Below are 57,671 nucleotides of genomic sequence, written 5' to 3'. Positions count from 1 at the left end.
TTGCAGGCGATCGCGGGTGGCGATGTCGGTTACCACGTAAATGGCGCTACATACATTTTTTGGTCCCCTCCCGTGCCGCAGGACGCAAACGTGTTGACCGCTCCCGCCTCCAGCCCTCCCGGGATCTGGCGGATAGCCTGCATTTTGCTGAGGCAGTCGCGGCTGGGCGCAGGCATGTGCTCGCTGCGCCAGACCGAAAATATCGGGATGTTGTTGAACGTTTCTACGCGCAGTTGCTGTTGTTTATTCAGGCTGAAGCTGCAAGGCCATTCCATGTCCAGCTTCATGCGACTCTGGTCGGGTTTGACCAGCGTGCATTGACCCTGGTCGTTAATCAGGCTGAGTTGCTGCCCAACAAAGACGGCCTGGGTTGTTGGCATCTGGGCATGTTCGGCGCATGCGCTCAGGCTGGTCAGGCTTATCGCCAGGCACATGGCGAGCCGGTGATTTTTCATTATGCGAGCTCCCAGAACCAGACAGCTCTGGACCTGTAAAAGAGGTCGCCGGTTTGGGTCAGGCCCCGATTCCATAGATCAATATGATCGCCAGTACGATTGTCCGCCGACTCCCCTGACTGCTGGAAACAGTCCTTGAAGAAGATAAGCCCGGTCTTGCCCATCAACGTGCGACGCTCCTCGGCGCTGTTACCCAGAATGGTTGGCCGCCCCAGATGATGCTTCCACAACCAGTTCGCCAGCGACTCGGCACCCCGGGCGTGCTCATGTGCACACTTGGGTTCGGTATAGGTGGATTTGTTGACCTTGATGGTCAGCTCTGCATTGAGTGTCGCGCTCATGCGGATAGCACACTGGTTTTCCCAAGGGCCCTCACAGGGCTTGGCGTCAGGATACGTAACCAGAAGGTCGGAATAGGCTTTCCACAAATTGACAAACGAAGGCTTGGCCATGACTCAGACACCGGATGGGAAAGGATTGGATTCGAGCAAGCACCAAAATGCCCCCGGCGCATAACGACGGGGGCACGTTCGATTACACCTTGACGTTCTGGCGGATGTTCCAGCCGAACTTGATCGGCCCGCCTTCCTTGGTGCCGTCGGCTTTTTGCGGCTGGTAGTCCACCAGCACCTTGGCGAAGTTCAGGGTGACGTTTTCAGTCAGACGATCATCGCTGCCCGAGCCGCCGGTGCTCAGGGAACTGATCAGCACTTCTTCCAGGTTGATGATCATGTACTCGACCTGGCTTTCGCCGCCGGCCTTGCGCACGGTCAGCTTGACCTTGTCGATGTGCTTGCCGCTGGCGCAGTGCATCATCAGGTTGGGTGTAGCCTTGTCGACGTACTTGGTCAGCGACAGGTCCTGGACGTTCACCTTGCCGGCTCCGCCGCCGCCGCCCACGTGCATATTGCCGGACTGAGACATGCCCCAGCTCCAGTTCAAGACGTCGATTTCGTCCTTGTGGGCCTTGTCCATGGACTCGCCCTTGATGTCGCCGATCTTGATGAAAATATCAACAGCCATGTTCTCTCCCTGTGTGGTGTCTACCACGTTGTGTTTTTCTGATCGTTCCCACGCTGAGCGTGGGGACGATCACATCAAGGGCGGTGTTACGCGCCTTTGGCCGAAGGCAGCTTGGATACCAGGCGCAGTGACACAGTCAGACCTTCGAGCTGATAGTGCGGGCGCAGGTAGAACCGGGAGTTGTAATACCCCGGGTTGCCTTCCACCTCTTCGACAATCACTTCGGCCGCCGCCAATGGGTGCTGGGCCTTGGTGGTTTCGGTGGAGTGCGCTGGGTCACCGTCGACGTAGTTGAGGATCCAGTCCTGCAACCAGCGCTGCATTTCGTCCTTCTCTTTGAAGGAGCCGATCTTGTCGCGCACGATGCACTTCAAGTAATGGGCGAAACGGCAGGTGGCGAACAGGTAGGGCAGGCGCGCGGCCAGGTTGGCGTTGGCGGTAGCATCCGGGTCGTCGTACTCGGCCGGCTTTTGCAGCGACTGGGCGCCGATGAACGCGGCGAAGTCGGTGTTTTTCTTGTGCAGCAGCGGCATGAAACCGTTCTTCGCCAGTTCCGCTTCACGGCGGTCCGAAATGGCGATTTCGGTCGGGCACTTCATGTCCACGCCACCGTCGTCGGTCGGGAAGGTGTGCGCCGGCAGGTTCTCCACTTCACCACCAGACTCCACGCCACGAATGCGCGAGCACCAGCCAAAGTGTTTGAACGAGCGGTTGATGTTCACCGCCATCGCGTAAGCGGCGTTGGCCCAGGTGTACTTGGAGCTGTCGGCGCCGTCGGTGTTTTCTTCGAAGGCGAAGGCTTCCACCGGGTCGGTCTTGGCACCGTACGGCAGGCGTGCCAGGAAGCGCGGCATGGTCAGGCCGATGTAACGCGAGTCTTCCGATTCACGCAGCGAGCGCCAGCCGGCATATTCCGGGGTGGTGAAGATTTTGGTCAGATCGCGCGGGTTCGACAGTTCCTGCCACGAGCCCATGCCCATCACGGTCGGCGATGCGGCGGCAATGAATGGCGCGTGCATGGCGGCGCAGACTTTCGACAGTTCGCCCAGCAATTCGACATCCGGCGGCGACTGGTCGAAGTAGTAATCGCCCACCAGGCAGCCGTAAGGTTCGCCGCCGAACTGGCCGTATTCTTCTTCGTACATCTTTTTGAAGATCGGGCTCTGGTCCCATGCGGTGCCCTTGAATTTCTTCAGGGTCTTGTGCAGGTCGGTCTTGGAGATGTTGAGCACGCGGATCTTGAGCTGCTCGTCGCTCTCGGTATTGTTGACCAGGTAGTGCAAGCCACGCCAGGCGCTTTCCAGTTGCTGGAACTCCGGGTGATGGATGACCTGGTTGACCTGGGCGGTGAGCTTGGCGTCGATGGCGGCGATGATCGACTCGATCGACTTGATGGCGTCGTTGGACACCAGGTCGGTCTGCGCCAGGGCCTGCTCGGCCAGGGTGCGCACGGCGGTCTCGACGGCTTCACGGGCGCGTTCGGTCTTGGGTTTGAATTCTTGCAGCAGCAGGGAGGCGAACTCGCTGGCTTCTTCGGTGGTGCCCAGTGTCTGGGCGCTTGCGCGTACTGGATCGGTCATGATCATTCGTCCTGATTAAGCCTGAGGCTCGGCGGGCTTGGGCGCACTGGCAAGTGCCTGGAGCAGCGCCGGATCCTTGATGGCCTTCATGATGATTTCTTCGGCACCGGTCTTGCCGTCCATGTAGGTCAGCAGGTTGGCCAATTGAGTGCGCGCTTCGAGCAGTTTGTTCAGCGAGTCGACCTTGCGCGCCACGGCGGCCGGGCTGAAGTCGTCCATGCTTTCAAAGGTGATGTCCAGGCTCAGGTTGCCTTCGCCGGTCAGCTCGTTGGGCACGTGGAACGCAACGCGTGGCTGCATGGCCTTGAGGCGGGAGTCGAAGTTGTCCACATCCACTTCAAGGAACTTGCGATCGGCCACAGGTGCCAGAGGCTCGGCCGGCTTGCCGGCGAGGTCAGCCATAACGCCCATTACGAAGGGCAACTGGACCTTTTTCTCGGCGCCGTAAAGCTCGACGTCGTACTCGATCTGCACTCGAGGCGCACGGTTGCGCGCGATGAATTTCTGAGAACTTTGCTTCGCCACGTTGCTGCTCCTGGTCGCTCAAGCGACGGTGTTGGCGTCATCGGCGGTGCCGGTGACGTGACTGCGTGATCCGTACGCTTTTATTCGCTGTCTGGTCCGCGCAGGTTTTCAAATTGGCTGATGCCGTCGGGAATCAGGTTGCGCACGATCGCCGCGAAGTCGGCGTGCACCAGATTCTTTGCCCGATTCAACAGCACCGGCAGGGGGCTGGAGGGCTCGTGACGGGTGTAATACGCAAGAATCCGGTCCAGGCTGCGCAGCACGTCGTCACGGTTGTTGATTTCGCCGCTGCTGGCGTTAGCGTTGCGCGGCGCGCTTGGCGCGGTGGGGTATTCAACCGGCGCGGCACTGTCGTCGCTGATGGCATCGGGCTGGGGGCTGTCGCCGCTCTGCGGGGCGAACTGGCCGAGAATCTGCAAGGCCATTTTGAGCGGTTGCTTCAATGGGCCAAGGTCAACGCCCTGGGCGGAGCCGACTTGTTCGCTGACGTGTTGCTCGATGGTCTCGGCGGCGCTACGGGCCTCGTGCAAGGCTTTGCGGATGATGTCCAACTGTTCGGGATCGCTGTCGAGGAACGCTCCGGCGAGTTGTTCGGCGCCGAGGTTTTCGTCAGGGAAGCTTTGCAGACCGCTGGCGTTGGCGGCGGCGCGCAGGCTGACAGCGCCAAAGGTTCGCGAACGGGCCAGGATACTTTCGCGCAACAGGCGAATGGTGGCATCGGACGCCAGGCCGGCGAGGGCATTGATGCGCACGGTGGGATCGTTGTCGTCTTCGGCATCCAGGCGTGGATGCAGGTCGGCCCAGTATTGCTTGAGCAATTCGCTGATCAGCGTCAGGACGCGGGCCAGGCCGGGGACACCTTCCAGGGCAAGGGAGCTTTGCAAAAGGAAATGGGTGATACGCAGGTCTTTGCTGCGTTGCAACAAATCCAGGCTTTGCTGCTGGATGCTGCGCCATTCAGGCGGTTCGGCAGGCAATATCGAATCGCCCATGCTGCGCTCGGGCTGGCCTTGGGAATCGCGTTCCAGGCGCAAAAAGTCAGCGTCGTATTCCAGATCTTCGCCACAAGGCGAAGTCGCGGAAACGGCGGCGAGCAGCAAAGGCACTTCCACTGAAATTGATCTCCCTATCGCCCGCGACAGAAACGGGCAGTTCACACGTTAGTTCCAAGTGGAACTTCGCATGTTTCCTTGTGTGTAATGGCCCTTTGGATCCTCTGTGATCTTAAAGTGCCATCACTGTATTCAAGAAAGTTGTTCATTTTTGGTGTAGTACTTATGGCTTGTCAAGGTAAGCTATTTCTCCTGTGTGACAGATGTGAGGTGCTTAACAACCCTCGCGACCGGTAGGTCCAAGAAGGTACTGACGCAGATTTTTTGTCACGTAAACCGGTTAAGATCAGCAAATGTGCTGGTAAAAAGCTGTTTTTTAGGTTGTTTGCAAGGTTTGTCGGCGAGCTTCGCGGGGATTGATCCCTTCATTCGCCGGCGCGCAAAGTGTGCAGCAAGGAGGCAAGATGCCGCTGTGTTTGACTATCACTAGTTATCACAAGATTACCCCTGGTCAATGCTCTGAAAAATCCATGGATCAGGGAGTAATGGCAATTGGCCGTAATTCTGATAATGACTGGATATTGCCCGATCCAGAGCGCTTGGTTTCCGGAAAGCATTGCGTTATTCAATATAAAGATGGCCGGTATTATTTAACCGATAACAGCACTAATGGTGTGGAATTGGTTAAGGCCGGCATTCGTCTGCGCAAAGGAAACAGCGAGCCATTGCAAGATGGGGAAGTTATCCGCATAGGTGATTATGAAATCCAGGCGCGCATCGATTTCAATCTGCCGGTGACTGACAACAACCCTTTTGCCGATTCGTCCAACAGCTTCGAGGCTCTGATGGGGCGTCAGGGCGCCGGCGTGGCTACGCCGACATCGTCGCCCATGACACCACCTGCACATTTCCAGGGTGTGTCGGCCATGGACACGCTGCCGGACTTGTTCGACTTTCTGGCACCGACCACCGTCCCGCCGGCCACCCAGTCCGACCATGTCCCGGCTGAGCAGCACGACTTCCGCCCACCGACCCCGATCCCCAACCCGACGCTCATGGCCGAGCCTGTGCCGCTGGCGTCGGCCCCAGCCCCAGCGCCGGTGATTCCGGAAGATTGGGACCTGTTCAGCGACAAGCCCGCGCCAGTGGCGGTTGCCCCCCTGCCTGTCGCCCCCTTGCCTGTTGCAGAAGTTGCGCCACCACCCGTACCTCAAATCAGCGTGCCGATCGAGCCGGCACCCCTGCGCGAACCGCCCGTGGCTATCGTTGAGCCCCCGGTCAATCCGGTCAGCCCGGTCGACCATTCGCAACCCGACCTGTTGCGAGCCTTTCTGCGCGGCGCCGGGCTGGATCAAGTGCGCCTGGAAAAGGCCCAGGCCGAAGCGCAGATGGAAAACATCGGCCGCAGTTATCGATTGATGGTCGAAGGCCTGATCGATGTCTTGCGCGCCCGCAGCAGCCTCAAGGGCGAGTTTCGCATTCAGCAGACGATGATTCAGCCGGTGGAAAACAACCCGCTGAAATTCGCTCCCAACGTCGATGAGGCCTTGCTGCTGCTGTTGCGCCACACCAATCAAGCGTTCATGGCGCCGGACCTGGCGGTGCGCGACAGCTTCGATGACTTGCGTGCCCACCAGTTGGCGGTGATGGCCGGTGTGGAAGCGGCGATCAAGCATCTGCTGGCGCGTTTCGAGCCGGCACAACTGGAAGAGCGCATGGGCAAGCCCGGTGGCCTGTCGAGCATTTTCAATGGTTCACGACAGGCCCAGTACTGGCAGCAGTTCACCGAGCTCTACAGCAATATTTCCCGTGAGGCCCAGGAGGATTTCCAGGACCTGTTCGGTCGGGAATTCAGCCGTGCCTACGAAGAACACAGTACCAGGCAACGCCGCCGCTGAGCGTGGCCGTTGCATAACGGCATTCAGAGCAAAGAACGGAACAACGGATAGCTGAAACGTCATTGAGGACGCAGGATGATTCACAGGTTTTTACTCGCAGTCGCCACCGCGCTTCTGCTGACCGCGTGTGCCAAGGAGGCCACCAAACCCCAGCCCGAAGAGGCTGAGGCCGACACGGCCGCCGTCGAGTTGCACTTTCACGCCATCGCCGGGCTCAACCCCGGAGCCACTGGCCAGCCGGCCCCGGTCCGGGTGCGCATTTTCGAATTGAAAAATGCCGCCACCTTCGGTCGTTCCGATTATTTCGCACTGGCCGAACGAGCCCAGGCGACGCTCGGTGCGGATCTGATCGACCAGGACGAAGTGCTGATCCAGCCTGGCCAGCAGTTGAGTCTGCAGCGTGACCTCGATCCGGCCACCCGCCATATCGGCGTGCTGGTGGGGTATCGCGAGCTGGATCAGTCGCTGTGGCGCACGGTGATGAACGTCCCGCCGCGCCAATACACCGAATACCAGATCAGCCTCGACGTGCGAGCCGTGCGCAGCGCCGTCGCGGTTCCCCCATCCAGCCCTGCCCAATAAACAATCGGAGCCCCCCATGTCCTGGAACAATCGCGTGGTCTGGTCGGAAGGCATGTTCATTGGAACGCAGCACTTCCAGCAGCATGACCGTTACCTGGAGAATCTCATCGACGCCCGGAGTCGCCCATTGTCGGCCGGTGCCTGGGGGTTTTCTGAGTTGCTGATCGACCAGGGCCTGCTGGCCCAGGGCAAACTGGCGATCATCTCGGCGCGGGGCCTGTTGCCAGACGGCACGCCATTCAACATTCCCCAGGATGATCTGGCGCCGAGCCCGCTGAATATCGATGACAACCTGCGCGATGGTTTGGTGTACCTGGCCTTGCCGCTCAAGCGCGCCGGCGCGCGTGACACCGTTGACGAAGGCGAGGCCCTGGGCGCTGCGCGCTATGTGAGTCAGGTGCGCGAAGTGCGGGACGACAACGCGCCGTTCGAAAACCAGGCCCCGGTGGCCGTGGGGTCGAGGGCACTGCGATTATTGGTCGCCCGGGATGGCATCAGCGACTACGCGGCCATCGGCCTGGTGCGAATCAAGGAGAAACGCGCCGACCGCGCCTTGGTGCTCGATGACACTTACATCCCGCCGCTGCTGGATGTGGTCGCCTCCACGCCCTTGGCTGCGTTTCGCAACGAGCTACTGGGCCTGCTTCATCAACGCGGAGAAGCGCTCGCTGGGCGGGTGGTGGCGTCCGGTGCCGGCGGTGCTTCGGAGATTGCCGATTTCATGCTGCTGCAACTGGTCAACCGTGCTCAGCCGTTGATCCAGCACTTGAGCCACTTGAGCCCTTTGCATCCCGAGCGCTTCTACAGCGAGTTGGTGAGCCTGGCCGGGGAATTCTCGACTTTTACCGCTTCCGGGCGGCGACCGCAGGAATTCCCGCAGTACCAGCATGATGACCTCGCGCTGAGCTTTGCGCCGGTGATGCAAGCCCTGCGTGAAGCGCTGTCGATGCTGATCGACAGCAAGGCCACGCCGATTCCGATCGTCGAAAAAGCCTATGGCATTCATGTGGCCATGCTGGCTGACAAGACCCTGCTCGACAACGCCAGTTTTATTCTGGTGGTGCGCGCCGATGTACCTGCCGAGACCCTGCGCAGCCGCTTCGGCCTGCAGAGCAAAATCGGCTCGGTGGAACACATTCGCGACATGGTCAACCTGCAATTGCCGGGCATCGGCCTGCTGCCGCTGCCGGTGGCGCCACGGCAGATTCCCTATCACGCCGGCTCCACCTATTACGAACTCGACCGGGGCAGCGAGCATTGGCAACAACTGGCCAACTCCGGCGGTTTTGCGTTCCACATCGCGGGTCAGTTCCCGGGGTTGAACCTGGCTTTCTGGGCGATCCGAGGATAAACCGCGATGAATAACGACGATCGTACCCAGTTCATGCCGACCCCCGGTGGCCGTGGCGCCGAGCCGGCCCGCCCGGACCCTGGCCGCGCCCAGCCCGCGCCACTGTCGATGCCGGCCGCGCCGCTGTTGACCGGCAAAGCCGAAGGTCTCAACCCCCTGGAGAGCGCCGCGGGCCCGCTGCTGGCTTTGCTGACCCGCTTGCGCAACACCATTGCCCACCCGGCACCGGCGAGTCTGCGGGCGCAACTACTGGCCTACCTGCGCCAGTTCGAGGAGCGCGCCGAGGCCGCCGGCGTGGTGCGCAACGATGTGTTGCTGGCCCGTTACGCCTTGTGCACCGCCCTGGATGAAGCGGTGTTGAGTACGCCGTGGGGTGGCACCGGCGACTGGGGCAAGCAGAGCCTGCTGATCACCGTGCACAACGAGGCCTGGGGCGGCGAGAAGGTGTTCCAGCTATTGGAACATTGCCTGCAAAGCCCCCGCGAACGTTTGTATCTGTTGGAGCTGTTGTACCTGTGCATGTGCCTGGGTTTCGAAGGGCGTTATCGGGTCATGAATGATGGTCGCAGCCAACTGGAGGCGTTGCGTGAGCGCACCAGTGCGGTTATCCGCAGCGCCCGTGGCGAATATGAACGTGAACTGTCGCCCCATTGGCGCGGCGTGACCGTGGCGCGCGATCGACTGGCGCAATTCATGCCGCCATGGATCGCGGTGGCCATCGGTGTGGCGTTGCTGTTGGCCCTGGTGTTCGGCCTGCGCTTGAAACTGGCCGCCGATGCCGAGCCGGTGTTTAAAAACATTCATGCGCTGGGCGAGATCCCGGTGCAGGCCATCGACCGTCCGGTGGTGCAGCCGAAACTGGTCGAGCGGCCACGCTTGGCCGGTTTTCTCGCTGATGAAATCAAGGCCGGCCGGGTGGCCGTGGAAGATGCCGTTGACCGTTCAGTGGTGACTATCCGTGGCGATGAGCTGTTCGCCTCGGGCAGCGCCAGTATCGTCGACAATTTCCAGCCGCTGATGCTGCGCATCGCCGATGCCATTCGCAAGGTCAAGGGGCAGGTCCGGGTGACCGGTCACAGTGACAATCGCCCGATTGCCACCTTGAGGTTTCCATCGAACTGGGCGTTGTCCGAGGCACGGGCCACTTCGGTGCTGCAAATCCTTTCGGCCAAGACCGGCCAGCCCGAGCGCTTCAGCGCCGAAGGCCGCAGCGACACCGAACCGTTGGCCTCGAACGCTACGACCGAGGGCCGCGCACGCAATCGTCGGGTCGAAATCACAGTGTTGGCGGAGGGGGTCGAGTGAAGGCGTTTTTCAGTTTTATGACCCGCTGGGTCATTCCGTTGCTGGGGCTGATCGCCCTGAGCCTGATCATCTGGTTTGTCGGGCCGCTGCTTGAGCTCCTGGTGCCCGAAGGCCGGCGCTGGGCGCTGATCATTCTGCTGTTCGCGGTGTGGATCGCCTATCGGGTGTTTCGCATCATCCAGGCCCGCCGTCAGGCCGCCGAAGTCATGCGCAGTCTGGCGGCGCAAACCCCGCCGGACCCGACCAGCATCGCTACGGCCGAAGAGCTCGAAACCCTGCGCCAGCGCATGGACGAAGCCCTGACGCTGTTGAAGAAAGCCAAGCTGGGCGGCGACGAACGACGCAATCTCTACGAATTGCCGTGGTACGTGATCATCGGCCCGCCGGGTTCGGGCAAGACCACGGCGCTGGTCAACTCCGGTCTGCATTTTCCGTTGGCCGCGCAGTTGGGCGCCGGTGCGGTGCGCGGCGTCGGCGGTACGCGCAATTGTGATTGGTGGTTTACCGACCAGGCTGTGCTGCTCGACACCGCAGGCCGCTACACCACTCAGGACAGCGACGCGACGGTCGACAAGGCCGCATGGCTGGGCTTTCTGGGTCTGTTGAAAAAACAGCGGGCCCGTCGCCCGATCGACGGTGCATTTATCGCTATCAGCCTCTCCGACCTGTTGCTGGGCAGCGACGCCGAGCGCGCCGCCCATGCCGCTGCGATACGCCTGCGCATTCAGGAGCTGTACACCCAACTGGGCGTGCGCTTCCCGATCTACCTGATGCTGACCAAGCTCGATCTGGTGCCCGGGTTCATGGAGTATTTCGACACCCTGAGCAAGGAAGAGCGAGCTCAGGTCTGGGGCATGACCTTCGCTCTGGATGACGGCAAAAGCAATGACAGCCCGCTGGCCCATCTGCAAAGCGAATTCGCCGGTCTGGAGCAACGCCTGAACGATCGGCTGGTGGAGCGCTTGCAGCAGGAACGCGACCCGGCGCGGCGCGATCTGATCTACGGTTTTCCACAGCAGTTCGGCGCGTTGAAGGATTGCCTGCAAAGCTTCCTTGAGGGCGTGTTCAAACCCAACGCCTTTGAAGAGCGGGCGCTGTTGCGCGGGGTGTATTTCACCAGCGGCACCCAGGAAGGCAGCCCGATTGACCGGCTGATCGGCTCCATGGCCCAGAGCATGAACCTGGACCGCCAGCACCTGGTGCGCCAGAACGGCACCGGGCGCAGTTACTTCATCGAAAAGCTCTTCAGCGCCGTGGCCTTTGCCGAGCGTGGGCTGGTGGGTGTCAATCCGAAAGTCGAACGTCGACGCAAGTGGATCGCCCAGGGCGTGCTGGCCTCGACTGTAGCCTTGGTGCTGGTGGTCGGGACCTTGTGGTGGGTCAGCTATCGCGCCAATCAGGCGTATATCGCGCAAGTCGATCAGAAAGTCGTGCCCCTGGGCCAGACCGTGCAGAACCTCAGCCCGGCGCAGCGGGACGTGCTCGCCGTGTTGCCCTTGCTCAACGCAGTGAAGCACTTGGCCGATGATGCGCCGAACTGGGCCGAAGGCTTGGGTCTGTATCAGGGCGACATGCTTGAAGCCGAGTCCGGCAGCGTTTATCGCAAGCTGTTGATCGCGGTCTTCGCGCCGCGCTTGCTCACGCGTATCGAGGAGCAACTGCACGGCGGCGGCAATTCGGACTTCCTTTACGAAGGCTTGAAGGCCTACCTGATGCTCGCCGACAGCGAGCATTACGATGCTGATTTCATCAAGGCATGGATCGCCCTGGACTGGGACCGCAGCCTGCCGCGCGACTTACCGGCCGAGCAGCGCGTAGCCCTCGGTGAGCACTTGCAGGCGCTGTTCGAACGCCATCCGCCCACTGCGCGTCTCGACCCACGCCTGATCGACGATTTACGCCGGCAGTTGCAACAGCTGCCGGTGGCCCAGCGTGTCTACGACCGGATCAAACGGCAGAAGCTGCCGGACGGCATTGCGGACTTTCGTCTTAACGAAGCGGCCGGGCGCGATGCTGCGCTGGTGTTCAGCCGCAAGAGCGGCAAGCCGCTGGGCGACCCCTTGAGTGGCTTCTTCACGGCCAAGGGTTACCGCCAAGGGTTTTTGCTCACCAGCCTGAACCAGACCGGCACCCTGGCCGAGGAGCAGTGGGTGCTCGGTCGCGATCAGGCAGAACAACAGAACGTCGCCAGCCTGGCTGCCGATGTACGCCGTTTGTATTTCCAGGATTACCAGCGCCAGTGGGACGCCTTGTTGGCTGATATCGACTTCGTGCCGATCACCAGCGTGGCCCAGGCCGCCGATGTGCTGCGGGTGATTTCCGGGCCGACTTCGCCGTTGAAAAAACTGCTGGTGGCGGTGGCGAAGGAAACCGACCTGCAACAGGAAGAACGCCTGCTGGCCGCCAAGGGGGCGCCGGTGGAAGGCGGAGTCGACAAACTCAAGGAGCGCCTGGGCACTTTGCTCGGCCAGGAGCAGATGCAAAACACACCCGAGGCGAGTGAAGACCCCGTCACCGCGCACTTTGCTGAACTCAACAGCATTGTCAGCAAGAACGAAGGCGAGCCGGCAGCCATCGACGGCCTGTTGGCCGACATGAACGCCTTGTATGTGCAGGTCAGCGCCATGGTCGGTGCCAGCGGCGACGCCTTGCTTGGCGAAGCCAAGAACCAGGCCGCAGCGGCGGCGACGCGGGTCAGCCTCAACGCCGAGCGTCAACCGGCGTTGGTGCAGGGCCTGGTCAAGTCGGTGGTCAACTCCACCACCAACAGCATGATGGGTGGAGTACGCAATCAACTGAACGCGGCCTGGACCAGCGAAGTGGTGAACATCTATCGCCAGTCCCTGGCCGGGCGTTATCCGATGTCGCCAGGCAGTGCACGGGACGCGACCCTCGACGACTTCGGTCAGTTCTTCGGCGTGGGCGGGGTGATGGACAACTACTTCCGCAAATACCTGCAGCCCTACGTGGATACCTCGACCCAGGCCTGGCGCTGGCAACCGGGCGCCGCGCAGAAGCTCGGCATCGCCCCGGGCGTGCTGCAAACCTTCCAGCGGGCAGCGACCATCCGGGATGCGTTTTTCCGCTCCGGCGGTACCCAACCGATGGTGCGCTTCGAACTCAAGCCCGTGGCCATGGATTCCACCATCACCCAGTTTTTGCTCGACCTCGACGGCCAGCAATTGAGCTACGACCACGGACCTAGCCGTCCGACCGCGATGCAATGGCCCAACCCCGGCAGCATCGGCGTGGTGCGGATCTCGATCATGCCGCCCACGGCCAGCGGTCGGTCCGGCATCACCCTGGACGGGCCCTGGGCCTGGTTCCGCCTGCTCGAGCAATCGGACCTGACCGCCGGCAACTCGCCGGACCGCTTCAACCTACGGTTGCGGGTCGATGGCGCCAGCGCCTCTTATGAGCTACGGGCCAACAGCGCCTTCAACCCGTTCAAGAGCCGTGTGCTCAGCGGTTTCAGCCTGCCGGAGCGCTTATGAGCACGCCGGGCTTCTATGGAAAGTTGGCCAGTCGCGGGGACTTTGTCAGCCGTGGTTTGCCGCAGAGTTTTATCGGCCCTTGGGATTCGTGGCTGGCAGCGGGGTTGCTCGCCAGCCAGAGCCTTGGCGACCGTTGGCTGAATGCCTATCTGGTCAGTCCGCTGTGGCGCTTTATGGTTGCGCCCGGTGTGTGTGGGCCGCAGGCCGCCGTGGGGGTGGTGATGCCGAGCATTGATCGGGTTGGCCGGTATTTTCCGCTGACCGTCGCGGTGCTGCTGGATCACGACGCTGATCCTGCGTCGGTGATAGGCGGCTCGGATATCTGGTTTGAACAGGTCGAGCAATTGCTGTTGAGCACCTTGAACGTGGAGGCAAGCTTCGAGGCCTTCGGTGCAGGACTGGAGGCGCTGGGCAGCCCGGCTTATCTGCGACGCACCCCGAGCGGCCGTTTTGCCGGGTTGCACCGCTTTGATGTCACTGATCCGCAGGCGCGAATGATCGCCCTCGCCGAACAGGCCTGCGAAGGGGCCAGTGTGTGGTGGGGCCAGGGTTCGGAGCGCATCGCCCCCGGTTTATTGCGGTGCCAGGGCCTGCCGGCCGCCGCTGATTTTGCGCAATTTTTGCTCGGCCAAGAAGGTGTTGTGTAGATGTGTTCAAACGTGGGAAGGACCCTCAAGTCTGCAAGCAAAAGCCATGTCGGCATGGTCCGCCAGGTTAACGAAGACGCTTGCCTGGACCTGCCGCAAAAAGGCCTGTGGGTGGTCGCCGATGGCATGGGCGGGCACGCGGCGGGCGACTACGTCAGCAGTCTGATTGTCGACAGTCTGCGTAGCATTGCTGTGGGCCGTTCGCTGGATGAATACGTCGCGGCGTTGAAAACCGACCTGCTGCGGGTCAACGCCGCCGTGCGTGAAGAAACCGCCAACCGCGGCGTGACCATGATGGGCAGCACGGTGGTGGTGCTGGCGGCGCGTGACTTGCGTGGGGTGTGTCTGTGGGCGGGCGACAGCCGCTTGTATCGCCTGCGTGACGGCCGACTCAAACGCATCTCGCGGGACCACAGTTACGTCCAGGATCTGCAGGACAGCGGCCTGCTCAGCGAAGCCGAAGCCCGGGTGCACCCACGGTCCAATATTGTCACCCGCGCTATCGGGGTCCAGGCACAGCTGGAGCTGGCGATGGTCGAGTTGCTGTTGAAGCCCGGCGACAGTTACCTGTTGTGCAGCGACGGGCTGAACAAAACCGTTGAAGATCATGAGATCCGCGAGGTGCTGGGCCACGACGAGCCAGGGGAAATCGCCAGCAGCCTGGTGTCCCTGGGCCTGATGCGCGGCGCTCCGGACAACATCACCGTCATCGTCGTGAAGGTGCCTTTATGAACCTCACCGCGAACATTCTGATCCCGGGCTACGACATCGACGGTGAGATCGGTGAGGGCGCCATGGCCAGCGTTTACCTGGCGACCCAACGCTCGCTGGAGCGCAAGGTGGCGTTGAAGGTCATGGCCGCCGCGCTGGCAGCCGATCCGAGTTTCTGCGAGCGCTTCCTGCGCGAAGGCAAAACCCTGGCGCGCCTGTCTCACCCGCATACGGTCACCATCCATGACATCGGCAATGTCGGTGAGCTGTATTACATGGCTATGGAATACCTGCCCAATGGCACGCTCAAGGAGCGCATTGCCGCCGGCCTGACGCCGGAGCAGGGCCTGATCTACATCCGCCAGATCGCCTCGGCGCTGGGCTATGCCCACGGGCTGGGGCTGGTTCATCGCGACGTCAAACCGGCGAACATTCTGTTCCGCGCCGATGGCACAGCGGTGCTCTCGGACTTCGGCATCGCCAAGTCGCTGGACGACCGCACCCAGTTCACCCAAGCGGGTTTCGCCGTCGGCACGCCCAGCTACATGAGCCCGGAACAGGCGCGCGGCCAGGACATTGACGGCCGGGCCGATCTTTATGCCCTGGGCGTGGTGCTCTACGAAATCCTCGTCGGCAAACTGCCGTACACCGGCAACGACGCGCTCTCTACGGCCCTGGCGCATTTGACCGAACCGCTGCCGGAGCTGCCGGTGCACCACGGCCGTTATCAAGAGGTGCTGCGCAAGCTGTTGGCCAAGGATCCGGCCGAGCGTTTCCCGGATGCAAAGGCGTTGTTGCAGGCGCTGGATAATCTGCCCGGGGAATCGGTTGAAGCGACCACGATCCGGCCGTTGCCCCTTCCAATGAACAATGACCTGGCGGGACTGACGCCGGTGTCCATCGACATTCCGACGAGCCCCGCACAGCCACAACCCCAAGCCAAGCCTGTTGCGCCGACGGCGAAGTCGACGCCGCAATCCCCGGCCTCGGAGCAGCGCAAGGGACCGGTGTTCGCGCTTGCCGCTGTTGCGGTAGCCGTGGTGCTGGCCTTGGGCGGCGCGGGTTATTGGTGGCTGTCCGGTGACGTCGAGGCGGACGCCAAGGTGCCAGTGGCTTCAGTGCCTCCAGTCAAAACACCACCACCAGCCGTGGCGCCACCGGTGAACCCCCCTGTGGCGACAGACGTCGATAATGGTCAGCGCCCGCTGCTGATGGCCGGCAAAAAAACCTTGTTCCAGCGGGTGCTCAGCAAGCCGGGAGCGAAACTCGCCAGTGAACCGGGGGCAGCACCTGACAAGGCCTTGCCGGCGTTTTCCGTGCTTTACGTCTATCAGCGCCAAGAGGTGGCCGGCAGCCCGTGGCTACGCGTCGGCGCCGCCACCGACGGGCGCAGTGACGGCTGGTTGCCAGCCGAGCAAGTCAGCGACTGGAAGCAAAGCCTGGTGCTCAAGTTCACCGAACGCTCCGGTCGTGCGCCGGTGATGTTCCTGCGTCAGCCCGGCGAAGTGGAGCGGCTGCTGGCCGATCCGTCGGCTGCAAAAAACCTGTTGCTCAAGGCCCAGCAGAACCGTGAAGACAATCAGCAGGTGCTGGCCCTGGAACCGGCCGCCAGCGCGGTGCCGCAGAACCAGTTTTATCTGTTGCCGATCTTTGATTCGCGCGAGAGCTTCGATGAAAACGGCCAGCCGGTGCAGTTGCTGAACGTGGCGTCCATCGACCCCGGCAATGCACCGAAGGCCACTGTCGGCAACACTCCGATCAGCGCCGCCAATGCCGATGCATTTCGCACCGCTGTGGTGTTGGTCGTCGACACCACGGTGTCCATGCAGCCCTACATCGATCAGGTCCGCGACGTGGTGCACCAACTGCAAACCCGCATCGCCGAGCGGGGCGAGCTGGACAGTGTCAGCTTTGGCCTGGTGGGGTTTCGAAACAGCATCCAGAAAACCCCGGGCCTGGAATACGTCGCCAAAACCTTGATCACCCTGGACCAGGGCCGCGACCCACAGCGCTTCATGGACCTGGCGCGGCAGGTCAAGGCGTCCACGGTCTCGAGCCATTCGTTCAATGAAGATGCGTTTGCCGGCGTGATGGAAGCGGTCGAGGGCATGGACTGGTCCGGTTATGGCGGACGCTTGATTCTGTTGGTCACCGATGCCGGTGCGTTGCGCAAGAACGACCCGTATGCCGCCACGCAAATGAACGAGGCCGAAGTGCGTCAGGCCGCATTGGGCAAACAGATCAAAATCTACGCCTTGCACCTGCTCAGCGATGCCGGCAAGAAAACCCATGGCGGTGCGCAAAGCCAGTATCGCACCCTGACCGCCGACGCCAACCCGCAGATCGGCGATCTGTACATCCCGGTGCCGGGCGCCGATGTGCGCAAGTTTGGTGAACGGGTGGACGAGATCGGTTCGGTGTTTGCCGACCTGGTGCATCAGGTGCGCAGCAACAAGTCGCAAACCGTGCCGCTGCTGAGCGCTGCGCCGAGCCTGGCCGACAAATCGGCGGCCATCGGCTACGCGATGCACATGGACTTCCTGGGGCGAAAAGCCGCCAGCCAGGCGCCGCAACTGGTCAGCGCCTGGACCGCCGACCGCGACCTGACCAACCCGGCACTGCCGGCGTTCCAGGTGTGCGTGATGCTGACCAAACTGCAGCTCAACGACTTGCAGCAATCGCTGAAACTGATCGTCGACGCCGCCCGCAAGACCCAGACCTCACCGAAGAATTTCTTCCAGGAAATCGCCAGTGCCAGTGCCTACATGAGCCGCGATCCCTCGGCCTTGCGCAAAGGCGGCAATCTGGCCGATGGCGGGGTTTTGGGGGAGTACCTGGAAGGACTGCCTTATCGCAGCAAGTCGCTGAACATGACCCAGGATTTGTGGCTTTCCCTGAGCGTGGCCGAGCAGGAGGACTTTATCGACGAGCTGGACTCGAAAATCCGCCTCTATGAAACCTTCCACAACGACCTGGCCAACTGGGTGCGTTTCGGCGATGCGGAACCGGGTGATGCCTTGTACCGCGTTCCATTGTCGACGCTGCCGTGATGCTGAACATGAGCGCAGTGCACAAAAGCCGGGGCGCCGGCAGCCAGCGCTACAGCCTGGTGATTCCACGGCTGCAACTGCGTGCCGGTGAGCAACTGGCGGTGGTCGGTCCCAGTGGCTGCGGCAAAAGCACGTTGCTCGATTTGCTGGCGCTGGTGCTGGCGCCGGATCAGGCCGGGCAGTTTGATTTTGCGTCCGGCCAAACCACGACGGACATTGCCGGGCTGTGGCGCGCAGATGCGCAAAGTGCCTTGGCGAACCTGCGCAGCCGGCACTTGGGCTACGTGCTGCAAACCGGTGGCCTGCTGGATTTTCTGGACGTGCGCGGCAACATCGACCTGTCGCGCCAACTGCTCGGCTTGAACGACGACGGCAGCGTCGATCGCCTGGCCGGGGCGTTGGATATCATCGATCAACTGGGCAAAAGACCGTGCGACTTGTCCGTCGGCCAACGGCAACGGGTGAGTTGTGCCCGCGCCCTGGCTCATGGGCCGCGCCTGCTGTTGGCCGATGAACCGACCGCTGCCCTCGATCCGCTGAACGCGGAACGCGTGATGCAGTTACTGGTGACCCAGGCTCGTGAACACAGGGTGTGCTGCGTCGTTGCCACCCACGACGAGTCACTGGCCCGCGCCAGCGGTTTGCAGGTGCGACGCATCAGTTGTCATCGCGACGTCGATGGCGGTGTCACCGCCACCCTTGGGGAGGCCTGCTGATGCGCGGCGCGCTGGTGGCTTCCCTGGCCTGGCAGGATTACCGCAACGATGCCTGGCTGTCGGCCTGCTCGGTATTGGCGCTGGTGGCGGTGATCGCACCGCTGCTGGTGCTGTTCGGTTTGAAATTCGGCCTGGTCAGCAGTTTGACCGAGCGCCTGGAAAACGACCCGGCCACCCGGGAGATCATCCCCCTCGGTGGCGGCCGGTTCAGTGCCGCGTTTATCGAGCAGTTGAGCCAGCGCAGCGACGTGTCGTTCGCCTTGCCGCGCACCCGGCAGATTGCCGCGACAGCGGATCTGACCGCAGGCGCTTCGACGGTGACTGTGGAAATGATCCCCACCACCGCCAACGATCCGTTGCTCGGCAGTCTGCCGGTACCCCAAGGGCTGGATCAGGTGCTGCTCAGCCAGACCGCCGCCGAAAAGCTTGGGGCCAAGGCCGGTGATTGGTTACAGGCCGGTTTTGGCCGGCAGGTGGCCGGTCGTGGCGAGGCGCAGCGCACTCGCGTTCAGGTGCTGCAGGTTCTGCCGCTGGAAGCCTTCGCCCGGGACGGATTGTTCGCGCCGTTGACGTTACTGGAAGCGGCTGAAGATTACCGGGACGGCCGCGCCGTGCCTGCGTTCGATTGGCCAGGTGATGCGGTGGGCGCGACGGAGCAGCGGGTATATCCGGCGTTTCGCCTGTACGCCCGCAGCCTCCAGGATGTCGAACCGCTGCGCCAATACTTCGCTGCACAGAACCTGCTGGTCTCGACCCAGGCCCAGGCCATCGCCCAAGTGCAATCGCTGAGCCGCAACCTGTCGATCGTGTTCTGGATCATCGCCGGATTAGCCGTGGCGGGAGCGTTCGCGGCGATTTTTGCCGGGGCGCTGGCGGCGGTCGAGCGCAAGCGTCGAGCGTTATCGGTGCTGCGCTTGCTGGGGTTTTCCACGGCGGCGTTGCTGTTGTTTGTGGTGGTGCAGGCGCTGTACAGCGCCGGCCTTGCCGCCCTGTTGAGTGCCGGGCTGTATGGCCTGGCGCAATCGGGCCTGAACCATTTATTTGCGCAGATGCCGGGCGAGTACGCCAGCCATCTGCTGGCACGTCACTACGCGTTGGCCCTGGCGGCCGTGCTCGGCGTCAGCGCCGTGGCGGCGCTCTGTGGTGGCTGGCGAGTGGCGCGTATCCAGGCGTGTGAAGGAATCCGAGATGTATAAGTTACTGGGCGCCGCCGTGGCGCTGAGCCTGGCCGGCATGGTCTGGGCTGATGAAGGCACCGACAAGCTGGACAACCCCAAGCCGTTGCCCGATGACGTCAGCCTGCCGCTGCCGTGCGAAGGGCAGATGGTGTTCCGTTACGTCTACATCCTGGCCCAGGGCAGTCTGGACGACCGCGAGATCAGCCTCGGTTACCCGTTCAGCGAAGGCGAGGCCGGCTATCAGCAGTCGTTCATTTCCGGTTATCGCCGGGACTTCATCAATGGCCAGTTCACCCTCAAGGATCTGCCCAAGGACTGGAGTAAAAGCATCACCCCGTTGATGCCCAAGACCGACGCCAACACCCCGCTCAAACCGATGCTCTATTTCATCGGCAAATACGAAGTCACCGCCCGCCAATACGCGCAGGTCATGGCCCAGGCGCAATCGTTGGCCAGCGGTGAACCAGCGCCAGCCTGCGAGGCATTGCAGGCTGAAATTCCGCAAGGCATGGCCGGGCGTTTGCCCAAGGTGAAGCTGTCGCGATTCGAGGCGGAACGCTTCTCGGCGGTGTATAGCGCCTGGCTGATGAAATACCACAAGGACCTGCTGCCGGTGAGCGGTCGCGGCACCTCGGCAGAGGAGGGCGGGCTGGGTTTTGTGCGCTTGCCGACCGAAGTCGAATGGGAATTTGCTGCCCGTGGCGGGCAGGCCGTCAGCCGTCAGGACCTGGAAGGGCGCCTGTTTCCCCGGCGCCTGGACGGCAGCGAAAGCGACGGACCGCTGGCCGATTGGGCGGTCTTCAATCAGGTCGCCGGCGGCACCGGTCAGGCCGCGCGGTTGATGCCGATCGGTACCAAACTGCCAAACCCCATTGGCTTGTTCGACGTGATCGGCAACGCCGCCGAAATGGTCCAGGAGTCCTTCCAGCTGGTGCACGCCGGACGCCGCCAGGGAACCTACGGCGGCTTCGTGGTCAAGGGCGGCAATTACCTGGAAGGCGAGGGCACCTTGTTTACCGGGATGCGCCGCGAGTACCCGCTGTTCGCCGCCGACGGCACCGAGCAAAACAACGAAACCACCGGGTTCCGGGTCGCGGTTGGCGCGTTGTCGGCGCCCCGTTCGCGCTACAAGGAACTGTTTGCCCAATGGCAGAAAGAAGGTCGGCTGGCTTCGCTGACCGATGCCATCGATGACGCCCAGGACCCGACCAAACGCCTGGACAGCATCATTGCCGCCAGCGTCGATCCGCGTTTGCAAGCCGAGTTGGGGCTGGTCAACGAAGAGCTCAAGCGCAACGTCTCGCTCATCGCCCAACAGCGCGAGGAAGCGGCCGGCAACCTGATCCAGTCGGCGGCCCTGGTGGCCGAGACCGTCAACAACTACAACATTCGCCTGACCAATTTGCAGAAGAGTCGCCAGCAGGCCGTGGACGCCAAGGACGAGGCCAGCGCCAAGCTGTTCGCCATGGCCATCGACAACGGCCGCAGCGCGCTGGACGGCGCGGTGGCGATCTACATCGACAACCTGGCGACTGGCACGCGCTACACCGATGCCGTGATCCAGGCGCAGTTTCAACGCATCAAGGAAGAGTTGGAGCGCAAGCCGGTACTGGGCAAGAGCCTGGTGACGCGCGCGACGTTATTCGTTCGCCATGTCGGTGATTATCGTCAGCAACGACGAGCCGACCCGGCGGCGATATTGAAGGAATTGCTCGCATCGAACGCTCAGCGGTCTTGATCGTTCGTTGTACAGCGAGCTTGGAAGGGACTCAGGCGGCGATGGGCCGTGCTGAGCTGGTCAAACTTAAACGAGAACACAACTATGCTTTCCTCCCGTAAAGCTTTTGCTTCGGTTTCCAAGCGTCACTTGCTGCTGATCGCTGTTGGCTTCAGCACCGTACTGACCGGTTGCGCTACGTCGCCGACGTCCAAGGTCGCCTCGAGCACCAAGGTCGAGTACTACCCGAACTGCTACGAGCCGGTGCAGCACCTGCGCGCCACCGATTCGAACATGACCAAGTCGGTGGTTACCGGTGCGGCTGTCGGCGCTGTCGGCGGTGCACTGTTGGGCGCCCTGACCGATTCCGAGAACCGTGGCCGCAACGCCGCCATCGGTGCAGCAGGCGGTGCCCTGGCGGGCGGCGCGGTCGGTTACTACAACGAGCGTCAGAAGCAGATCGCCGATGACAACCAGCGCATCGCGTCCTACGCCTCCGACGTCAACAAAAGCGCCGCTGACATCGACCGCAGCACCGCGTACGCCAAGGCTTCGCAACAGTGCTACCAGAGCGCGTTCACCAAACTGGTCGCCGACCGCAAGGCCAAGACCGTCAGCGACACCGAGGGCCGCAAGCGCCTGGCAGAAATCGTCGCCGGCCTCAAAGAGTCCAACGACCTGATCGTCGCGGTGAACGGTAAAGCCAGCGAAGACCTGAACAACTACACCCAGGCCTACGAAAAAGACCTGCAGCAAGTAGGCGTGCAGCGCACTGACGTGGTCACCGTGGCGACCGCCGACACCACACCGGTCGTGACCCCGACCAAGAGCAAAAAAGCGGTGAAACCGGCGAAAAAACCGGTGCTGCCAACCGTGCCGAAAGAAGCGGTCACCACCGAGAAAACCCTGCAAACCGCACAAGCCAAACAGGCGGAAAGCAAGCAAGTCGCCAGCGCAGGCACCTCTCAGGTCAACAGCATGTGCAAGAACCCGGACCTGGGCGACTGGGCACCGGTACCTTGCCCGAATGTTTGATTGAGCTTTCTGTAGGGCTTTGATCATTCCCGCGCACTGCGTGGGAATGATCTGTACTGGCTACGCCTGGGCGCCATGCGCCGCCATCTCCTGCGCTGGCAAATGATCCAGCGCTCGCTTCACCAGCAACTGCGGATTGTCCGCCATTCTGCTCAACGCCAATTTACATCCCTGCCAGCCTCCATAGGGGATGCCGAGTTGGAGCAAGCGCAAACTACCCGACACGCTTACAAGCGAACAAAAGAATGATGTCGGACGCCTCCAGAAAGTACGTCAGAGTTTTCCGCGTTTCAGAATGTTGCGTCAGCAACGCGCGAAGGGCTTCCGATACTTTTGTAAGAAATTTGAGGCGAACAGAATATGTATTTGGAGAGAAGTGGATCAAATACAAGGCGCCATCATTTTGACGGAATCTTGTATTGCTTATTGTCTGTCACTGCTATGTCCATAGATGACTGTAACTTTTCGGAAACCTCCTACATTTTTCATTTTTTATTTTTGTCATGCTGGGTTCCGCTTCAGGGCGTGAATGTTCAGTGATTATCCACTGGTTTGATAAACCGCTCTGGCCCAATGGTTTCGGGGGCAATTCGTCGAGATGGGAGGGTTAAAGCCAGCGTCAGGGAATCCCCTGTCACATATAGGGCTTTCTCCTACATGCAATAGAGAAACCGCCGTTTTATTGTTTATTTGGGTGCTTGCTAATGGCCATCATTGTGATTAGGATGCGCGCACTTGAAAGAGCACGAACTCAATTGGATGAGACTCATCGCAGCTCTTTGATACTGTCCGGCGCCATTGCAACTGCAATGGCCGCATGACCGTTTTCCTAATTAAAGGCCATGGATGTCCTACTCAAGCAAACTTTCTGCCCATTACCTTGAACTCGCAAAAGCCTCTGTTTCCCAAGAGAGTTTCGCGGGCGAGGATGTTCGCTTTTCGAGCGAATACGAGGCATTGGAAAGCGAACTGGCCAAAGCCCAGTCCATGCACGAAAGTGGTCAGATCGACTGGCTGAAAATCCGTGAAAACAGCGAAAACCTGCTGCGCACTCAATCCAAGGATTTGCGTGTCGGCGCGTGGCTGACCTGGGCGCTATACCAGCGTGAATCCTTCCAGGGGCTGCTGGCCGGCCTCGGTTTGTTGCACCATCTTTGCGAAAACCACTGGGCTGAAGTTCACCCGAACAAGGCCCGCACCCGCTCCGCCGCCATCAGCTGGTTGGTGCCGCGTCTTGAGCAGGTGCTGAACGAAAACGTTGCGATCAAAGAGCAGCTGCCGCTGTTCCGCCGGCTGGTCGAGCATCTGGAAGGCCTCGACGCCGCGTGCACCGAGCACTTGGGCGATGATGCGCCGTTGCTGCTGCCGATCTCCCGCCGCTTGAAAAACATGGTTCAGCGCGCTGCCGACAACCAGCCGGAGCCCGGTGTGGTGGGCGCCGCAGTGGCCCAGGTCAAGCAGGCTGCGACTCAGCTGTTCACCCCCGGCGCACCGATCGACAACGAGAAAGAAGCCCATAAGGCCCTGCGCGCTCAGCAGGAAAGCGCCCGTCCGTTGTGCGCCTGGTGGCTCAAGCAGAAAGCCACCGACCTGCGCGCCCTGCGCCTCAATCGTACGCTGCTGTGGCTGCCCATCGACGCGGTGCCCGAGCGCAATGCCGAGCAGATCACCGTCCTGCGTGGCGTGCCGGCAGACAAACTCAAGGCCTATCAGGACCGCTTCGACCAAGGGAAATATGCTGATCTGCTGGTAGAGCTGGAGGCGAGCCTGGCGAAGGCGCCGTTCTGGTTCGATGGCCAGCGAATGGTCTGGGAATGCCTTCAGGGGCTGAACGCCGAGATGGCCATGCGCGAAGTGGAAATCCACTTCGCGCTTTTGGTTCAGCGCCTGCCCGGCATTATCGAATTGCGTTTCCACGACGGCGCGCCGTTCGCCGACCCGGCCACCCGCGCCTGGATCAGCGCCCACGTCATGCCGCACCTGCAAAGCGCCAGTGCGCCGCGCAAGGTCGAAGTCGCCGATACCCAGCCGGCCTGGGAACTGGCCCTGGAAGAAGTCATGCCGATTCTGCGCAAGGACGGCCTCAAGGCCGCCGTGCAGATCCTCAAGCAGGGCCTGCAAAGCGCCCACGGCGGGCGGGTTCGGTTCTTCTGGCAGTTCGCCCTCGCGCGGCTGTGCTTCATGGCCAAGAAATACGAACTGGCCAAGACCCAACTCGAAACCCTCGACCAAACATTACAGGACTCAGGCCTGCACGCCTGGGAGCCCGATCTTGCGCTGGAAGTGCTGCATTTGCTGCATAGCTGCTGCGAGTTGTTACCGCAGAACCATGCAGTGCGTGAACGCAAGGAAGAGATTTATCGCAGGCTGTGCCACCTCGATCTCGAAGTGGTACTCGAATAGGCCCCAGGGCCACAACCGCAAGGAGAAAAGCCATGGCCAAAGAAGGCTCGGTAGCCCCCAAGGAACGCATCAACGTCACCTTCAAACCCGCCACCGGCGGTGCTCAGGAAGAGATTGAACTGCCGCTGAAACTACTGGCAATCGGTGACTACACCCACCGCAAGGACGAACGCAAAGTCGAAGATCGCAAGCCGATCAGCATCGACAAGATGACCTTCGACGAAGTGCTGGCCAAGCAAGAGCTGAGCCTGACGCTGAGCGTACCGAACCGTCTTCAGGAAGAAAGCGACACTGAAGAACTGGCCGTGCAACTGCGCGTCAACTCGATGAAGGACTTCAACCCGGCATCCTTGGTCGAGCAAGTGCCTGAGCTGAAAAAACTGATGGAACTGCGCGACGCGCTGGTGGCCCTCAAAGGCCCGCTGGGTAACGCGCCTGCGTTCCGCAAAGCCATCGAAGGCGTGCTCGCCGACGACGAATCCCGCGGTCGCGTACTCGGTGAGCTGGGCCTGAACGCCGCAGCCCAGGACGCCTGAGCCCCCATCAGCCAAGGAAGCCAACACAATGAGCACTAGCGCAGTACAGCAAAAGAGCAACGAGAACGGCGAATACAGCATTCTCGACAGCATCATCGCCGAAACCCGCCTGACCCCGGATGACGAAGCCTACGACATCGCCAAGCGCGGTGTGTCGGCGTTCATCGAAGAGCTGCTCAAGCCGCAGAACAACGGTGAGCCGGTCAAGAAGGCCATGGTCGACCGCATGATCGCCGAGATCGATGCCAAGCTCAGCCGCCAGATGGACGAAATCCTGCACCACCCGGACTTCCAGTCCCTGGAATCGTCGTGGCGTGGCCTGCAGTTGCTGGTCGACCGCACCAACTTCCGCGAAAACATCAAGATCGAAATCCTCAACGTCTCCAAGGACGACCTGCTGGATGACTTCGAAGATTCGCCGGAAGTGATGCAGTCGGGCCTGTACAAGCACATCTACACCGCTGAATACGGCCAGTTCGGTGGTCAGCCGGTTGGCGCGATCATCGCCAACTACTACATGTCCCCAAGCTCGCCGGACGTGAAACTGATGCAGTACGTGTCCAGCGTAGCCTGCATGTCCCACGCGCCGTTTATTGCTGCCGCCGGCCCGAAATTCTTCGGCCTGGAAAGCTTCACCGGCCTGCCGGACCTGAAAGATCTGAAGGATCACTTCGAAGGCCCGCAGTTCGCCAAATGGCAGAGCTTCCGTCAGTCGGAAGACTCCCGTTACGTTGGCCTGACCGTGCCGCGCTTCCTGCTGCGTAACCCGTACGACCCGGAAGAAAACCCGGTCAAATCGTTCGTGTACAAAGAAACCGTCGCCAACAGCCACGAGCACTACCTGTGGGGCAACACGGCCTACGCGTTCGGCACCAAGCTGACCGACAGCTTCGCCAAATTCCGCTGGTGCCCGAACATCATCGGCCCACAGAGCGGTGGAGCGGTTGAAGACCTGCCGTTGCACCACTTCGAAAGCATGGGCGAAATCGAAACCAAGATTCCTACCGAAGTATTGGTTAGCGACCGTCGTGAATACGAACTGGCCGAGGAAGGTTTCATCTCCCTGACCATGCGCAAAGGCTCCGACAACGCGGCGTTCTTCTCCGCAAGCTCGGTGCAGAAGCCGAAGTTCTTCGGCATCAGCGCTGAAGGCAAGGCTGCAGAGCTGAACTACAAGCTCGGCACCCAACTGCCGTACATGATGATCGTCAACCGCCTGGCTCACTACTTGAAAGTGCTGCAGCGCGAGCAACTCGGTTCGTGGAAAGAACGTACCGACCTCGAGCTGGAACTCAACAAGTGGATCCGCCAGTACGTGGCCGACCAGGAAAACCCGAGCGCCGAAGTCCGTGGCCGTCGTCCACTGCGCGCAGCCCAAATCATCGTCAGCGATGTTGAAGGCGAGCCGGGCTGGTACCGCGTCAGCCTGAACGTGCGCCCGCACTTCAAGTACATGGGTGCCGATTTCACCCTGTCGCTGGTTGGCAAGCTGGACAAAGAGTAAGCGGAGCGACTCATGACTGGATACGGCAGCCTTTTCGAACGCCTGGGTGGCGACGCGGACAAACGCGTCGGCTGGAGCCGCGAGGTTTCCGCCATGGCGTCGGTGGCTGCCCATCTGGCCAAGATGCTCAGCACCCGTGCGGGCAGCGTGCAAACGCTGTCCGATTACGGGCTACCCGATCTCAATGACATGCGCCTGAGCCTGCACGACTCCCTGAGTCAGGCCCGCCGGGCCATCGAAAGCTTCATCGAAGCCTACGAACCGCGCCTGAGCAACGTGCGTGTCATCTCCCTGCCGCGTGACAACGATCAGCTTCGCCTGTCCTTCAGCATCGAAGGCCTGCTGGAAGTTGATGGTTTCAAGCGCCAGGTCAGTTTCGCCGCGCGTCTGGATGGCAGCGGTCAAGTAAAGGTCAACTAAGGAGATTCGTATGTCCGGCAAACCAGCAGCCCGCGTATCCGACCCCACCGCTTGCCCGCTCCCCGGCCACGGCACCAACCCGATCGCCGCCGGTTCCGGCGACGTGTTCTTCGACGGCCTCGCGGCCGCCCGCCAAGGCGATGCCTCGGCGTGTGGTGGTGCGATGGTTGGCGATCTTGCAACGACTGTTTTGATTAACGGTAAACCGGCGGCGACCGTGGGCTCCGTTGGTGCTCATGGCAATAAAGTTACGGCCGGGTCTTCGACGGTGATTATCGGGAACTCTCACACGCCGGTTCCGTTTATTCCGCCGGTTCCATTGATGCTGTTTTCCCATTGTCAGCATGTTGTGATGGAAGATCAGGATGGAAATCCACTTCAGGATATTCCTTATCAGATTACAACCGCCAAAGGCGAAGTTATCTCCGGGCAAAGTGATGCAATGGGCAGAACCCAGTTGGTAGGGGGGGAAGAAGGTGAAACTTTTGACTTTCACGCCGCAATTGATGGAGCGTCGGTATGAGTGCCGAAATTTTGTCTACCTTGATGGCGCGGTCAATTGCGTTAACTCCAAAGTCAGATCCCGTCGGGAAAAAAGTTACCTATAAAGTATTCTGGAAAACGACTGCTTTCTGGACGGATGCAGATATTGCTGCTTATCACGACGAAGCACCATTGATTGCGGAAAAACTGATCAATGAAAAATATTGGGATAAAAACGGCGCTGTAAAAAATAATAAATTTACGTGTGAAGACTTTGCTCTGAGGGTTTTATGCGAATTTGCGTCTAAGCGTGGATTGCCGGTAAAGCTGAAAACGGGTGTTAGAACTTACCGGAATATGGAGAATTACACCGCAGCGCAGCATGATCGTTACGCTTCCAATATGTACGGCTTTAGCGAAATGGTCATGTTGACCTATGGTGCTCCGGATATGCAGGAAGTGGGTGAAAATACTCTGGCTGTGGATGCAGTAGAAAGCCTGATGCCCGGGGACATCCTTGCGCAGGCTCTTGATCGTCCTGGAGATGTTGCGCACCATATCCAAGTCGTAGTCGGAATTAATACCTCCAGAATTGACATCAGGCAGGGTAATACTAGTGGTTGGAGTACCCGCCCTAATACAACATTTCAGAGATTGATTGGCTCTAACATGGCTGATCCGCAGAATGATGGATATGCGGGTATGTCGATTGAAAAAGGATTTTATGAGAAGGCGGTTGTTGGGTGGGATTATAAAAATATGGCTAAAGGCTCTACGGATGAAGACTTTTTGAAAAACTTCCAATTGTATCGTTGGAATTTCATGGGGTTTAATAAAAAATGAGTTTTGACGTCTATTTGGCAGTGTTGGCTGATAGTGATTTGTTTGGCACTTTGGCGATTTTTTGTTTTTTTGCGGCGATTGGTAATTTGTTTGTTAGGGTTAGAAACTCAAAGTGGCACCGAGTTTTGACTTTTTTGTGTCTGGTGTCCATTACATTGCTCGAAGTGGTTGGCAGTTATTATGCCAACTTACCGCCTGCGTGAATGCAGACTTTTTTCTGTGGTGTTTTGGCACTGAAACTGCTGCTCTACAACGGAAGTTTTACTCAAGAGGATGTAAGGGATGAGCGGTTATCTGGCCGTATTAGCTGACAGTGACCTATTCGGTACGTTGGCCATTTTATCGCTGATTCTAGCCCTGACTGGGCTACGCAATAAAAGCCGTAACTCGAAGCTTCATAGGTTGCTGACGTTCATTGTCTTGATGGCGATACCGGTGATGCACGGCATTGGCACCTATTTCCTGAATTTGCCTCCCGCATAAATATGACCACTGAGCAAAAACACGTATCTAGCTCACCCAAATTCAAAACCAGGCAGCCCATCCATGTCCTTTAACCACTACTACCAAAGCGAACTCACCGCACTTCGCCAGTTAGGTCGTCGTTTCGCCGAGCGTAGCCCGGCGTTGGCGCCTTTTCTCGGTCAGGCCGGGCGGGATCCGGATGTGGAGCGGTTGCTGGAGGGCTTTGCCTTTCTGACCGGGCGCCTGCGCCAGAAGCTCGACGACGAGTTGCCGGAGCTCAGCCACTCGCTGATGCAGCTGCTGTGGCCGAACTACATGCGGCCGTTGCCGGCGTTCAGCATTTTGCAGTTCGACCCGCTGAAGCGTTCCGGGCCGGCGTTGATGGTTGAGCGTGATACGCCGGTCGAGAGCGTGCCGGTCGATGACGTGCGTTGCCGTTTCCGCACGTGCTACCCGACCGAGGTGTTGCCGCTGGATCTGGCTGCGCTGAATTACTCGGTAAAGGGTGACGGTTCGCTGTTGAGTCTGCGTCTGGAGATGAGCGCGGATGGTCACCTCGGCGAGTTGGAGCTGAGTCGTCTGCGCCTGCACTTTGCCGGTGAGCGTTACATCAGCCAGATGCTTTACCTGAGCCTGTTGCGCAACCTCGAAGGCATTGAGCTGATCCCGCTGGACGGCGCCGGCAAGCCCATCAACGGCGTAAGCGGTCAACCGATGGCGTTCAAGATGCCCGGCGACCGTGTGCAGCCGGTGGGTTTTGCCGAAGAGGAAGCGTTGATCCCGTATCCGCTGAACACCTTCCGCGGCTATCGCTACCTGCAGGAGTATTTCGCTTTCCAGGACAAATTCCTGTTCGTTGATATCAACGGTCTGGACCTGCTCAAGGCATTGCCGGAAGACACCCTCAAGCAAATGCGCGGCCTTGAATTGCGCTTCGATATTCGCAAGAGCGGCATCATGCGGATGCGTCCGACCCTGGACAACGTGAAGCTCTATTGCACGCCGATCGTCAACCTGTTCGAGCACGATGCACTGCCGATTCGCCTCGACGGCAAACAGGACGAATACCTGCTGTTGCCGGCCGAATACGACCTGGAAAACTGCGGTGTGTTTTCGGTGGAAACCGTGACTGGCTGGAAGCCCGGCGGCCTCGGTTATCAAGAGTACGTGCCATTCGAATCCTTCGAGCACGACCCGAGTTTCGACGTGCCCAACAGCCGTCCGCATTACAGCATCCGCCAGCGTTCGTCGTTGCTGCACGACGGCCTCGACACCTACCTGAGCTTCGGCATCCGCCACACCGAAGCCCACGAAACCCTGTCGATCGAGCTGATGTGCACCAACCAGAACCTGCCGCGCAAGCTCAAGCTCGGCGACATCCGCATGGCCTGCGAAGAGACGCCGGAGTTTTTGAGTTTCCGCAATATCACCCCGGCTACCTCGAGTTTCGCGCCGCCGCTGAACCGCGACTTCCTCTGGAAGCTGATCAGCAACATGTCGCTCAACTATCTGTCGCTGGCCGACGTCAACGCGTTGAAGGTGATTCTCGAAACCTACGACCTGCCGCGCTACTACGACCAACACGCGGAAAAAGTCAGCAAACGCCTGCTGGGCGGGCTCAAGTCGATCAAGCACCAGCATGTCGACAGATTGCACCGAGGGTTGCCGGTTCGCGGGTTGCGCACCGAGCTGACCATCGACCCGGAAGGGTATATCGGCGAGGGCGACCTGTTCGTGTTCGCTTCGGTTCTTAACGAGTTTTTCGCGCTTTACGCCAGTCTCAATTCGTATCACGAGCTGCGGGTAAAAAGCACACAGGGAGAGGTGTACCAATGGACACCACGTATGGGCCTGCAGCCCCTGCTTTAAGCGGGCTGACCCGGGTAATACGCGAGTACTCGCTGTTTCAGGCCGTGCTGCTGGTGATTGACCGGCTGCGCGATGCACACCCGCACCTGAGCGAAGACGACCTGTACGACCAGCTGGAATTCCAGGCCAACCCGAGCCTGGGTTTCCCTGGCAGCGACGTCGATCGCGTGGAGTTTTTCGAAGAACACGGGATGAGGCGCGCGCGTCTGCGTTTCAACCTGATCGGCCTGGTCGGCTCCGGTTCGCCGTTGCCTGCGTTTTACGGCGAACAGGCGCTGGGTGACAGCGAAGACGGCAACCCGACCCGTAACTTTCTCGACCTGTTTCACCATCGCCTGCAACGGCTGATGCTGCCGATCTGGCGAAAGTATCGCTACCGCGCGAGTTTCCAGAGTGGCGCGCTCGACCCGTTTTCGGCGCAGCTGTTTGCCCTGATCGGCCTCGGCGGCGAAGAGATCCGCAAGGCCCAGGAGCTGAACTGGAAACGCCTGCTGCCGTACCTCGGCCTGCTCAGCTTGCGGGCGCACTCGGCGGCGTTGATCGAAGCGGTGCTGCGCTACTACTTCAAGCACGCCGAGCTGACCATCGAGCAGTGCATCGAGCGCCGCGTCGAAATCCTCGACGAGCAGCGCAATCGCCTCGGTCGCGGCAACAGCATGCTCGGCGAAGACCTGGTGCTGGGCGAACACGTGCGCGACCGCAGCGGCAAATTCCGCATTCACATCCGCGAGCTCGACTGGCAACGCTTTCACGAATTCCTGCCGATCGGTTTCGGCTACCAGCCGCTGTGCGCGCTGGTGCGGTTCACCCTGCGTGACCCGCTCGATTACGACATTCGCCTGGTGCTGCGCCAGGAAGAAATCCGCGAACTTCGCATCGGTGAGCAGAACGCCTGTCGCCTGGGATGGACCAGTTGGCTCGGCCGCGAAAAAGCGGACGGCGTGGTGACCCTGGGCAGCAAAATTCATTAAGGACAGATGACACATGATCAACGTAGACCTGCAACAACTTATCCAGGCGCTGGACGCCGAAACCCGTCGTGACCTGGAAAGTTCTGCCGAACGCTGCGTCGCCCGTGGCGGCAGCAAGATCCTCGTCGAAGACTTGCTACTGGGCCTGCTGGAGCGTCCGCAAGGCCTGCTCGCCCGGGCGTTGCAGGATGCCGAAGTGGACGCTGGCGAGCTGAGCGCCGCGCTGCAATCGCGGGTCGAGCACAGCGCCTCGCGCAACCCGGTGTTCGCCCCGGAACTGGTGCAGTGGCTGCAGGACGCCTTGCTGGTGGCCAACCTCGAACTGGGCCAGAGCCAGGTCGAGCAGGCCGCGTTGATCCTCGCATTGCTGCGCAACCCGATGCGCTATGCCGGCAGCCGTTATCAGTCGTTGCTGGCCAGGCTGAACATCGAGCGTCTGAAAGAATTCGCCCTGTCGCAGAAAGAACAACCGGTCACCGGCAAACCGGCGGTGCCCGGCGAATCACTGCTGGAGCGCTTCACCCACAACCTGACCCAGCAGGCTCGCGACGGCAAACTCGACCCGGTGCTGTGCCGCGATGGCGCGATCCGTCAGATGGTCGACATCCTCGCTCGTCGCCGCAAGAACAACCCGATTGTGGTGGGTGAAGCGGGCGTCGGTAAAACCGCTATCGTCGAAGGACTGGCCTCGCGCATCGCCGCCGGTGAAGTGCCGCAAGTCTTGAAAGGCGTTGAGCTGCTGTCGCTGGACATGGGCCTGTTGCAGGCCGGCGCCAGCGTCAAAGGCGAGTTCGAACGTCGCCTCAAAGGCGTGATCGACGAAGTCAAAGCCTCGCCGAAGCCAATCATCCTGTTCATCGACGAAGCCCACACCCTGATCGGCGCGGGTGGCAACGCCGGCGGTTCTGACGCGGCCAACCTGTTGAAACCAGCCCTGGCCCGTGGCGAGTTGCGCACCATCGCCGCCACCACCTGGGCGGAGTACAAAAAATACTTTGAGAAAGACCCGGCCCTGGCCCGTCGTTTCCAACCGGTGCAACTGCACGAACCGACCGTCAGCGAAGCGGTGACCATTCTGCGTGGCCTGGCTCAGGTCTACGAGAAGAGCCACGGCATCTACCTGCGTGATGACGCGGTGGTTGCCGCGGCTGAGTTGTCCGCCCGTTACCTGGCGGGTCGTCAGCTGCCGGACAAGGCTGTCGATGTGCTCGACACCGCCTGCGCCCGCGTACGCATCAGCCTCGCCGCCGCCCCGGAAAGCCTGGAACGCCTGCGTGGCGAACTGGCCGAAGGTGGCCGTCAGCGTCAGGCCCTGCGTCGTGACGCCGAAGCCGGTCTGCTGATCGATCACGAAGCGCTGGACGCTCTGGAAGATCGCCTGGCCGACGCCGAAGACGAAAAGGTCGCCCTCGAAACGCTGTGGACCGAGCAGAAAGAGCTGGCCGAGCGCCTGCTGGAGCTGCGTCAGCAACTGGCCAAGGCTCGCGAAGCCGCCGCCGACGAGCCGACCATCACGGTCGAGGAAGACGCCGAAGGCGCCGTGATCGAGTCGCTGCCCGTAGACGAAGCGCAAAGCGTTGAAACCCTGGAAACCGCGCTCAACGAAACTCACAAAGCTCTGACCGAGCTTCAGGTCAAAGAACGCCAGGTGAGCTTCGAAGTCTGCCCGCGTCTGGTGGCCGAAGTGATCAGCGCCTGGACCGGTGTGCCATTGGCGCAACTGGCCCGCGAACACAACGCCAAGGTCGCAAGCTTCGCCACCGACCTGCGCACGCGCATTCGTGGTCAGGAACAAGCCGTTCACGCCCTTGATCGCTCGATGCGCGCCACCGCTGCAGGCCTGAACAAACCTGATGCGCCGGTCGGCGTGTTCCTGCTGGTCGGCCCGAGCGGCGTCGGCAAGACCGAAACCGCGCTGGCCCTCGCTGATTTGTTGTACGGCGGTGATCGTTTCATCACCACCATCAACATGTCCGAGTTCCAGGAGAAGCACACCGTGTCGCGTCTGATCGGTGCGCCGCCGGGCTACGTCGGTTACGGCGAGGGCGGCATGCTCACCGAAGCCGTGCGGCAGAAACCGTACTCGGTGGTGTTGCTTGATGAAGTCGAAAAAGCCGACCCGGACGTGCTCAACCTGTTCTACCAAATCTTCGACAAAGGCGTGGCCAACGACGGGGAAGGGCGCGAGATCGATTTCCGCAACACGCTGATCCTGATGACCTCGAACCTGGGCAGCGACCGCATCAGCGAGCTCTGCGAAAACGGCGCGCGGCCGACCGCCGAAGTCCTCGAAGAAACCATTCGCCCGGTGCTCAGCAAACACTTCAAGCCGGCATTGCTGGCGCGCATGCGCGTGGTGCCTTACTACCCGGTGGGCGGCCCGGTGCTGCGTGAGCTGATCGAAATCAAACTCGGTCGTCTGGGCGAGCGCCTGAACCGCCGTCAGCTGGATTTCACTTACTCCCAGGACCTTGTCGATCACCTGGCTGAACGCTGCACTCAAAGCGACAGCGGTGCGCGCCTGATCGACCACTTGCTCGACCTGCATGTACTGCCGCTGGTGGCCGACCGTTTGCTCGATGCGATGGCCACCGGTGAAAGCCTCAAGCGCGTGCATGCGACGCTCGACGGCAATGCCAGCGTGACGTGCGAGTTCGCCTGAGGTGGGTGTGATGTTCACTCAAGTGCCGCAACCGCTGGTCTATGCCGAAGCCTTGCTGGCGCAGTTCGCCAGCCTGTCGCGGGCGGCGGACAGCGCTGTGCTGCTGGGTGACTTCGTGCGCGGCCTGGCCGAGCTCAGCGGTTGCGAGCTGACGCAGTTGTACCTGCTGGATGCGACCCACACTTGCCTGGGGATGAACGCCGAGTGCCTGAACGGCGTTCTGCAACCCCGGGAAGGGGCCAGCCTGCCGGCGGATTACAACGGTGAACAACTGCTGCAATTCGCCCTGTGCCAGAACCGCGTGGTGTGCCTCAGCGAGCTGAGCGGCAGCCTGCACGAAACCAGCTTCCTGCCGCCCCAGGCCACGCCCTGGCAGTCGCTGCTGTGCGTGCCGCTAGTCAATCAGCAGAAGGCTGTCGAAGGTTTGCTGCTGTGCGCCAGTCGCCGGGTAATCGACCTGCAAGGCTTTGCCGATTCCCTCGGTCAACTGGGCTCGTTCGTGCTCGGCCAACTGCACTTGCTGCAGCGTTTGCGTCAGCCGAACGGTGATACACGCCCGGCGCCGCTCAACGTCCCGAGCGCCAGCGGTTATGGCCTGATCGGCAAGAGCGCGGCGATGCGCCAGACCTATTCGCTGATCAGCAAAGTTCTGCACAGCCCGTACACCGTACTGCTGCGCGGTGAGACCGGCACCGGCAAGGAAGTGGTCGCGCGGGCGATTCACGATTGCGGCCCGCGCCGGTCCCAGGCGTTCATCGTGCAGAACTGCGCGGCGTTCCCCGAGAACCTGCTGGAAAGCGAGCTGTTCGGCTACCGCAAGGGCGCCTTCACCGGTGCTGATCGCGACCGTGCCGGGCTCTTCGATGCGGCCAACGGCGGCACCTTGCTGCTCGATGAAATCGGCGACATGCCGTTATCGCTGCAAGCCAAATTGCTGCGGGTATTGCAGGAGGGCGAGATCCGCCCGCTGGGTTCCAACGACACCCACAAAATCGACGTGCGCATCATCGCCGCGACGCACCGGGATTTGTCGGTGCTGGTCAGCGAAGGCAAGTTCCGCGAGGACTTGTACTACCGCCTCGCGCAATTCCCGATCGAACTGCCGGCGCTGCGTCAGCGCGAAGGCGACATCCTCGACCTGGCGCGGCACTTCGCCGACAAGGCTTGCGTGTTTCTGCAGCGCGATGCGGTGCGTTGGTCCGACGCGGCGCTGGATCACCTGTCCGGTTATGCCTTCCCCGGCAACGTTCGCGAACTCAAGGGTTTGGTCGAGCGCGCAGTGCTGCTGTGCGAGGGCGGCGAGTTGCTGGCCGAGCATTTCTCCCTGCGCATGGAAGCCATGCCGGAAGACAGCAGCCTGAACCTGCGCGAACGCCTGGAGCAGGTCGAGCGAAGTCTGCTGCTCGACTGCCTGCGCAAAAACGACGGCAACCAGACCCTCGCCGCCCGCGAACTCGGGCTGCCACGGCGCACGCTGCTGTACCGCCTCGGGCGGCTGAATATCAATTTGGGTGACTTCGATGGCTGATCTCGATTTCTACAACCCGACCACTCAGGTTGGAATGCCCCCTGTGGCTGGCGAATTCCCTGTGGCGAGGGAGCTTGCTCCCGCTGGGCTGCGCAGCAGCCCCAAAACCCTGCGCCGCGGTGTGGCAGTCAAACCGCACCCTCTGTTTTACGACTGCTTCGCAGCCGAGCGGGAGCAAGCTCCCTCGCCACAAAGGCGATGCGCAAGGCCTCTGGCTGGAGCGCTCGAATCCACCTCATCTGCTTCTGATAGCGCCACCCGAAAGGGTCGGCGCTTTGTGCTTTGTCTACCTCTGGAGACCCTCTGATGCCTGTTCGTCACTGGCAAGCCGTCCTGCTGACCTTCGTCGTTCTATGCGGCCTCGGCGGCTGTAGCGGCAATTACAAATACAACGACAACACCTATCGCCCATTGGGTGATCCGCAGGCGGTCAATCGCGGCAAGTGACCGCAAGGAGCATCATCATGGAACTGGTTTTCGAAATGCTGAACACCAAGCAGTTCGTGCCCACGGATTTGTGCCAGAAGACCTTCAAACAGGCCGGTGGCGTGATCGGCCGGGGCGAGGACTGCGACTGGATCATCCCCGACCGCAAGCGTCACCTGTCTAACCACCACGCGGTGATCAGCTACCGCGAAGGCACGTTTTTCCTGACCGATACCAGCAGCAACGGTATCCAGGACAGCGAAAGCGGCGCGCGCCTGCGCAAGGGCGAGCCGATGCGCATCGAACACGGCAGCGTGTATGTGCTGGGTGACTTCGAGATTCGCGCGCGACTGGTGCGCGACCCGGCGACGTTCGACGTCGAAGTCGGCCGTCCGCAGGCCGCGGGCAGCATCATCCCGGACGATGCGTTCCTCGACCTTGACCCGCTCAATGCCCTCGACCAGCAAGAACGCGTGTACTCGGAGATCGAGGAGCTGATTTCCCCGAGCACGGTGATCGAGGACACCCGTCAGCGCGCCGACTACGCGCGCATCGACATGGAAAGCCTGATGGTGCCGGAGCTGATCGCCGCCCCGGCAGAACCAGCGCCAGCCCCGCTGCCAAAAGCGGTTGAGCGTCAGAGCGAAGGTTTCTGGGAGCACTTCGGTGCGGCGTTGGGCGTGGACCTCAAAGGCCTCGACCACGACGCCCGCGAAGCCCTGGCCCTGAACGCCGCACGTCTGCTCAAGCAGAGCGTCGGCGGTTTGCAGCAGAGCCTGCGCACCCGAAGCGAGCTGAAAAACGAACTGCGCCTGGCCCAGACCACCGTACAAGGCAGCCAAAAGAACCCGTTGAAATTCGCCGTCGATGCCGGCGAAGCGCTGGGCATTTTGTTGCAGGGCAACAAGCCGGGCCAATTGCCGGCCGAGCAAGCGATCTCCCGTGCGTTCCGCGATTTGCAGGCGCATCAGGTGGCCTTGCTGACCGCCAGCCGCGCCGCTGTTCGCGGCACCCTGGAGCACTTCTCGCCGCAACAGCTGACCCTGCGTTTCGAGCGAGACAACAAGCCGTTTCTCGCCACCTCCGGCAGTCGCTGGAGAGCTTATGGGCGTTATCACCAGGCCCTGCGTCAGGACGATGACTGGAGCGAACGTCTGCTGGCCCGCGACTTCGCCCAGGCCTACGAAGAACAGATCCGCCTGATTTCCACCCTTCACACCGACCACCAAGGATGATGCGCATGTCTCGCTGTTCCACCGCTTTTTTCAAGATGCTGACTGCGTTCGCTGCTTTGGTGCTGCTGGCTGGTTGCTCGTCGCTGTCGCCGTATTCCACCGTGACCAAACTCAACCTGAAGCTGACCGCCAGCGATCAATTGAACCCGGACCTCAACGGTCGTCCATCGCCGATCGTCGTGCGCCTGTTCGAGCTCAAGCACCCGGTGGCCTTCGAGAACGCTGATTTCTTCAGCCTCTACGAACGCGCCAAGGAATCCCTGGCCCCGGACCTGGTGGCCAGCGAAGAACTGGAACTGCGCCCAGGCGAAACCGTCGAGCTCAAGCTCAGCGTGGAAGAGGGCAGCCGTTACGTTGGCGTGCTCGCCGCCTACCGCGACCTGCCGGAAACCAAGTGGCGCTACACCGTGCAAATCACTCCGGTGCAAGTCACCGCGGCTGATCTGACCCTCGATCAGGCCGGCATCCGCAACACCCATGAAACGCTCGCCAAGGCGGATGACTGAACATGAATGCCCATAAAGTCATTTGGCAGGAAGGCATGCTGCTGCGTCCGCAGCACTTCCAGCACAACGATCGCTACTACGACCACCAGATGAAGACCCGCACCCAGTTGCTGGGCAGCTACACCTGGGGCTTCCTCAACCTGGAAATCGACTTGCAGTTCCTCAACATGGGCAAACTGGTGATCAGCCAGGCCTCGGGGATTCTGCCCGACGGCAGCCTGTTCGAACTGGGCGGCAACACCGAGCCGTTGGCCCTGGACGTGCCGCCGAACACCGGCAATACGCCGATCTACCTGGCACTGCCGTTGGTGACGGGTAACCACATTGAGGCCCGCCGCCCGGAGCAATCCGACGTGCTGGCGCGCTACACCGCGTATGAAGCGGAAGTGGCCGACTCCAACGCCGGTGATGACTCCGCCAGCCAGGTCAGTTGCGCCCGTCCGGACTTCAAGCTATTGCTCGGCGAGCAGCAGAGCGATCAGGCCTACGTGAAGCTGAAGATCTGCGAAGTGCTCGACACCACGCCTGACGGCGTGATCAGCCTCGACCCGGATTTCGTGCCGACCTACATTCAGGCGCACTCGTCCAGCTACCTGCTGTCATGCCTCAAAGAAGTGATCAGCATGCTCGGCCACCGGGGCGACACCATCGCCGACCGGATCCGCTCCAACGGCAAGGTCGGCGGCGCGGAAGTCGGCGACTTCATGATGCTGCAACTGATCAACCGCACTGAACTGTTGCTGCGCCATTACCTCGGCCTGGAACAGGTTCACCCGGAAGAGTTGTACCGCACGCTGCTGACCATGCTCGGCGATCTGGCGACGTTTTCCAGCGACAGCAAACGCCCGCGTCTGGACAGCCGTTACCAGCACAGCGACCAGGGCGCGAGCTTCCGCAAACTGATGGAAGCGATTCGTCAGGTGCTGTCGATGGTGCTCGAACAGCACGCCATCGAACTGGTTCTGCAAGCGCGTCAGTACGGGATCATCGTGTCGCCGTTGCACGACCACAAACTGCTGGGCTCGGCTTCGTTCGTGCTCGCGGCCAGTGCCAACTGCGACTCCGAAGAACTGCGCCATCGCCTGCCGGCGCACCTCAAGGTCGGCCCGGTGGAGCGCATCCGCCAACTGGTCAACCTGCACCTGCCGGGCATCAAGGTCAAACCGTTGCCGGTGGCCCCACGGCAGATCGCGTTCCACTCCAACAAAACCTATTTCATCCTCGAACTCAGTTCCGAAGACCTGGCGCAACTCGAACGCTCCGGCGGCTTCGCGTTCCACGTGTCCGGCGAATTCGCCGAGCTTGAACTGAAATTCTGGGCCATCAGGAACTGACCGACATGATCAAGGACATGGAACACACCCAGGACGACAAAACCGTCCTGCTCGACCGCCAGGGCCACGGCCCGGCCTCGAGTCCGCTGACTGACTTCGCGGCACCGCCGCGTTTTGAACAGTTGGAAGAACGGATGATCTATGCCGCGCGCCTGCGCCCGGCCGAAGCGTTCAACATCAGCCTCAATTCGCTGGTGGCGGCGGCGTCCGAGCTGCTGTCGGAAGTGGTGCGGCTCAAACACAGCGACACCCGCGAAGACCTGTACGCGCTCAACGAGCGGCTGACCGCCGGGCTGAAACTGTTTGAAGTGCGGGCGCTGCACAATGGCGCCGAAAGCAGCCAGGTGATGGCCGCCCGTTACGTGCTCTGCACCGTGGTCGATGAAGCCGTCGTCACCACGCCGTGGGGCAACGAAAGCGAGTGGTCGCAGATGAGCCTGCTCAGCAGCTTCCACAACGAAACCTTCGGTGGCGAGAAGTTCTTCCAACTGCTGGATCGCCTGTCGAAAAACCCGGTCAAGCACCTGCCGATGCTGGAGCTGATGTACCTGTGTCTGTCCCTCGGCTTCGAAGGCAAGTACCGCGTGCAGGCCCGCGGCATGCTCGAGCTCGAAGGCATCCGCGACGCCCTGTATCGGCAGATTCGCCAACTGCGCGGCGACGTGCCTCGCGAATTGTCGCCGCATTGGGAAGGCTTGAACGATCAGCGTCGCAGCCTGGTGCGCATCGTGCCGGCGTGGATGGTGGTGCTGTTCACCGTGGTGTGCCTGGTGGTGATGTATTCGGGCTTTGCCTGGGTGCTGGGCGAACAACGCGAAACCGTTCTGCAACCTTATCAGCAGCTTGATCCGGCCACGGCTCAGCCGCAGTCGAAGCCGTAAACAGGGACGTGTGATGAAAAAGTTTTTCAAGAAAGTCGGCGCATTCCTGCGCCAGACCTGGGTATGGACCCTGTTGCTGGTGCTGTTCGTTGCGCTGCTGGTGTGGTTCGTCGGGCCGCTGCTGGCGGTCAATGACTACAAGTTCTGGGAAGGTTCGACCTCCCGTTTGCTGACCATCAGTGTGCTGTTCCTGATCTGGGGCCTGACCATGGTCTTCGTCAGTTGGCGCGCCGGTGTGCGCAAAAAGGCTGTGGAAGCCACCGAAGACGGCCAGGACCGCATTCGCCGTGAAGAGCTGATCGACGAAGAAGAGAAAGAGTTGAAGGTGCGTTTCAAGGACGCCCTGAAAACCCTGAAGACGTCGAGCCTGTATCGCGGCCGCAGTGAACGCTGGCGCAGTGATTTGCCGTGGTACTTGCTGATCGGCCCGCAGGGCAGCGGCAAGACCAGCCTGCTGGACTTCTCGGGCCTTGAGTTTCCGATCAACAAGATCGACCGCAAACTCACCCGCGACACCCTCGGCACGCGGCATTGCGACTGGTACTTCGCCGACCACGGCGTGCTGATCGACACCGCCGGGCGTTACCTGACCCAGCCGGATGCCGAAGTCGATGGCAGTGCCTGGAGCACCTTGCTCGACCTGCTGCGCAAGCGTCGCCGCAACCGCCCGTTGAACGGCGTGCTGGTGACCATTCCGGTGGAAACCCTGCTGGGCGGCAGCGAGCAGGACCTCGAAACCCTGGCCCGCCAGGTGCGTGCGCGCCTGCAAGACGTGCATCAGAAACTGCACGTCGATGTGCCGATTTATCTGGTGTTGAGCAAGGCCGATCGCCTGCTCGGTTTCGACGAGTTCTTCGATCAACTGACCCGCGAAGAAAGCGATCAGGTCCTCGGCACCAGCTTCCGCAAAGAGCAGAGCGGCACCGATGTGGCCGTGCTGCGCGCCGAGTTCGAAGAGCTGCTGCGTCGCCTCAACAGCCAGGTGATCATGCGCATGCACCAGGAGCGCGACACCCAGCGCCGTGGCCGCATCCTCGACTTCCCGCATCAACTGGGGCAGATCGGCGAGCGCCTGTGCCTGTTCGTCGACCTGGCGTTCACCGGCAACCGCTACCAGCGTGTCAGCCAGTTGCGCGGTTTCTACCTGACCAGCGCACCGCACCTGACTCAACAGATGGACCAGACCACCGCCAGTATCGGCGCCAACCTGGGCATGAGCGCCGGCATGCTGCCAACCCTGCGCAGCGGCCGTTCGCGGTTCATTCACCATTTGCTCAGCCGGGTGATCTTCCCCGAGGCCGACCTGGCCGGTCTGGACAAGCGCGAGCGCAGCCGCATCCATTGGGGTCAACGTGCCCTGTACGTGGGCGCACTGGCGGCACTGGCGCTGTTCGGCATGCTCTGGGCCGGTGGGTTCTCGGCCAACTATGAGCGTCTGGAAAACCTGCGTTCCCTGGCACAAACCTGGAACCAGCAACGCTCGGCCCTGACTGCGCGCGATGATTCCATGGCGGTGCTCAAGACCCTCGACACCAGCTACGCGGCGACACAAGTGTTCCCGAACAAAGGTGACGTGTCGTACCACGAACGTGGTGGCCTGTACCAGGGCGAAGACGCCAATCCGGTGGTCAAGAGCGCCTACGAGCGTGAGCTCGAAGCGCAACTGCTGCCACGGGTTGCGACGCTGCTGGAAGGGCAGATCCGCGCCAACATGAAGGACCGCGAACGCCTGCTCAACAGCCTGCGCGCATACCTGATGCTGAACATGAAAGATCGCCGCGATGCGGCATGGCTCAAGGATTGGGTCGCTACCGAATGGTCCCAGCGTTACGCCGGCAACACCGCGGTGCAGAACGGTTTGAACACCCACTTCGAGCGTTTGCTCAAGCAGCCGTTTATCTACCCGCTCAACGAACAACTGGTGGCGCAGGCGCGTCAGGTGCTGCGCAGCGAGTCGCTGGCCAACGTGGTTTACCGGATGCTGCGCGAGCAGGCTCGCAGCCTGCCGGAATACCGCCTGAGCCAACACATCGGCCCGCAGGGTTCGTTGTTTGTCGGCACCGATTACGTGATTCCGGGGTTCTACACCCAGCAAGGCTATCAGCAGTATTTCTCGGTCCAGGGCGCTGCGCTGGTCACCGATATCCTGCGTGATAACTGGGTGCTGGGCGAAGGCTCGGGCATCAGCGGCATGGACTTGCGTCGCCTGATGGTCGAGCTGGAGCAGCTGTACTTCCGCGACTACGCCAACTTCTGGAGCGAAGCGGTCGGCCAGGTGGCTCTGCCCGCGATCAGCGATTTCAGTGAGGGTGCCGAGCAACTGGCGGGCCTGACGTCGGCCAATTCCCCGGTGCTGCAACTGCTGGTGGAAGTGCGCGAGAACACTCGTTTCCCGGCGGAAGCCGAACCGGTTGATGAAGCCGCCGATGCCGCCGCGAAACTGGGCGAGCAGAAGGGCAAGCTCGGCAAGCTGGGCAAACTGGCGTCGGCCGCAGCGGACGCGGCGTCTGACATGGCCGCGACCAAAAACCTGCCGGACACCGCGAAGAAATCCCTGCAACGTCGCTTCGAACCGCTGCACCGCTTGCTGGATGACAACAACGGCCCGGCCGCTGATTTGACTCCGGCCCTGCAAGCCCTCAACGACCTGCAAATGCAAATGGCGAGCCTGGCCCGCGCCAGTTCACCGGAGCAGGCCGCGTTCGAAATGGCCAAGACCCGCATGAGCGGCCAGCGTGATGCGCTGAGCAACCTGCGCAATGCGTCGAACCGTCTGCCGCGTCCGGTGAGCGTGTGGTTCAACGTGCTGGCCGAAGACACCTGGCGTCTGGTGCTCAACGATTCCTACCAGTACCTGAACCAGCGTTATCAGAGCGAGCTGTACAGCTTCTACGGCAAGGCGATCAACAAGCGTTACCCGTTCAGTGCCCACAGCACCAGCGACGTCGCGATCAGCGACTTCCGCGAGTTCTTCAAGGCCCAAGGCATCGCCGATCGGTTCTTTGATACCTACATGCGTCCATTCGTCAGTGGCGATCCAGGCAACTACCGCCTGCGCAGCATTGACGGTCACAGCATGCCGATCTCCAAGGTCTACCTCGACCAGATGGCCGCGGCACAAGTGATCCGCCAGAGCTTCTTCGCCATCAACCCGGCCGAGCCGCAAGTGCAGTTCAAACTGGAGCCGTACACCCTCGACCCGGCGGTCAGCCGTTCCGAGTTCAAGTTTGGCGACAAGACCATCGAATACCGCCACGGCCCGATCGTGCCGGTGTCGTTCAAATGGCCGACCGACGCTGAAGACGGTCGCACCAGCCTGGTCCTCGACAAAATGGCTGGCCGCCCGATCGGTATCGAGAAGAACACCGGCCCATGGTCGCTGTTCCGTCTGTTCGACCTGATGCAGACCGAGTACCTGACCGGTCGCGACGTGCTGGTGCTCAAGGCAGACGTGGGTGGCCTGCGCGCCAACTACTTGCTGTCGAGCCAGCGCACGCCGAACCCGTTCGACATGGGCGTGCTGCGTACCTTCCGTATGCCGGTGCAGCTCTGATGCTGGTTGCCAGCCCCTGGCGCAGCGCTGCGCGTACCGATCCGGGCAAGGTTCGGGCGCGCAACGAAGATGCCTTTCTCGACTGTCCACAGCAGGGGCTGTGGGTGGTCGCGGACGGCATGGGCGGTCATCAGGGTGGCGACATCGCCAGCCAGTTGATCGTCGCCAGCCTGGCGGAATTGCCGGTGCAGGATGACTTCGACGAACGACTCAAAGGTATTCGCCAGTGTCTGCACTGGCTCAACCGCCGCTTGGGTCAGGAGTTGACCGTCACCGCCGGCCGTCACGACAGCATCATGGGCAGCACCGTGGTGGCGCTGCTGGTGGAAGGTAATCGCGCGGCCTGCATCTGGGCCGGCGACAGCCGCTGCTACCTGTGGCGCGGCCAGCGTTTGTATCAGCTGTCCAAGGACCATTCGCTGCAACAACAACTGATCGACGAACAGAACATGAGCGTCGAAGACGCTCGCGCGCATCCTGCCGCTCATGCGCTGACCCGTGCGGTCGGCGCTGCCGAGCAACTGACGCTGGATGTGTTGGAACTCGAGGTCTATCCCGGCGATGCGTTTCTGTTGTGCAGCGACGGTTTGTATCAAGGGCTGACTAGCGATGCCCTGGGCACCGCCCTGAGCCTGACCGCGCCGCACGTTGCGCTGGAGCGTCTGTTCGACGGCGCTCTGCGTGGCTCGGCCCGGGATAACCTGACTGCCGTGGTGATCCGCCAATGACTGAACTCATGCCACCGATCGACGACCTGCTGGTGACCGAGGAAGAAGCCAATAACCTGACTTACTTCGCTTTCGCCACGTCGCTAAACGGAAAGCCGCATCAGGCCAAACCTGCGCTGGCGCCGACCCGGGCCAGCATCAGTGAACTGCCCGACGTGCTGGCGGGACGTTACCGCATTGAGCGTCTGCTGGGGGCTGGTGGCATGGGCGCGGTTTACCGTGCACGGGATCTGCTGCGCGAACAGTTCGGCGATCCCGACCCTTACATTGCGCTGAAAATCCTCAGCGAAGAATTTGCCGAATCGCCGGACGCCAGTGCCTTGCTCTACAGCGAGTTCACCCTGACCCGACGATTGCGCCACGACAACGTGCTGCGTTTGCACACCTTTGAAGTGGACACCGACTGCCAGCGGGCCTTCATCACCATGGAACTCATGCGTGGGCTGACCCTGGACAAATTACTCTGCGAGCGGCCCCTGGGCCTGCCGTGGTTCGAGCTGCGCGACATCGCGCTGCCGCTGCTTGATGCGCTGGCCTACACCCACGCTCGCGGCGTGCTGCACGGCGACCTGAAGCCGAGCAACGTGATGCTCAGCGAAGAGGGCGTGCGTCTGTTCGACTACGGCCTCGGCCAGGCCGAAGAGGGCATCTTGCCCGGCCTGCCGCACCTGAGCCGCGACCGCTTCAACGCCTGGACCCCCGGCTACGCCGCCCCCGAACTGCTTGAAGGCCAGCCACTCTCGGCCAGCGCGGACGTGTACGGCGTGGCCTGCGTGCTCTATGAATTGGCGGGCGGCAAACACCCGTTCCGCCGCTTGCCGTCGACCGAGGCCCGCGACGGCCACCTCGACCGTGAGCTGCACGCACCTCGAAATCTACCCAAACACTGCTGGCCAGCCCTGCGAACGGCGCTGGCTTTCGATGCGGCCAAGCGCACCATCACCGCCGCCCAATTGCGTGACGCCCTGGGCGCCACTTCGTCTTTGCTGCAACGCCTGCGACTGCGGGCGTAACGGATGACTACCGAACAGGGAGCAAGCAATGTTCAACTCAGCTAACGAAACGCACTTCAGCCTGACCGTCGAAGACTATGTGGGCGACCTGCAAGTGTTGTCGTTCACCGGCACCGAAGGCATCAGCCAGCCGTATCGCTTTGACCTGGAACTGGTCAGCGAAAACCCCGACCTGGACCTGGAAAAGCTCCTGCACAAGCAAGCTTTTTTGGCCTTCGATCCAAAGGGTTCCGGCATCCACGGCCAGATCTACCGCGTCGCCCAAGGCGATGCCGGCAAGCGCCTGACCCGCTACAAAGTCTCCCTGGTGCCGCACCTGCAATACCTGCATCACCGCACCAACCAGCGCATCTACCAGCAGATGTCGGCGCCGAAAATCATCGCCCTGATCCTCGAAGAACACGGCATCAAGGGCAACGCCTACCGCTTCCAGCTGAGCACCCCGTGCCCGGACCGCGACTACTGCGTGCAATACGACGAAACCGACCTGCACTTCGTCCAGCGCCTGTGCGAAGAAGAAGGCATTCACTACCACTTCCAGCACAGCGAAAAAGCCCATCTGCTGGTGTTCGGCGACGACCAGACCGTGTTCCCCAAACTCGGCCAGCCCACCGCCTACGTACAGGGCAGCGGCATGGTCGCCGACGAGCCAGTGATCAAAGGCTTCAAACTGCGCCTGGAAACCCGCACCGGCCGCGTCACCCGCCGCGACTACGACTTCGAAAAGCCCAACCTGCGACTTGAAGCGGCGTACAAACCCGACGGCGAAAGCACCGAACCGGACCTCGAAGACTACGACTACCCCGGCCGCTTCCTCGACCGTGCCCGCGGCAAATTCCTCAGCCAACGTGCCCTTGAACGCCACCGCGCCGACTATCAACAAGCCGAAGGCCGTGGCGACCAGACCACCCTCGTCAGCGGCCACTTCCTCGAAATCTCCGACCACCCACGCACCGAGTGGAACGACCTCTGGCTACTCACCGAAGTCGTCCACGAAGGCAAACAGCCACAAGTGCTCGAAGAGGCGGTGACCAGCGACACCACCGACAACAAAGACGACTTCCACCAGGGCTACCGCAACCGCTTCCTCGCCACCCCGTGGAACGTGTTCTACCGCCCGGCCCTGGAACACCCAAAACCCCGCGTCCTCGGCAGCCAGACCGCCATGGTCACCGGCCCCAAAGGCGAAGAAATCCACTGCGACCAATACGGCCGCATCAAAGTGCAATTCCACTGGGACCGCGAAGGCCTGGCCGACGACAAAACCAGCTGCTGGATGCGCGTCTCTTCGAGCTGGGCCGGCGACCGCTACGGCGCCATCGCAATCCCGCGCATCGGCATGGAAGTGCTCGTCACCTTCCTCGAAGGCGACCCCGACCAACCGCTGGTGACCGGTTGCCTGTACCACAAGGAAAACCAGGTTCCCTACGACCTGCCGACGAACAAAACCCGCACCGTCTTCAAAACCCTCAGCTCACCAGGGGGTGGTGGGTACAACGAACTGCGGATCGAAGACAAGAAAGGGGCGGAGCAGATCTTTATTCATGCCCAACGGGATTGGGATGAAAACATCGAGCACGACCAGAAGATTCGGGTGGGGAATGAACGCCACGACACCGTGGTGAAGAACACCTACACCGAGCTGAAGGCCGAAGAGCACCGCACCACGATTGCTGATCGCAAGACCGAAGCGCGGATGGATGATCACCTGACGGTGGGGCAGAACCAGCACGTCAAGCTTGGGACTGCGCAGCTGACCAGTGCCGGGAAGGAAATACACCTCAAGGCTGGGGACAAGATTGTTATCGAAGCGGGGATGGAGCTGACGGTAAAAGCGGGCGGAAGCTTCATCAAGCTCGATGCCGGTGGGGTTACCGTGGTTGGGCCGGTGGTGAAGATCAATGCCGGTGGATCTGCAGGCTCGGGGACCGGGATTGGGATTAAGCCACCGGTGCTGCCGGGGGCGGCGGATAAGGATAAGGCGGGGAGTTTGATGGATCAGGCGTTGGGGAATGCTTCGCCTGAGAAGGTTAAACCGAAGGCTTTTTTTGTGTTTTCTGAGTGATCGACATGAATGGTGTTTTGAAGAAGAGTGGTGGCCTCGCTGTAGCGGTTTTCACCGCGTCGCTGCTGAGCCTGTTTCATGGCAGTGCTTATGCGGATGAATGCCCGTCTGAGGATTTTGCCCAGTTCCTTCCGGCGTTCTCTGCGAATGCTGAAACTCAGCAGCGGTTGACTGCGATGACGGTGAAGTCGCTGGTTTTGAAACCGGTGGGAGAGCATGGAGTTTTTGAGCCGCAAACGAGGGGAGTCAACAGTTCCAATTTGGCGTTTCCGCTAATGGCGCCCGTAGCCACAGACAAGACAAAAGGTGTCGAAGTCGAAGCGATCGACGACAGTCACTTCAATGTTGTGGATAAGCGGGCGGGTAACAGCAACATCAAGATCTTCAACTTTTCGCGCCAGGCGTGCTGGGTGCTTGAGGGTGTTGAAGACTGGTCGATCAGTGAGAAAGATCTGGTGGTGGCGAGCAAGCCGAGCATGAGCACCGCCGAGAATTTATGTTTTCAGCGTGCGGAAGCCTACGGAGGGCTGGGGGGGCTAGAGCAATACCGGCTGACAGGTGAGTTATTCGAAGCTTCGCTGGAAAATTATCTATGTGCGGCCGCCTCGGGTGATCCTCAGGCCAGTCTGAATGCTGCGAGTTTGAGTCTTTCGGGGATGGCTTCGCAGTTGGAGACGGAGAAGGTTGAGGCGCTTTTTAAAGCGGCGGCGACCACTCTCGCCGATGGTGCCGCCTCTCTATCCACGTTTTATTGCTACGGGAATAACACCGCGGCTGAAGGCCCTTGCCAGCATCCCGAACAAGCTGAAAAGGAGCTTATCCGCGCGGCATCGATGGGCTCGGCTGACGCTATGAATTATTTGGGTTACTCCTTTGAAACAGGGGAGTTGGTGACCAAGGATTTATCCAAGGCACTGGCGTGCTATCGCCTGGCCGCCGACAAGGGTAACGACACTGCCCTGAACAATTTGAATCGATTGAAAACGCAAGCGGCTGAAGCTAATCAAGCCAGCAGCCATTGCTACTAATTTGCAGGATGCAGAAATGACAGAGCCACTTGATTTAACGAACAAGTACACCGGCGGCGACTACGTATACAAGATGGGCGGGGACGGCGTCAAAACGAACGTAACCGGAAAAAAACTGATTGATTGTTCGCATATGGTTAATTTGTTGCTGACAGGTGCCGGCTACAACATTCCGTATGAAGAGACGCGTGAGATGGAGAATTCCAACTATTACACGACTGTTTTGCCGAAAGATGTGAAACGCGGAGATATTGCTCTTTGGATTAATGAGATTTCCCATAAAGGCGGTAGCCCGCTATTTCACACAGGAATTGTTGAAGATTTCAATCCTGGCACTAACAGCGGACATATATTTGGTGCGCAAACAAGCACTGGTCCTGCAAAGGCTTTGTTTGGTCCTAAGCCTCCAAGCCACTATTGGCCCGTCGTTACAAAGTTTCTAAGGGCTAAAGAAGAGTTTAGGACCGGTGCAGCAGCGCCTGCACCTGCTCAAAAGACGGCCCAACCGTCGACCAGCAAAGCTTCTATTATGAATTTTCAGTATCCCATCAGAAAACATGGCGGGAGTCAGTTTGAAGATGCTGATGAACTATACAAAGCTCTCGAAGCTGAAACATCGGGGCACTACTTGCTTGGAAGTAATCAGTTCTGGCACGGAGGGATTCATATCACTAATGCCAGCGCACCTCAGTGCGTTCGTGATGAGCCTGTACGCTGTATCGGTGATGGTGTGGTTGTGGCTTATAGATTGAATAAAAACTATCTGTCTTCAGAGTACGCAGGGGCGACAAGCTGTGCGAATTTAAAGTATTCGACATCATTTTGCCTAGTGCGCCACGAGTATGAGTCTCCTGCCAATGAGAAGTCGGAAGCAGTAAAAAGCAATAAATTAAGTTTTTTTAGTCTTTATATGCATATTTTGCCCTATGAGCTTTATAGTGCGGAAGAAGAAAAAACTAGTAGGATTGTTAAAGTCGTAAATGGTGGGTGGCCTGCACGTAATCATCATAAAGATCAAGCTGAAAGTAGTACTGTAGGTGATATACATAATGGCGTTGAGTTCGAAATTCTGAAGGAGCAACCTACCCTTGATGGTAAGTATACATTCGCCCAAGGACGGATACTTAAAGGTAAAATTGCCGAGCTAAAAAAAGGGGATGTTGTTTGGTTCGCTACTCAAGAAGATGGCAAGCCAATAAGAAATAGCAAGGGCAAGGAGCGATTAAAAGCAGTTCTTCCTCCTGAGCGACTAACGCCCGGCTATTGGAAAGGGATGGTCGATGCAAGTGTCAGTTCATTACAAGGACTCAAAGTAAGAAGTGCCCCGGTCGGTGAAAATGGCGGGGCGCAGGTTGCACCGGAGCAAGTGCTTTGTACTGGGAGTATGATACGGTTTGATAGTGGGAAGGTTCAGTGGTTGTTCCTTGAAGATGGAAAAAAATACCCAATGGCGGAGTGTTCATTTATTCCCTCAGAAGGAACCGGCCTCAAAGGGGCCGGTGTATTGCCAGAAAAATTCTGGTGCTGCGTGGATGACGTCGGTCCGAAACGACTAATAACAAGGAAAAAAATCACACCGACCGTTTTTGATAGCGTGGTTATTACTAATTCAGCAATCAAGGCAGGCGAGCCAGTAGGATATATGGGACTCTATGAGGTGCCTGCTAATGCAAAAGGTGGAGTTCACAGCAAATATCAGGTTCATGTCGAGGTTTTTAGTGCGGATACAGAACTAGAAAGTTACTTGAAAAATCCAGCGGCGTTGGTTGATGGGAAGAAATACCTGGTTTTGAACGAAGGGCAGATGCTGGCCGCCAAAACTGGGACTGATGAAGCTCCTGTATTCACCGAGCAGGAGCCTGCTATGAAGGCAAAAACTTATGCTTCGATGGATCGAGTTAGTATTGTAAAGGATGCTGCAGGAAAGGAATGGGTAAAAGTTACTGTCCGAAATGACGGTAAACCTCAAACTGGGTTTGTTAATAAAGAAAAGGGAGAGCTGATTTGTCAGCATGATTGGGAAAAGCTGGGTTTCAGAGTAGTAAAAGAATCCAATCCTAACGCCGATGGGTTCTTGGATCCAGGGGATATGCCGGTATTCTTTCAGGAGCTGTATGCAGAAATCGATGCCAAGGGTACTAAAGACAATGACGTAACTCCGGCTGAGCTTCAAGCGGCTCTGCGTGATCCGGAAATACGTAGTAGTTGGTCAAAGTTGATTGCTAATCATCCTACCGAGTGGCAGGCAAAGTCTTCTGAGGCAAAGTGGGAAAAGTTAAAAACTCTACTGGAGGACTCACCGGAGCTACTCAGACATGAGCAGGAGCGAATAGATAAGCTTGTATTCTGGGATGAAATGGCTGGTTCGATGCAGGTTGCATTCACCAATAAAGTTTATCATTTCCATCCTATAGAATTTATTAGTAATCTTAAGCCGAAGGGTGGTGCAGCCCATACCGGGTTATTTACTGTGGCAGACGGTAAAGCAGCGATTAAAGTGATTTACGAAAAATATGGAAAAGAAATGGCGATCATTATCGAGCGGATGTATCGCGACGAGACGGCCCATTTTGAGTCGGGTCAATATGCAAATTGTGGAACCGGTGGGATGGAGGCTTTTGGCGGCCCTCCTTACTATGGTTGGGATGGTGCAATCTTCGAAGCAAATCCAGAATATGCACCGGTTGGTACTTGGTCGGCATTCGAGAACAAGGGGATGAGCGGCCAAGGCGGCAACCAACAGGTTACAGATAAGAAAAAAGTTTTCATAGTATTGCCTTCGGTGTTGGCTGGCATGGAGTATAAGGCTGCATACATCAACAAGTATGACGGTAACTGGGCACGCTGGCACTCTAAAGAAATAGGTGCGCAAAATGCGTATAAAACTCATATTCAAGCAATTCGCGCTAGGTTTGTAGAGGCGCTGGAGAAAGGAGAGTAAATGAAGATTTTAAATCTTGTTCCTAGTATTGCCTTCAAAGCATGCATTGGGGCAGCGCTTTTTTTAATTACAGGATTGGCTTTCGCAGATGGTCAAGACGGTGTTGATGCTCGTTCTGAGGGTGAAGGCTGCTATGGCTACCTGACCGAGATGGTTAGGAGTAGTGACTTTCCATTTCGTTATACAAAGAAAGAAAAAATTAATCTGTTGATTGATGATGATAATGGTGAGCGCATACTGGCTCAGTTGTTCTATAAAACTTCTGGTGAAGGTATTGTTGGGTGGGTTAAGTATTATGTTCAAGATGAGGCGCTATTTAATGCATCGGCAGATTTGGATGAGCCTGTTGAGTTGAAGTATGATAAAAAATACGCGGAGTTGTATAAGGGTTGTATTGCTAAGCTTAATAAGTAATTTTGTTTGTGGGGATGGGGGTTGTCTGTGAGGTTAAATGCCGGCTCCAATAAATAGAGCCGGCTCGTTTCTTACTCGTCCTCCTTTTTTACTAGAGAATTGAGTAGTGAAAAAACAGGCGGATGGCGCCGATATATAGTCGTATGTTTGATGTGAAAACAAAAGCGAAAAGGGGACTGACTTAGTTATGAGGTAGGTTTAGTTGTTGTTAAATAAATCGACCCCTTTTTTTATTTGAAAGTATCGGTTTAGTGACAATGAAATCGTTTATCTTGTTTGTTTGCTTAGTTTTTCCGATCTTTTCTTTTTCAGGTGAAAAAAGTTGTGGTGCAGTTACGTCAACTTTGGAGTTTAATTTATGTGTTAAGCAGGTACATGATTCTGCTGACTCTAGATTGAATGTTAGTTACAAGCAACTTATCGCGAGAGTGAAGTCTCAATATCAAATAGCTCCTGACCAAGGAGCGAAATTTTTGGTTAAGTTAAAAGCTTCACAATTGGCTTGGCTGAAGTTGCGAGATACTAATTGCGCTATAGAAGCTTTTGAGTATGATGAGAAAATGCCGGCTTATGAGGTGACGGTAAATGTTTGCGTCACCAAAATGAGTCTCGAGCGTTCAGAGTATTTAGATAATACTTTTCCAGATAACTATAACGCCCCTAAGGAAAAATGATTAGGTGAGCGTGGTGTGTTTTACAGCTGGTTTATATGCTGCGCTTAGCGAAAGGTAGCGAAAGGTAGCGAAAGAGGACTGATTTAGTTATGAGGTAGGTTTAGTTGGCGATTAATAAATCGGTCCCCTTTTTGCTGTCCACTTAAAGGCCGAGTATTTGGTTACCATTGTTTGTTTAAATAGGTTGTTACGATGCGTAAATTTTGTTTTTTATTATTGGTATTTATGCTCTGTAGGGTCTCCGTGGCTCAGGACGATAGCCTCTATCTGCGGGGGGTGGTAGTAGATGGACCCTATAAAACAACTGCTGTCGAAAATGCGGAATTATCGGTTTTGGAAACGGGAGATGCAGAGTATCCCGTGTCTTTAGTCCTCGACGTGAAAAACAGCGATGGAGTATCGGCTAGACAGTTAGTTGATAAATATGATGTTGCTGGTTCGCCACCTAAGGTCGAATCGATATTTTTTTATCCGGTCCAGGATGTAAAGAATGTCTTTGTTTTGGTTTCTTGGGAAATTAACAGTAGAGGTATTGGTACCTACGGTACTCTGTATCAGGTCTATGCTTATGCACGAAGTAGCAATGGTAGGTTGATCTCCAATCGATTGATTCAGGCTAATAGGTACTTGAGCGGGATCGATGGCTTTAGTGAGGGTGTGCCACAAACGTTTGCTTATAAAGATGCGGCCTCAATAAAGGCATACGTAAAGAAGCACCTTAATACGCCATAACCCCTTACGAAGGGATCTGTTAAAAAATACAAGGATGATTGGGATGAATCAGTTTATAAGACTCCTTATTGGTGCAACGTTTAGTGGTCTGCTAGGTTTGCCCACTGCATTTGCGCAGGATGATTGCAGCGAGAGCACCATAAGCGAGCAAATTGACAGGTGTTCTGATGTCGCGAAGAACGCTGCCGATTCTCAGTTGAATACGAGTTACCACCAACTGATGGCTCGACTCGAAGCGCAGTATCGAGCCGAACCCGACACTGGGGCGGCGTATACGGCGAAGGTCAAAGAAGCACAGCGTGTGTGGATAAAATTGCGCGATGCGAATTGTCCGCTCGAAGCGTTTGAGATTAAGCCTGGCACGTCCGCCTATGTAGCGACGGTGAACAATTGCATCGCAAGAATGAGCCGCGAGCGTACAGCCTTTCTGGACAATATTGCGCCCGACATCGTGAATGGTTCAGCTGTTGGGCGAGGGGCAGACGTCTCGTGTCCATCCCAGAACTTTGCTCAGTTTCTGCCGGCGTTTTCTGCCAATGCCGAGTCCCAGAAGCGCCTAACCGCACTGGCGGTAAAAATATTGGTATTGAAGCGCACCTCGGACCCTGGTCAATTTGAACCGCAAATTACTGCGGAGACTGGCTCCAGTTTGGCGTTTCCGTTGATGGCCGCGATGGAAGGCAAAACTGAAGGGGTTGAGATCGAAACAGTCGATGACACTCACATGAACGTTGTGGATAAACGGGCCGGTAACAGCAACATCAAGATTTTTAACTTTGCTAAAAAGTCGTGCTGGTCGCTGGTGGGGATTGAGGATTGGTCGATCAGCGAGAAGGAGCTTGTCGCACCCGGTAGACCCGGAATGAGCCGCGCGGAGAACCTTTGTTATCAACGTGCTGAGGGCTTGGGTGGGTTAGGGTTTCTTGAGCGATACCAGTCTGACTGGGGAGTTGATTGAAGCGTCCCTGGAAAACTATGTCTGTGCTGCGGAGTCGGGCGATCCACAGGCGAGTCTGTCGGCGGCAAGATTGAGTCTTTCGCAGATGGCGCCTCAATTGGAAACCAGCAAGCTTGAGGCATTGTTCAAAGCGGCATCGACGACACCGAACGGCGCGCTGGGTTATGCCACTTATTTTTGTAACGGTAATTCCACCGACTATAGCGGCCCTTGCCTGCACCCCGAGCAGGCAGAAAGGGAGGTTATTCGCGCAGTTTCCATGGGCTCCACAGATGCGATGAATTACCTGGGGTCTTCTTTTGAGAATGGCCAGTTGGGAACAAAGGATATGTCCCGGGCGTTGGCCTGTTATCAGTTGTCAGCTGATAAAGGTAGCCCGGGGGGGAGCGACGGCGTGAAGCGTTTGGTTTCGCAAGGCTCAGACATAAAGGCCAGTCACTGTCTGTAAATTTCACCGTGCAGGTATAAACGCTGAAGAAGGGGACTTTAAGTCCCCTTCGTAACGTCCCTTTTTTATCCGAGTTTCACTACGCCTTCGCCCGATGCTCCGCCGGATTCGGCGAATCAATATGATCCAGCGCTCGCTCCACCAACAACTGCACCCCATCGGCCATTCTGCTGAGTGCCAGGGCGACTGAGCGGCGGGTGCCTTCGATGTCATCAGCCAGGTCGGCGGCGATGGCGCTGATGGACTTCAGGTCTTCTGAGGCGTTGGCCAGGAGGGCTTCGGTGTCGATGTCGGGGGAGACGGTGAAGAGTTTGCCTTTGCGCTTGGGTTTTTCTTTGGGGGGTGGGGCGAAATGGTGGTCGAGGGCGCGTTCGGCGGCTTCGTGGAGCTTTCTGGAATCTAAGGATTCGTAGGGGGATGTGGCTTCGTTTTCAGGAGGATTTGGTGTTGGCTTGAACATAGATGTAATCCCGTAATTAAGGAGCCGACACCGTTTCGCGTGCACTTCGAAAGAGGTGGCAGCTGTGCATAGGTGTGCAAGACCGGCGGGATTACCCGGCAGACCCGAAGGTCTCCCATACACAGCCGCCATAACGGTTCGCGAGCATAGAAAAATGCTCGATGAATTGCCATAACCATTGTGTATCCCGCCGGACTTGCACGTCCGTGTCACCGATTTTGCGGTGACGAACAGAGGTTATCGATGAGCGCGAGCGCTGGATAGTTCATGAACAGCCCGGCGTGTTGAAGGAAATGTCCGATGGTGTCGACGTCTACGTAGGCGGATGATTGAGCGTTTTTAAACACGACACCTGAGCCGTTTAAACCGTAGGTTTTTTGAGTGATCAACATGGATTGTATTTTTAAAAAAGGATACGGCTTCACGGCGGCGCTGATGGGCGCCGTTGTTCTGAGCCTGTTCCTTGGCGGCACGGATGCGTTCGCTGAAGATCAACCTTGCCCGTTCGACGTGCCTCAAACAGAACTGAAGGTTGCAAGCTGCGTTCAGGAAGGGGGCGTGAACGTACTCAAGCTTGTACCCCGTAACCAGCCGGACTACGCCAACAACTTCGATAGTCTCCCCACTGTCATTGTCACTGGGAAAAATCTGCAGGACATTTTGGCGGTTGTCGGAATCGACAATACACGGCGCTACAACAAGCTGATCGAACTGCCTGATGCTGAATCAATCATGGAGTTTTCGGACGCTACGGCGACAGCCAAAGCGTCGATGCAGCAGCAAGGCTGGAAGCTGCTGGACATGAAAAACGTCATTTATCCTAGGCCGGGCGGTGTTGAAGGGTTCGGATTAATCTGCAACACACTTCAAGCAGAAACAGCACAGGGCTTTGTCGTTGTTTCTCAGTGCAATACTTTTTATGAAAGCGAGAGATCAAGCCTGAAAAAGATCCTTTCCAGGATCACCTGCGAACCCCCAAAAAGTGAAGCATTCCCAGCGCTCAACACAGACTCGGGCTCTATCGTTTTCAACCACGCCAAACTGCCCGAAGACGAATCCCAAGACGCCGATGACGTCGCCATCAACGTCGATTATGTAAATTGTGCCGATGGTACAAAAAAGAACATAGGCGGCCTGCCATTTTTGGCGGCCACTGGACGAGTGCAAGCGGCTTTCTTTGCGCAGGCTGAACCCGAAGCCGAGCCGATGCTATTCGTCATTCATGCGGTCGGAATCAGAGCTGATACGGGCGTTAATTATTTGGGCGAGTATTACACCACTCATGCGTATTCCCGTACGGCGGCGGGTTATGTGAGAGATGAGCGGTTGTCGAATTATTTTGGTAATGGCGGCGATATTGCGCGCGATTCCGAGTCGTCGGAGTTGATCTACACGTTCCCTTATAAAACCGCTGAGGGGATCGTCGCCAAACTCAATTCTGCCGCCTATAAACGCTGGGCAGCGGGGGACAGGGTGACGCTCACGATTAACAAAAAGACCTCGATTCACAGTTCGCCCGTTTTGGCGGACATGACGAAAATGTATTTGATCAAGGGCGACTCGGTGTTGCAGGAAGGGGTTGAGGCCGGGTGGCTGCAAATCATGTTTAAAACCCCCAAAGGAAAGGAAATTCGGGGCTGGGTTCAATGCAACGATGCCGATGGTTGTTAGTCGATTTTCTATTAGAAATTTTAGAGGCGAGACCGGTCCCGTGATTAATCACTAAATCTCCCGATTTCCTTTAGACTTGCGCCCCTCAAGGAAGACCTCAGGACACGGAATGCCAGTCCCCTCAAATACCCTTCGCCAAGCCCTGGTCGTTTGGCTATACGCCGCCGCACTGGTGCATCTGCTCGTCAGCATCCTGCTGACTTGGGCCGGCCATTCCGGTTCGCTCGACGGCTATCTGCAAACTATCGAAAAAGCCTTCTGGTTGGCCGACACCGTACCCACCGCCGCCCGCGCGCAACAAGTCTGGTGGCTCGCCCTATTCGGCGCCACGCTGCAAAGCTATTCCCTCTACATGCTCGCCCTCGTGCACTTCGGCCATCGTCTTAAAACCCCTATGGCATGGGGCTGGTTGATTGCCGGCATCGTGCTCTGGGCGCCGCAGGACATGTTGATTTCCCTCCAGGCGCAGGTCTGGTCGCATCTGTGGTTCGACAGCTTCGCGCTGCTCACTTTACTGCCTCCGCTGATCTGGCTGTATCGCCACGACCGCCGCACCTCCACCTCAACACACACCGAGTGATGCCAACCATGCCTGACTTTT

48 protein-coding genes and 1 pseudogene (2 of these 49 running past the window's edge) are annotated in these 57,671 nt (G+C 59.1%); 41 read left to right on the top strand and 8 right to left on the bottom strand.

Going from position 1 to position 57,671, the window contains the following annotated elements:
* From tssE (AC07VO_RS26070) to tssA (AC07VO_RS26040), 7 genes are all read right to left on the bottom strand, one after another.
* On the bottom strand, positions 1 to 36 hold the 5' portion of the coding sequence (tssE, locus tag AC07VO_RS26070) for a type VI secretion system baseplate subunit TssE (RefSeq protein ID WP_018927413.1). Its footprint begins 477 nt before the window's first position; 36 of the gene's 513 nt are visible here — the first part of the coding sequence; the start codon lies at positions 34 to 36; its stop codon lies beyond the left edge, outside the window.
* A complete protein-coding gene (locus AC07VO_RS26065; RefSeq protein WP_018927414.1) occupies positions 30 to 455 on the bottom strand; it encodes a hypothetical protein in 426 nt (141 codons plus the stop codon). The genes tssE (AC07VO_RS26070) and AC07VO_RS26065 overlap by 7 nt, the downstream gene beginning before the upstream one ends.
* Positions 455 to 907 carry a type VI secretion system amidase effector protein Tae4 gene (locus AC07VO_RS26060; protein ID WP_018927415.1) on the bottom strand — a complete coding sequence of 151 codons (453 nt, stop codon included), beginning with the start codon at positions 905 to 907 and terminating at the stop codon, positions 455 to 457. The genes AC07VO_RS26065 and AC07VO_RS26060 overlap by 1 nt, the downstream gene beginning before the upstream one ends.
* An 82-nt stretch (positions 908 to 989) precedes the next feature.
* Positions 990 to 1,478, bottom strand: a complete 489-nt coding sequence (locus AC07VO_RS26055; RefSeq protein ID WP_018927416.1) for an Hcp family type VI secretion system effector — start codon at positions 1,476 to 1,478, stop codon at positions 990 to 992.
* Between the two features lie 86 nt (positions 1,479 to 1,564).
* Entirely contained in the window at positions 1,565 to 3,058 is a 1,494-nt protein-coding gene (gene tssC, locus AC07VO_RS26050; RefSeq protein ID WP_018927417.1) for a type VI secretion system contractile sheath large subunit, read from the bottom strand.
* A gap of 15 nt (positions 3,059 to 3,073) precedes the next feature.
* On the bottom strand, positions 3,074 to 3,583 hold the full coding sequence (tssB, locus tag AC07VO_RS26045; protein ID WP_007894500.1) for a type VI secretion system contractile sheath small subunit: 510 nt from the start codon (positions 3,581 to 3,583) through the stop codon (positions 3,074 to 3,076).
* Between the two features lie 80 nt (positions 3,584 to 3,663).
* The gene (tssA, locus tag AC07VO_RS26040) at positions 3,664 to 4,695 is read right to left on the bottom strand and encodes a type VI secretion system protein TssA (RefSeq protein WP_064621133.1); all 1,032 of its coding nucleotides are present in this window, start codon (positions 4,693 to 4,695) and stop codon (positions 3,664 to 3,666) included.
* A 404-nt stretch (positions 4,696 to 5,099) separates the two neighbouring features.
* On the opposite strand from tssA (AC07VO_RS26040), the gene tagH (AC07VO_RS26035) reads away from it, so the two are divergent.
* The 38 genes and pseudogenes from tagH (AC07VO_RS26035) to AC07VO_RS25850 all read left to right on the top strand — a co-directional run bounded on the left by tagH (AC07VO_RS26035) (position 5,100) and on the right by AC07VO_RS25850 (position 54,939).
* The gene (tagH, locus tag AC07VO_RS26035) at positions 5,100 to 6,533 is read left to right on the top strand and encodes a type VI secretion system-associated FHA domain protein TagH (protein WP_086945202.1); all 1,434 of its coding nucleotides are present in this window, start codon (positions 5,100 to 5,102) and stop codon (positions 6,531 to 6,533) included.
* A gap of 75 nt (positions 6,534 to 6,608) precedes the next feature.
* Entirely contained in the window at positions 6,609 to 7,115 is a 507-nt protein-coding gene (gene tssJ, locus AC07VO_RS26030) for a type VI secretion system lipoprotein TssJ (protein WP_018927420.1), read from the top strand.
* Between the two features lie 16 nt (positions 7,116 to 7,131).
* Positions 7,132 to 8,466: a type VI secretion system baseplate subunit TssK gene (gene tssK, locus AC07VO_RS26025; protein ID WP_018927421.1), complete on the top strand. Its 1,335-nt coding sequence runs from the start codon at positions 7,132 to 7,134 to the stop codon at positions 8,464 to 8,466.
* Between the two features lie 6 nt (positions 8,467 to 8,472).
* A complete protein-coding gene (locus AC07VO_RS26020; protein WP_018927422.1) occupies positions 8,473 to 9,771 on the top strand; it encodes a DotU family type VI secretion system protein in 1,299 nt (432 codons plus the stop codon).
* Complete coding sequence (gene tssM / locus AC07VO_RS26015) at positions 9,768 to 13,265, top strand: type VI secretion system membrane subunit TssM (protein WP_086945201.1); 3,498 nt, start codon at positions 9,768 to 9,770, stop codon at positions 13,263 to 13,265. The genes AC07VO_RS26020 and tssM (AC07VO_RS26015) overlap by 4 nt, the downstream gene beginning before the upstream one ends.
* Positions 13,262 to 13,912 carry a type VI secretion system-associated protein TagF gene (tagF, locus tag AC07VO_RS26010; protein ID WP_064621130.1) on the top strand — a complete coding sequence of 217 codons (651 nt, stop codon included), beginning with the start codon at positions 13,262 to 13,264 and terminating at the stop codon, positions 13,910 to 13,912. The genes tssM (AC07VO_RS26015) and tagF overlap by 4 nt, the downstream gene beginning before the upstream one ends.
* Positions 13,913 to 13,924: 12 nt before the next feature.
* Complete coding sequence (locus AC07VO_RS26005; protein ID WP_173861179.1) at positions 13,925 to 14,644, top strand: PP2C family protein-serine/threonine phosphatase; 720 nt, start codon at positions 13,925 to 13,927, stop codon at positions 14,642 to 14,644.
* On the top strand, positions 14,641 to 17,673 hold the full coding sequence (locus tag AC07VO_RS26000; protein ID WP_086945199.1) for a serine/threonine-protein kinase: 3,033 nt from the start codon (positions 14,641 to 14,643) through the stop codon (positions 17,671 to 17,673). The genes AC07VO_RS26005 and AC07VO_RS26000 overlap by 4 nt, the downstream gene beginning before the upstream one ends.
* Positions 17,673 to 18,389 (top strand): ABC transporter ATP-binding protein, encoded by a 717-nt coding sequence (locus AC07VO_RS25995; protein ID WP_064621127.1) that lies wholly within the window; start codon positions 17,673 to 17,675, stop codon positions 18,387 to 18,389. The genes AC07VO_RS26000 and AC07VO_RS25995 overlap by 1 nt, the downstream gene beginning before the upstream one ends.
* Positions 18,389 to 19,585, top strand: coding sequence for an ABC transporter permease (locus tag AC07VO_RS25990; protein WP_019650065.1), 1,197 nt, complete (start codon positions 18,389 to 18,391; stop codon positions 19,583 to 19,585). Before AC07VO_RS25995 ends, AC07VO_RS25990 begins: the two co-directional genes overlap by 1 nt.
* Positions 19,578 to 21,305, top strand: coding sequence for a formylglycine-generating enzyme family protein (locus AC07VO_RS25985; protein ID WP_019650066.1), 1,728 nt, complete (start codon positions 19,578 to 19,580; stop codon positions 21,303 to 21,305). Before AC07VO_RS25990 ends, AC07VO_RS25985 begins: the two co-directional genes overlap by 8 nt.
* An 84-nt stretch (positions 21,306 to 21,389) precedes the next feature.
* Complete coding sequence (gene tagQ / locus AC07VO_RS25980; protein ID WP_064621125.1) at positions 21,390 to 22,319, top strand: type VI secretion system-associated lipoprotein TagQ; 930 nt, start codon at positions 21,390 to 21,392, stop codon at positions 22,317 to 22,319.
* Positions 22,320 to 23,165: 846 nt separating this feature from the next.
* Positions 23,166 to 24,722: a type VI secretion system protein TssA gene (tssA, locus tag AC07VO_RS25975; protein ID WP_019650068.1), complete on the top strand. Its 1,557-nt coding sequence runs from the start codon at positions 23,166 to 23,168 to the stop codon at positions 24,720 to 24,722.
* A 32-nt stretch (positions 24,723 to 24,754) separates the two neighbouring features.
* Positions 24,755 to 25,258, top strand: coding sequence for a type VI secretion system contractile sheath small subunit (gene tssB, locus AC07VO_RS25970; RefSeq protein WP_007934526.1), 504 nt, complete (start codon positions 24,755 to 24,757; stop codon positions 25,256 to 25,258).
* A gap of 28 nt (positions 25,259 to 25,286) precedes the next feature.
* Complete coding sequence (gene tssC / locus AC07VO_RS25965) at positions 25,287 to 26,762, top strand: type VI secretion system contractile sheath large subunit (protein ID WP_018927432.1); 1,476 nt, start codon at positions 25,287 to 25,289, stop codon at positions 26,760 to 26,762.
* Positions 26,763 to 26,774: 12 nt separating this feature from the next.
* Positions 26,775 to 27,182, top strand: coding sequence for a type VI secretion system baseplate subunit TssE (gene tssE / locus AC07VO_RS25960; RefSeq protein WP_018927433.1), 408 nt, complete (start codon positions 26,775 to 26,777; stop codon positions 27,180 to 27,182).
* 10 nt (positions 27,183 to 27,192) lie between these two features.
* Complete coding sequence (locus AC07VO_RS25955; RefSeq protein ID WP_064621122.1) at positions 27,193 to 27,705, top strand: PAAR domain-containing protein; 513 nt, start codon at positions 27,193 to 27,195, stop codon at positions 27,703 to 27,705.
* Positions 27,702 to 28,508 carry a hypothetical protein gene (locus AC07VO_RS25950; protein ID WP_064621121.1) on the top strand — a complete coding sequence of 269 codons (807 nt, stop codon included), beginning with the start codon at positions 27,702 to 27,704 and terminating at the stop codon, positions 28,506 to 28,508. The genes AC07VO_RS25955 and AC07VO_RS25950 overlap by 4 nt, the downstream gene beginning before the upstream one ends.
* Before the next feature lie 282 nt (positions 28,509 to 28,790).
* Positions 28,791 to 28,991 (top strand): hypothetical protein, encoded by a 201-nt coding sequence (locus AC07VO_RS25945; protein ID WP_019650072.1) that lies wholly within the window; start codon positions 28,791 to 28,793, stop codon positions 28,989 to 28,991.
* A 63-nt stretch (positions 28,992 to 29,054) separates the two neighbouring features.
* A complete protein-coding gene (gene tssF / locus AC07VO_RS25940; protein ID WP_086945197.1) occupies positions 29,055 to 30,842 on the top strand; it encodes a type VI secretion system baseplate subunit TssF in 1,788 nt (595 codons plus the stop codon).
* Positions 30,806 to 31,813 carry a type VI secretion system baseplate subunit TssG gene (tssG, locus tag AC07VO_RS25935; protein ID WP_018927440.1) on the top strand — a complete coding sequence of 336 codons (1,008 nt, stop codon included), beginning with the start codon at positions 30,806 to 30,808 and terminating at the stop codon, positions 31,811 to 31,813. Before tssF ends, tssG begins: the two co-directional genes overlap by 37 nt.
* Before the next feature lie 13 nt (positions 31,814 to 31,826).
* On the top strand, positions 31,827 to 34,475 hold the full coding sequence (tssH, locus tag AC07VO_RS25930; protein WP_495007679.1) for a type VI secretion system ATPase TssH: 2,649 nt from the start codon (positions 31,827 to 31,829) through the stop codon (positions 34,473 to 34,475).
* Between the two features lie 10 nt (positions 34,476 to 34,485).
* The gene (locus AC07VO_RS25925; RefSeq protein ID WP_086945195.1) at positions 34,486 to 36,003 is read left to right on the top strand and encodes a sigma-54 interaction domain-containing protein; all 1,518 of its coding nucleotides are present in this window, start codon (positions 34,486 to 34,488) and stop codon (positions 36,001 to 36,003) included.
* 306 nt (positions 36,004 to 36,309) lie between these two features.
* On the top strand, positions 36,310 to 36,450 hold the full coding sequence (locus AC07VO_RS25920; protein WP_018927443.1) for a hypothetical protein: 141 nt from the start codon (positions 36,310 to 36,312) through the stop codon (positions 36,448 to 36,450).
* Positions 36,451 to 36,467: 17 nt separating this feature from the next.
* On the top strand, positions 36,468 to 37,664 hold the full coding sequence (gene tagH / locus AC07VO_RS25915) for a type VI secretion system-associated FHA domain protein TagH (RefSeq protein WP_086945194.1): 1,197 nt from the start codon (positions 36,468 to 36,470) through the stop codon (positions 37,662 to 37,664).
* Positions 37,665 to 37,669: 5 nt separating this feature from the next.
* Positions 37,670 to 38,170 carry a type VI secretion system lipoprotein TssJ gene (gene tssJ, locus AC07VO_RS25910; protein WP_018927445.1) on the top strand — a complete coding sequence of 167 codons (501 nt, stop codon included), beginning with the start codon at positions 37,670 to 37,672 and terminating at the stop codon, positions 38,168 to 38,170.
* 2 nt (positions 38,171 to 38,172) lie between these two features.
* Positions 38,173 to 39,504, top strand: coding sequence for a type VI secretion system baseplate subunit TssK (tssK, locus tag AC07VO_RS25905; RefSeq protein ID WP_018927446.1), 1,332 nt, complete (start codon positions 38,173 to 38,175; stop codon positions 39,502 to 39,504).
* A gap of 5 nt (positions 39,505 to 39,509) precedes the next feature.
* Positions 39,510 to 40,385, top strand: a complete 876-nt coding sequence (gene icmH, locus AC07VO_RS25900; protein ID WP_018927447.1) for a type IVB secretion system protein IcmH/DotU — start codon at positions 39,510 to 39,512, stop codon at positions 40,383 to 40,385.
* 13 nt (positions 40,386 to 40,398) lie between these two features.
* Positions 40,399 to 43,938 (top strand): type VI secretion system membrane subunit TssM, encoded by a 3,540-nt coding sequence (gene tssM, locus AC07VO_RS25895; RefSeq protein WP_173861177.1) that lies wholly within the window; start codon positions 40,399 to 40,401, stop codon positions 43,936 to 43,938.
* Complete coding sequence (locus AC07VO_RS25890; RefSeq protein ID WP_086945192.1) at positions 43,938 to 44,666, top strand: PP2C family protein-serine/threonine phosphatase; 729 nt, start codon at positions 43,938 to 43,940, stop codon at positions 44,664 to 44,666. The genes tssM (AC07VO_RS25895) and AC07VO_RS25890 overlap by 1 nt, the downstream gene beginning before the upstream one ends.
* Positions 44,663 to 45,679 (top strand): serine/threonine-protein kinase, encoded by a 1,017-nt coding sequence (locus tag AC07VO_RS25885; RefSeq protein ID WP_173861178.1) that lies wholly within the window; start codon positions 44,663 to 44,665, stop codon positions 45,677 to 45,679. The genes AC07VO_RS25890 and AC07VO_RS25885 overlap by 4 nt, the downstream gene beginning before the upstream one ends.
* A gap of 28 nt (positions 45,680 to 45,707) precedes the next feature.
* The gene (locus tag AC07VO_RS25880) at positions 45,708 to 47,744 is read left to right on the top strand and encodes a type VI secretion system Vgr family protein (protein WP_086945190.1); all 2,037 of its coding nucleotides are present in this window, start codon (positions 45,708 to 45,710) and stop codon (positions 47,742 to 47,744) included.
* A 5-nt stretch (positions 47,745 to 47,749) separates the two neighbouring features.
* On the top strand, positions 47,750 to 48,772 hold the full coding sequence (locus tag AC07VO_RS25875; protein ID WP_086945189.1) for a tetratricopeptide repeat protein: 1,023 nt from the start codon (positions 47,750 to 47,752) through the stop codon (positions 48,770 to 48,772).
* A 16-nt stretch (positions 48,773 to 48,788) separates the two neighbouring features.
* Entirely contained in the window at positions 48,789 to 51,713 is a 2,925-nt protein-coding gene (locus tag AC07VO_RS25870) for a hypothetical protein (RefSeq protein WP_086945188.1), read from the top strand.
* Positions 51,714 to 52,127, top strand: coding sequence for a hypothetical protein (locus tag AC07VO_RS25865; protein ID WP_086945187.1), 414 nt, complete (start codon positions 51,714 to 51,716; stop codon positions 52,125 to 52,127).
* A 257-nt stretch (positions 52,128 to 52,384) separates the two neighbouring features.
* Positions 52,385 to 52,801: a lysozyme inhibitor LprI family protein gene (locus tag AC07VO_RS25860; protein ID WP_086945186.1), complete on the top strand. Its 417-nt coding sequence runs from the start codon at positions 52,385 to 52,387 to the stop codon at positions 52,799 to 52,801.
* Between the two features lie 243 nt (positions 52,802 to 53,044).
* Complete coding sequence (locus tag AC07VO_RS25855; RefSeq protein ID WP_245852776.1) at positions 53,045 to 53,533, top strand: hypothetical protein; 489 nt, start codon at positions 53,045 to 53,047, stop codon at positions 53,531 to 53,533.
* Between the two features lie 43 nt (positions 53,534 to 53,576).
* A pseudogene (locus AC07VO_RS25850) lies at positions 53,577 to 54,939 on the top strand (lysozyme inhibitor LprI family protein).
* A gap of 79 nt (positions 54,940 to 55,018) precedes the next feature.
* Here the strand turns inward: AC07VO_RS25850 and AC07VO_RS25845 are convergent.
* Complete coding sequence (locus tag AC07VO_RS25845) at positions 55,019 to 55,399, bottom strand: DUF6124 family protein (protein ID WP_086945183.1); 381 nt, start codon at positions 55,397 to 55,399, stop codon at positions 55,019 to 55,021.
* Positions 55,400 to 55,789: 390 nt separating this feature from the next.
* On the opposite strand from AC07VO_RS25845, the gene AC07VO_RS25840 reads away from it, so the two are divergent.
* From AC07VO_RS25840 to AC07VO_RS25830, 3 genes are all read left to right on the top strand, one after another.
* Positions 55,790 to 57,070 (top strand): hypothetical protein, encoded by a 1,281-nt coding sequence (locus tag AC07VO_RS25840; RefSeq protein WP_086945182.1) that lies wholly within the window; start codon positions 55,790 to 55,792, stop codon positions 57,068 to 57,070.
* A 109-nt stretch (positions 57,071 to 57,179) separates the two neighbouring features.
* Entirely contained in the window at positions 57,180 to 57,650 is a 471-nt protein-coding gene (locus tag AC07VO_RS25835) for a cell division protein (protein ID WP_086945181.1), read from the top strand.
* Positions 57,651 to 57,658: 8 nt separating this feature from the next.
* Positions 57,659 to 57,671, top strand: partial view of a TIGR01777 family oxidoreductase gene (locus AC07VO_RS25830; protein ID WP_086945180.1) — the start only. It continues 1,430 nt past the right edge of the window; the window shows 13 of its 1,443 coding nt (coding positions 1-13); the start codon lies at positions 57,659 to 57,661; the stop codon falls past the right edge of the window.

The organism is Pseudomonas sp. GW821-FHT03E01, from assembly GCF_059420765.1.
This window is presented reverse-complemented; position numbering and strand designations above follow the sequence as displayed.

Coding starts and splice junctions, on each gene's coding strand:
- tssK (WP_018927421.1), top strand. CDS start 7,132: ATGTCCTGGAACAATCGCGTGGTCTGGTCGGAAGGCATGTTCATTGGA.
- AC07VO_RS25870 (WP_086945188.1), top strand. CDS start 48,789: ATGACAGAGCCACTTGATTTAACGAACAAGTACACCGGCGGCGACTAC.
- tssC (WP_018927432.1), top strand. CDS start 25,287: ATGAGCACTAGCGCAGTACAGCAAAAGAGCAACGAGAACGGCGAATAC.
- AC07VO_RS25835 (WP_086945181.1), top strand. CDS start 57,180: ATGCCAGTCCCCTCAAATACCCTTCGCCAAGCCCTGGTCGTTTGGCTA.
- tssE (WP_018927433.1), top strand. CDS start 26,775: ATGACTGGATACGGCAGCCTTTTCGAACGCCTGGGTGGCGACGCGGAC.
- AC07VO_RS25840 (WP_086945182.1), top strand. CDS start 55,790: ATGGATTGTATTTTTAAAAAAGGATACGGCTTCACGGCGGCGCTGATG.
- AC07VO_RS25860 (WP_086945186.1), top strand. CDS start 52,385: ATGAAATCGTTTATCTTGTTTGTTTGCTTAGTTTTTCCGATCTTTTCT.
- tssH (WP_495007679.1), top strand. CDS start 31,827: ATGATCAACGTAGACCTGCAACAACTTATCCAGGCGCTGGACGCCGAA.
- tssB (WP_007934526.1), top strand. CDS start 24,755: ATGGCCAAAGAAGGCTCGGTAGCCCCCAAGGAACGCATCAACGTCACC.
- AC07VO_RS26060 (WP_018927415.1), bottom strand. CDS start 907: ATGGCCAAGCCTTCGTTTGTCAATTTGTGGAAAGCCTATTCCGACCTT.
- AC07VO_RS25890 (WP_086945192.1), top strand. CDS start 43,938: ATGCTGGTTGCCAGCCCCTGGCGCAGCGCTGCGCGTACCGATCCGGGC.
- icmH (WP_018927447.1), top strand. CDS start 39,510: ATGATCAAGGACATGGAACACACCCAGGACGACAAAACCGTCCTGCTC.
- AC07VO_RS26020 (WP_018927422.1), top strand. CDS start 8,473: ATGAATAACGACGATCGTACCCAGTTCATGCCGACCCCCGGTGGCCGT.
- AC07VO_RS25955 (WP_064621122.1), top strand. CDS start 27,193: ATGTCCGGCAAACCAGCAGCCCGCGTATCCGACCCCACCGCTTGCCCG.
- AC07VO_RS25945 (WP_019650072.1), top strand. CDS start 28,791: ATGAGCGGTTATCTGGCCGTATTAGCTGACAGTGACCTATTCGGTACG.
- AC07VO_RS25950 (WP_064621121.1), top strand. CDS start 27,702: ATGAGTGCCGAAATTTTGTCTACCTTGATGGCGCGGTCAATTGCGTTA.
- AC07VO_RS25875 (WP_086945189.1), top strand. CDS start 47,750: ATGAATGGTGTTTTGAAGAAGAGTGGTGGCCTCGCTGTAGCGGTTTTC.
- tagQ (WP_064621125.1), top strand. CDS start 21,390: ATGCTTTCCTCCCGTAAAGCTTTTGCTTCGGTTTCCAAGCGTCACTTG.
- tagH (WP_086945194.1), top strand. CDS start 36,468: ATGGAACTGGTTTTCGAAATGCTGAACACCAAGCAGTTCGTGCCCACG.
- AC07VO_RS25920 (WP_018927443.1), top strand. CDS start 36,310: ATGCCTGTTCGTCACTGGCAAGCCGTCCTGCTGACCTTCGTCGTTCTA.
- AC07VO_RS25880 (WP_086945190.1), top strand. CDS start 45,708: ATGTTCAACTCAGCTAACGAAACGCACTTCAGCCTGACCGTCGAAGAC.
- AC07VO_RS25925 (WP_086945195.1), top strand. CDS start 34,486: ATGTTCACTCAAGTGCCGCAACCGCTGGTCTATGCCGAAGCCTTGCTG.
- AC07VO_RS25995 (WP_064621127.1), top strand. CDS start 17,673: ATGCTGAACATGAGCGCAGTGCACAAAAGCCGGGGCGCCGGCAGCCAG.
- tssF (WP_086945197.1), top strand. CDS start 29,055: ATGTCCTTTAACCACTACTACCAAAGCGAACTCACCGCACTTCGCCAG.
- AC07VO_RS25885 (WP_173861178.1), top strand. CDS start 44,663: ATGACTGAACTCATGCCACCGATCGACGACCTGCTGGTGACCGAGGAA.
- tssG (WP_018927440.1), top strand. CDS start 30,806: ATGGACACCACGTATGGGCCTGCAGCCCCTGCTTTAAGCGGGCTGACC.
- AC07VO_RS26055 (WP_018927416.1), bottom strand. CDS start 1,478: ATGGCTGTTGATATTTTCATCAAGATCGGCGACATCAAGGGCGAGTCC.
- AC07VO_RS25845 (WP_086945183.1), bottom strand. CDS start 55,399: ATGTTCAAGCCAACACCAAATCCTCCTGAAAACGAAGCCACATCCCCC.
- tagF (WP_064621130.1), top strand. CDS start 13,262: ATGAGCACGCCGGGCTTCTATGGAAAGTTGGCCAGTCGCGGGGACTTT.
- tssM (WP_173861177.1), top strand. CDS start 40,399: ATGAAAAAGTTTTTCAAGAAAGTCGGCGCATTCCTGCGCCAGACCTGG.
- tssA (WP_019650068.1), top strand. CDS start 23,166: ATGTCCTACTCAAGCAAACTTTCTGCCCATTACCTTGAACTCGCAAAA.
- tssK (WP_018927446.1), top strand. CDS start 38,173: ATGAATGCCCATAAAGTCATTTGGCAGGAAGGCATGCTGCTGCGTCCG.
- AC07VO_RS25865 (WP_086945187.1), top strand. CDS start 51,714: ATGAAGATTTTAAATCTTGTTCCTAGTATTGCCTTCAAAGCATGCATT.
- AC07VO_RS25985 (WP_019650066.1), top strand. CDS start 19,578: ATGTATAAGTTACTGGGCGCCGCCGTGGCGCTGAGCCTGGCCGGCATG.
- tssJ (WP_018927445.1), top strand. CDS start 37,670: ATGTCTCGCTGTTCCACCGCTTTTTTCAAGATGCTGACTGCGTTCGCT.
- AC07VO_RS26065 (WP_018927414.1), bottom strand. CDS start 455: ATGAAAAATCACCGGCTCGCCATGTGCCTGGCGATAAGCCTGACCAGC.
- AC07VO_RS25990 (WP_019650065.1), top strand. CDS start 18,389: ATGCGCGGCGCGCTGGTGGCTTCCCTGGCCTGGCAGGATTACCGCAAC.
- tagH (WP_086945202.1), top strand. CDS start 5,100: ATGCCGCTGTGTTTGACTATCACTAGTTATCACAAGATTACCCCTGGT.
- tssC (WP_018927417.1), bottom strand. CDS start 3,058: ATGACCGATCCAGTACGCGCAAGCGCCCAGACACTGGGCACCACCGAA.
- AC07VO_RS26000 (WP_086945199.1), top strand. CDS start 14,641: ATGAACCTCACCGCGAACATTCTGATCCCGGGCTACGACATCGACGGT.
- tssJ (WP_018927420.1), top strand. CDS start 6,609: ATGATTCACAGGTTTTTACTCGCAGTCGCCACCGCGCTTCTGCTGACC.